At 36.7% G+C, this 57671-nt stretch carries 53 protein-coding genes and 1 pseudogene; 32 read left to right on the plus strand and 22 right to left on the minus strand.

The window, feature by feature from the left end; genetic code table 11:
- Nucleotides 1–230, plus strand: a pseudogene (locus LD272_RS14190) (hypothetical protein); the annotation flags it as partial.
- Nucleotides 231–559: 329 nt separating this feature from the next.
- Here LD272_RS14190 and LD272_RS14195 read toward each other — a convergent pair.
- From LD272_RS14195 to LD272_RS14225, 7 genes are all read right to left on the minus strand, one after another.
- Nucleotides 560–1540, minus strand: a complete 981-nt coding sequence (locus tag LD272_RS14195; RefSeq protein WP_226037277.1) for a glycoside hydrolase family 43 protein — start codon at nucleotides 1538–1540, stop codon at nucleotides 560–562.
- A 121-nt stretch (nucleotides 1541–1661) separates the two neighbouring features.
- Nucleotides 1662–2930, minus strand: a complete 1269-nt coding sequence (locus LD272_RS14200; RefSeq protein ID WP_226037278.1) for an MFS transporter — start codon at nucleotides 2928–2930, stop codon at nucleotides 1662–1664.
- Between the two features lie 473 nt (nucleotides 2931–3403).
- The gene (locus LD272_RS14205; protein WP_226037279.1) at nucleotides 3404–3559 is read right to left on the minus strand and encodes a hypothetical protein; all 156 of its coding nucleotides are present in this window, start codon (nucleotides 3557–3559) and stop codon (nucleotides 3404–3406) included.
- Nucleotides 3560–4399: 840 nt separating this feature from the next.
- Nucleotides 4400–5662 carry a glutamate-5-semialdehyde dehydrogenase gene (locus LD272_RS14210; RefSeq protein ID WP_226037280.1) on the minus strand — a complete coding sequence of 421 codons (1263 nt, stop codon included), beginning with the start codon at nucleotides 5660–5662 and terminating at the stop codon, nucleotides 4400–4402.
- Between the two features lie 21 nt (nucleotides 5663–5683).
- Nucleotides 5684–6811, minus strand: coding sequence for a glutamate 5-kinase (proB, locus tag LD272_RS14215; protein ID WP_226037281.1), 1128 nt, complete (start codon nucleotides 6809–6811; stop codon nucleotides 5684–5686).
- Between the two features lie 252 nt (nucleotides 6812–7063).
- Nucleotides 7064–7906, minus strand: coding sequence for a pyrroline-5-carboxylate reductase (gene proC, locus LD272_RS14220; protein ID WP_226037282.1), 843 nt, complete (start codon nucleotides 7904–7906; stop codon nucleotides 7064–7066).
- A gap of 391 nt (nucleotides 7907–8297) precedes the next feature.
- A complete protein-coding gene (locus LD272_RS14225) occupies nucleotides 8298–8963 on the minus strand; it encodes an SIMPL domain-containing protein (protein WP_226037283.1) in 666 nt (221 codons plus the stop codon).
- A gap of 358 nt (nucleotides 8964–9321) precedes the next feature.
- Between LD272_RS14225 and LD272_RS14230 the strand changes: the two genes are divergently transcribed.
- The 13 genes from LD272_RS14230 (at nucleotide 9322) to LD272_RS14290 (ending at nucleotide 24833) form a co-directional block, all read left to right on the plus strand.
- The gene (locus LD272_RS14230) at nucleotides 9322–10266 is read left to right on the plus strand and encodes a TRM11 family SAM-dependent methyltransferase (protein ID WP_226037284.1); all 945 of its coding nucleotides are present in this window, start codon (nucleotides 9322–9324) and stop codon (nucleotides 10264–10266) included.
- 25 nt (nucleotides 10267–10291) lie between these two features.
- Nucleotides 10292–11734 carry a DEAD/DEAH box helicase gene (locus tag LD272_RS14235; protein ID WP_226037285.1) on the plus strand — a complete coding sequence of 481 codons (1443 nt, stop codon included), beginning with the start codon at nucleotides 10292–10294 and terminating at the stop codon, nucleotides 11732–11734.
- Between the two features lie 224 nt (nucleotides 11735–11958).
- A complete protein-coding gene (locus LD272_RS14240) occupies nucleotides 11959–12315 on the plus strand; it encodes a nucleotide excision repair endonuclease (protein WP_226037286.1) in 357 nt (118 codons plus the stop codon).
- Nucleotides 12316–12499: 184 nt separating this feature from the next.
- The gene (locus tag LD272_RS14245) at nucleotides 12500–12694 is read left to right on the plus strand and encodes a hypothetical protein (RefSeq protein WP_226037287.1); all 195 of its coding nucleotides are present in this window, start codon (nucleotides 12500–12502) and stop codon (nucleotides 12692–12694) included.
- Nucleotides 12695–13564: 870 nt separating this feature from the next.
- A complete protein-coding gene (locus LD272_RS14250; protein ID WP_226037288.1) occupies nucleotides 13565–13825 on the plus strand; it encodes a hypothetical protein in 261 nt (86 codons plus the stop codon).
- A gap of 2 nt (nucleotides 13826–13827) precedes the next feature.
- Nucleotides 13828–15183 carry a tripartite tricarboxylate transporter permease gene (locus LD272_RS14255; protein ID WP_226037289.1) on the plus strand — a complete coding sequence of 452 codons (1356 nt, stop codon included), beginning with the start codon at nucleotides 13828–13830 and terminating at the stop codon, nucleotides 15181–15183.
- Nucleotides 15184–15235: 52 nt separating this feature from the next.
- A complete protein-coding gene (mvk, locus tag LD272_RS14260; RefSeq protein WP_226037290.1) occupies nucleotides 15236–16177 on the plus strand; it encodes a mevalonate kinase in 942 nt (313 codons plus the stop codon).
- Between the two features lie 26 nt (nucleotides 16178–16203).
- A complete protein-coding gene (gene mvaD / locus LD272_RS14265) occupies nucleotides 16204–17265 on the plus strand; it encodes a diphosphomevalonate decarboxylase (RefSeq protein ID WP_226037291.1) in 1062 nt (353 codons plus the stop codon).
- 43 nt (nucleotides 17266–17308) lie between these two features.
- Nucleotides 17309–18430, plus strand: coding sequence for a phosphomevalonate kinase (locus LD272_RS14270; RefSeq protein WP_226037292.1), 1122 nt, complete (start codon nucleotides 17309–17311; stop codon nucleotides 18428–18430).
- Between the two features lie 107 nt (nucleotides 18431–18537).
- Complete coding sequence (gene fni / locus LD272_RS14275; protein WP_226037293.1) at nucleotides 18538–19569, plus strand: type 2 isopentenyl-diphosphate Delta-isomerase; 1032 nt, start codon at nucleotides 18538–18540, stop codon at nucleotides 19567–19569.
- 31 nt (nucleotides 19570–19600) lie between these two features.
- Nucleotides 19601–20503, plus strand: coding sequence for a Gfo/Idh/MocA family protein (locus LD272_RS14280; protein ID WP_226037294.1), 903 nt, complete (start codon nucleotides 19601–19603; stop codon nucleotides 20501–20503).
- Between the two features lie 318 nt (nucleotides 20504–20821).
- Nucleotides 20822–24055, plus strand: coding sequence for a DEAD/DEAH box helicase (locus LD272_RS14285; protein ID WP_226037295.1), 3234 nt, complete (start codon nucleotides 20822–20824; stop codon nucleotides 24053–24055).
- 295 nt (nucleotides 24056–24350) lie between these two features.
- The gene (locus LD272_RS14290; protein WP_226037296.1) at nucleotides 24351–24833 is read left to right on the plus strand and encodes a DUF1189 family protein; all 483 of its coding nucleotides are present in this window, start codon (nucleotides 24351–24353) and stop codon (nucleotides 24831–24833) included.
- A 109-nt stretch (nucleotides 24834–24942) separates the two neighbouring features.
- Here LD272_RS14290 and LD272_RS14295 read toward each other — a convergent pair whose 3' ends face one another.
- Nucleotides 24943–25902 carry an L-threonine 3-dehydrogenase gene (locus tag LD272_RS14295; protein WP_226037297.1) on the minus strand — a complete coding sequence of 320 codons (960 nt, stop codon included), beginning with the start codon at nucleotides 25900–25902 and terminating at the stop codon, nucleotides 24943–24945.
- A 31-nt stretch (nucleotides 25903–25933) separates the two neighbouring features.
- A complete protein-coding gene (locus LD272_RS14300) occupies nucleotides 25934–27124 on the minus strand; it encodes a glycine C-acetyltransferase (protein ID WP_226037298.1) in 1191 nt (396 codons plus the stop codon).
- 348 nt (nucleotides 27125–27472) lie between these two features.
- Between LD272_RS14300 and gap the strand changes: the two genes are divergently transcribed.
- The 5 genes from gap to LD272_RS14325 all read left to right on the plus strand — a co-directional run bounded on the left by gap (nucleotide 27473) and on the right by LD272_RS14325 (nucleotide 31919).
- Nucleotides 27473–28498, plus strand: coding sequence for a type I glyceraldehyde-3-phosphate dehydrogenase (gene gap / locus LD272_RS14305; protein ID WP_226037299.1), 1026 nt, complete (start codon nucleotides 27473–27475; stop codon nucleotides 28496–28498).
- A complete protein-coding gene (locus tag LD272_RS14310) occupies nucleotides 28485–28658 on the plus strand; it encodes a GapA-binding peptide SR1P (RefSeq protein WP_226037300.1) in 174 nt (57 codons plus the stop codon). The genes gap and LD272_RS14310 overlap by 14 nt, the downstream gene beginning before the upstream one ends.
- A gap of 5 nt (nucleotides 28659–28663) precedes the next feature.
- Nucleotides 28664–30241, plus strand: a complete 1578-nt coding sequence (gene pckA, locus LD272_RS14315) for a phosphoenolpyruvate carboxykinase (ATP) (protein WP_255639768.1) — start codon at nucleotides 28664–28666, stop codon at nucleotides 30239–30241.
- Nucleotides 30242–30437: 196 nt separating this feature from the next.
- Complete coding sequence (gene ccpN, locus LD272_RS14320; protein WP_226037302.1) at nucleotides 30438–31082, plus strand: transcriptional regulator CcpN; 645 nt, start codon at nucleotides 30438–30440, stop codon at nucleotides 31080–31082.
- Between the two features lie 18 nt (nucleotides 31083–31100).
- The gene (locus LD272_RS14325; RefSeq protein ID WP_226037388.1) at nucleotides 31101–31919 is read left to right on the plus strand and encodes a pyruvate, water dikinase regulatory protein; all 819 of its coding nucleotides are present in this window, start codon (nucleotides 31101–31103) and stop codon (nucleotides 31917–31919) included.
- Between the two features lie 145 nt (nucleotides 31920–32064).
- Here LD272_RS14325 and LD272_RS14330 read toward each other — a convergent pair whose 3' ends face one another.
- A complete protein-coding gene (locus LD272_RS14330; protein ID WP_226037303.1) occupies nucleotides 32065–32922 on the minus strand; it encodes a MurR/RpiR family transcriptional regulator in 858 nt (285 codons plus the stop codon).
- 244 nt (nucleotides 32923–33166) lie between these two features.
- Between LD272_RS14330 and gnd the strand changes: the two genes are divergently transcribed.
- The 9 genes from gnd (at nucleotide 33167) to LD272_RS14375 (ending at nucleotide 46019) form a co-directional block, all read left to right on the plus strand.
- Nucleotides 33167–34063: a phosphogluconate dehydrogenase (NAD(+)-dependent, decarboxylating) gene (gnd, locus tag LD272_RS14335; protein ID WP_226037304.1), complete on the plus strand. Its 897-nt coding sequence runs from the start codon at nucleotides 33167–33169 to the stop codon at nucleotides 34061–34063.
- 21 nt (nucleotides 34064–34084) lie between these two features.
- The gene (locus LD272_RS14340) at nucleotides 34085–35428 is read left to right on the plus strand and encodes a GntP family permease (RefSeq protein WP_226037305.1); all 1344 of its coding nucleotides are present in this window, start codon (nucleotides 34085–34087) and stop codon (nucleotides 35426–35428) included.
- 97 nt (nucleotides 35429–35525) lie between these two features.
- The gene (gntK, locus tag LD272_RS14345) at nucleotides 35526–37064 is read left to right on the plus strand and encodes a gluconokinase (RefSeq protein ID WP_226037306.1); all 1539 of its coding nucleotides are present in this window, start codon (nucleotides 35526–35528) and stop codon (nucleotides 37062–37064) included.
- Nucleotides 37065–38112: 1048 nt separating this feature from the next.
- Nucleotides 38113–38739 (plus strand): ABC transporter ATP-binding protein, encoded by a 627-nt coding sequence (locus LD272_RS14350; protein WP_369413986.1) that lies wholly within the window; start codon nucleotides 38113–38115, stop codon nucleotides 38737–38739.
- A complete protein-coding gene (locus tag LD272_RS14355; RefSeq protein ID WP_226037390.1) occupies nucleotides 38717–39757 on the plus strand; it encodes an efflux RND transporter periplasmic adaptor subunit in 1041 nt (346 codons plus the stop codon). The genes LD272_RS14350 and LD272_RS14355 overlap by 23 nt, the downstream gene beginning before the upstream one ends.
- A 12-nt stretch (nucleotides 39758–39769) precedes the next feature.
- A complete protein-coding gene (locus LD272_RS14360; RefSeq protein WP_226037307.1) occupies nucleotides 39770–42640 on the plus strand; it encodes an ABC transporter permease in 2871 nt (956 codons plus the stop codon).
- 2 nt (nucleotides 42641–42642) lie between these two features.
- Nucleotides 42643–43527 carry an ABC transporter ATP-binding protein gene (locus LD272_RS14365; protein WP_226037308.1) on the plus strand — a complete coding sequence of 295 codons (885 nt, stop codon included), beginning with the start codon at nucleotides 42643–42645 and terminating at the stop codon, nucleotides 43525–43527.
- Between the two features lie 234 nt (nucleotides 43528–43761).
- Nucleotides 43762–44382: a 3'-5' exonuclease gene (locus LD272_RS14370; RefSeq protein WP_226037309.1), complete on the plus strand. Its 621-nt coding sequence runs from the start codon at nucleotides 43762–43764 to the stop codon at nucleotides 44380–44382.
- A 422-nt stretch (nucleotides 44383–44804) separates the two neighbouring features.
- Entirely contained in the window at nucleotides 44805–46019 is a 1215-nt protein-coding gene (locus tag LD272_RS14375; protein ID WP_226037310.1) for an NAD(P)/FAD-dependent oxidoreductase, read from the plus strand.
- Between the two features lie 362 nt (nucleotides 46020–46381).
- Here the strand turns inward: LD272_RS14375 and LD272_RS14380 are convergent, their stop codons facing one another.
- Nucleotides 46382–46528 (minus strand): BH0509 family protein, encoded by a 147-nt coding sequence (locus tag LD272_RS14380; protein WP_226037311.1) that lies wholly within the window; start codon nucleotides 46526–46528, stop codon nucleotides 46382–46384.
- A gap of 241 nt (nucleotides 46529–46769) precedes the next feature.
- Between LD272_RS14380 and LD272_RS14385 the strand changes: the two genes are divergently transcribed.
- On the plus strand, nucleotides 46770–47150 hold the full coding sequence (locus LD272_RS14385) for a MazG nucleotide pyrophosphohydrolase domain-containing protein (protein WP_226037312.1): 381 nt from the start codon (nucleotides 46770–46772) through the stop codon (nucleotides 47148–47150).
- A gap of 130 nt (nucleotides 47151–47280) precedes the next feature.
- On the opposite strand, the gene LD272_RS14390 is transcribed toward LD272_RS14385, so the two are convergent.
- Both LD272_RS14390 and LD272_RS14395 read right to left on the minus strand, forming a co-directional pair.
- Nucleotides 47281–47745, minus strand: a complete 465-nt coding sequence (locus LD272_RS14390) for a BsuPI-related putative proteinase inhibitor (protein WP_226037313.1) — start codon at nucleotides 47743–47745, stop codon at nucleotides 47281–47283.
- A 136-nt stretch (nucleotides 47746–47881) separates the two neighbouring features.
- Nucleotides 47882–48034, minus strand: a complete 153-nt coding sequence (locus LD272_RS14395; protein ID WP_226037314.1) for a hypothetical protein — start codon at nucleotides 48032–48034, stop codon at nucleotides 47882–47884.
- Between the two features lie 285 nt (nucleotides 48035–48319).
- On the opposite strand from LD272_RS14395, the gene LD272_RS14405 reads away from it, so the two are divergent.
- Entirely contained in the window at nucleotides 48320–48523 is a 204-nt protein-coding gene (locus LD272_RS14405; RefSeq protein ID WP_255639765.1) for a thioredoxin family protein, read from the plus strand.
- Nucleotides 48524–48585: 62 nt separating this feature from the next.
- On the opposite strand, the gene LD272_RS14410 is transcribed toward LD272_RS14405, so the two are convergent.
- From LD272_RS14410 to LD272_RS14450, 9 genes are all read right to left on the minus strand, one after another.
- On the minus strand, nucleotides 48586–49248 hold the full coding sequence (locus LD272_RS14410) for a haloacid dehalogenase type II (RefSeq protein WP_226037317.1): 663 nt from the start codon (nucleotides 49246–49248) through the stop codon (nucleotides 48586–48588).
- 14 nt (nucleotides 49249–49262) lie between these two features.
- Nucleotides 49263–49853, minus strand: coding sequence for a polysaccharide deacetylase family protein (locus LD272_RS14415; protein ID WP_226037318.1), 591 nt, complete (start codon nucleotides 49851–49853; stop codon nucleotides 49263–49265).
- 89 nt (nucleotides 49854–49942) lie between these two features.
- On the minus strand, nucleotides 49943–50707 hold the full coding sequence (gene phnC / locus LD272_RS14420; RefSeq protein WP_226037319.1) for a phosphonate ABC transporter ATP-binding protein: 765 nt from the start codon (nucleotides 50705–50707) through the stop codon (nucleotides 49943–49945).
- Nucleotides 50708–50724: 17 nt separating this feature from the next.
- Complete coding sequence (phnE, locus tag LD272_RS14425) at nucleotides 50725–51480, minus strand: phosphonate ABC transporter, permease protein PhnE (RefSeq protein ID WP_226037320.1); 756 nt, start codon at nucleotides 51478–51480, stop codon at nucleotides 50725–50727.
- 10 nt (nucleotides 51481–51490) lie between these two features.
- Nucleotides 51491–52393, minus strand: coding sequence for a phosphate/phosphite/phosphonate ABC transporter substrate-binding protein (gene phnD, locus LD272_RS14430; RefSeq protein WP_226037321.1), 903 nt, complete (start codon nucleotides 52391–52393; stop codon nucleotides 51491–51493).
- A gap of 51 nt (nucleotides 52394–52444) precedes the next feature.
- Nucleotides 52445–53359, minus strand: a complete 915-nt coding sequence (locus tag LD272_RS14435) for an NAD-dependent epimerase/dehydratase family protein (RefSeq protein WP_226037322.1) — start codon at nucleotides 53357–53359, stop codon at nucleotides 52445–52447.
- A 91-nt stretch (nucleotides 53360–53450) separates the two neighbouring features.
- The gene (gene selD, locus LD272_RS14440) at nucleotides 53451–54500 is read right to left on the minus strand and encodes a selenide, water dikinase SelD (protein WP_226037323.1); all 1050 of its coding nucleotides are present in this window, start codon (nucleotides 54498–54500) and stop codon (nucleotides 53451–53453) included.
- Nucleotides 54501–54560: 60 nt separating this feature from the next.
- Complete coding sequence (locus LD272_RS14445) at nucleotides 54561–55559, minus strand: glycosyltransferase family 4 protein (protein WP_226037324.1); 999 nt, start codon at nucleotides 55557–55559, stop codon at nucleotides 54561–54563.
- 452 nt (nucleotides 55560–56011) lie between these two features.
- Complete coding sequence (locus LD272_RS14450) at nucleotides 56012–56614, minus strand: TetR/AcrR family transcriptional regulator (protein WP_226037325.1); 603 nt, start codon at nucleotides 56612–56614, stop codon at nucleotides 56012–56014.
- Between the two features lie 84 nt (nucleotides 56615–56698).
- Between LD272_RS14450 and LD272_RS14455 the strand changes: the two genes are divergently transcribed.
- The gene (locus LD272_RS14455; protein ID WP_226037326.1) at nucleotides 56699–57175 is read left to right on the plus strand and encodes a small multi-drug export protein; all 477 of its coding nucleotides are present in this window, start codon (nucleotides 56699–56701) and stop codon (nucleotides 57173–57175) included.
- A 115-nt stretch (nucleotides 57176–57290) separates the two neighbouring features.
- Nucleotides 57291–57374 (plus strand): sporulation histidine kinase inhibitor Sda, encoded by an 84-nt coding sequence (gene sda / locus LD272_RS21650; protein ID WP_226037391.1) that lies wholly within the window; start codon nucleotides 57291–57293, stop codon nucleotides 57372–57374.
- Nucleotides 57375–57671 lie beyond the last annotated feature (297 nt).

Raw genomic sequence — 57671 nt, forward strand, 5'->3', positions numbered from 1 at the left:
TACAAAATAAAATCGATAGTAACCGATCATTACTAGACATACAAAAGTTTGTAAGGGCCTACTGGTCAAAGTGCTATTCCTTATTTATAAAGGAAATTTTTAAGTTACCAGATCGTTCGTCACCAGGAAGAAAAAAACAGAAAAACGAACAGGTTTTCTTAGAAACATTAAGGCAATATGAAGAAGGTGAAACACAACATTTAAATGACCTAACAAACGACTCGGTATAAATGTAAAAAAATGGATAATGGACTACCTTCTTAGACCCCATTGTTCTTTTTTCTATTTTTCTCTCAAAAGATAAAAACTGAATATTGAAATAATATTTAAATTGAATATAATAAACTCTTGACTTTAATAAATATTTTTAATGCAACACTAGTGGGAAATTATAAAATGGATTGCTCTGTGGATAATTGATTACTAAGTTAGCTACGTCCAGCTCCAGCGCCTACCTCCTTGAGGTCTTAAGCCAATCCTCTCTACCTGCAAAGAACTCAGGCGCCGAGGCTTGTCTTAAGCTTGTCGGAGGTGAGCAAGGCGCCCTGCGCTTTTGTTCTTATTTATATGGGTCGATTGTTTGAATCGTTCCGTCATCATTATATTTTAGTTCAGTGTATTTCACTGAGCGCTTGTGGTTAAGTCCGCCGGATAATGAGCTGTCATGATAAAATAAATACCATTTATTTTCAAATTGAACAATTGAGTGATGGGTAGTCCAACCTTCTACAGGGTTAAGTATTCTCCCTTTGTAAGTAAAAGGACCTTTTGGATTTTTGCTAGTAGCATATACAATATAATGGGTACTACCAGTCGAATAGGAAAGATAGTAATAGTCATTATATTTATGAACCCATGCACCTTCAAAAAAGCGTCTGTCCTCATCACCAGCAAGAATTGGATTGCCATCTTCATCAATAATTGATATTTCTTTAGGATCTTCTTTAAAAGTAAGCATGTCTTCACTTAATTCAGCTACAATTGGTCCAAGAGCAGGTTCTGTTGCAGCAGGACCTTCTGCATCTGGATTAAATTTCCCAGTCTGCCACTTTTCTAGTTGTCCGCCCCATAGTCCGCCTACATACATATATGACTTATTGTCATCGTCAACTAAAACAGCTGGATCAATACTAAAGCTACCTGGTATATAACTTTCTTGTGGTGTAAATGGACCAGCGGGGTTTGAGCTTGTAGCTACACCAATTCTAAAGATTTCATCTTTATCCTTTGCTGGAAAATACAAATAATATGTATTGTTTTTATAAGCAGCATCAGGTGCCCACATTTGCTGCTTCACCCATGGAACATCCTTCATGTGGAGCGCTTCACCGTGGTCTACACATGGAGAATTAAAATCATCCATTGATAGTACATGGTAGTCCTCCATTGCATATTGGTCACCATTATCATTTGAAATTTTTTCTAAATCAAGATCATGAGAAGGATAGATATAAATTTTGCCTTCAAATACATGGGCAGAGGGATCTGCCGTATAAATATGATCTACTATAGGTTTATTTGGCTTTGTGTTTTTTTTCATTCAGCTTGTCTCCTTATAATCTAAGATTGTTGTGATGAAAGCGTTGCAATTTTATTATATCAATATCGAGATAGTAATCAAAGGATAATATGTGAACATTGATTGAATTGGGGTTTGAATTTCATTCAACAGGTTCCACTGCAACCTCTTTTGGATTGGGTACAAAATATAGCACAATGATTCCAATAATGAATAATATAATCAAGCTAAATACACCCATACTAGACTTTCCGGTAGCCTGCGCTGTAATTCCAACTAATAAAGGTCCCATGATTGAAGCGAATTTCCCGAAAATGTTATAAAAGCCGAAGAACTCGTTGGCATTCTTTTTGGGTACTAGTTTTGCAAAATAAGAGCGGCTAAGTGCCTGAATCCCGCCTTGTGATGTAGCAACAAGCATTGCTAGAATCCAGAAATCAATCGTGGTTTCTAAGAAGTAAGCATAAATACAGACAATGATATAGACGGTAATTCCAACATATAACATTTTCTTTCCTGTAAACTTATCTGCTAATCTTCCGTAAAGGATAGCGAAGGGACCTGCAACTACTTGTGTTACAAACAAAATAATAAGCAAATCTGTTGCTCCAATTCCAAGGTCTCTACCATATGCGGTAGACATCGAAATAATTGTACCTACACCATCAATATAAAAGAAATATGCTAACAAGAATAAAAAAACGGCTCGGTATTTTTTAATTTCTTTTAATGTTTTACCAAGACGCTTAAAGCTATTAATGATCGGCTTCGGCTCACGTTCAATAGAGTGAATTTGATGAACGTGTTTGAACATTGGAATGGCAAATAGTCCCCACCATAAAGCAGTAATCAAAAAGGCAAGCTTGCTTGCGGTTATACTAGAAATTGGTATTATTCCATTTTGGGATAAGAGGATAATTGCGATACTAATTATAAATGGAATGGTGCTACCAATATATCCAAGTCCATACCCGCGAGAAGAGACCCGGTTCATGCGATCTTCTGTAGTTGCATCCACTAAAAAGGCATCATAAAATACATTGGCACCGGTTGATCCAAGAGCGGCAAACGTATAACAGATTAGCAAAAGTAGCCAGTTGTCACTTGGAACAAAAGCAAGTAATGCTGTTGCGGTTACTCCTAGAAAAAAGAAGAAGGAGAAGAATTTTTTCTTTAAACCTTGGTAGTCGGCTATTGTTCCTAAGATAGGTCCAATCATCGCCAATATAAACGTAAAGATGGCAATCGTGTAGCCTAAGTAAGCAGTAGAGTCTGAAGCACTAATTCCAGCTTCTGTAGCGGCTGCCTTATAGAAAATCGGAAAAACAGCTGTTGTTATAATTATTGAGTAGGCAGAGTTGGCCCAATCATAAAGCATCCAGCTATTTTCTGTTTTTGTAAAACGTTTCATCGAATCATTCCTCTCCTAATGAACTATAGTTTCATTTTACTAGAAAAGAAGATAAAAAGCTGACTATTTTAAATATTGACACTTTGTTAACGATTTTATTTCTCTGCCACTTAGTGGTCAATAATGTTGCTAGATAATATTAGGGGATGGAACACGGTAAATTCTCAGATGATCGTTTTGTGAGCAGCTATTTTTAGTAGTCGAATTCAACAAACCAATCGGAGCGACATGAGTATTTTAATGACAATATGTTGGACGAGGTTGGAAGACAAGAAAAAAAGGAATAGTTACATTGATTATTGCAGGTGGAATGGGGATAGCGCCCATGATCGGCTTGCTAAGTTAAATAGATGACTAGATAGAAAAAGACCTCTCTAAACAGTCATATAGCTGATTAGAGAGGTCTTTTCATGAGTTAACAAATTGATTTGCAATAGTAGTTAGTTAATTCTTAGTTAGCTTACGACGGTTCTTTAAAACATCGGTAAAATATAATTCACTATAAACCATAAAATGATAACTAGGATAATCACATAGGCAGCATACTTAATGAATGTTGATGCTACTTTACTAGAATCTGACTTTTTTTCTCTTTTTTCTATTTCAATATCTTCATTTCTCTCAGGCATAATAAGACCTCCAAATTATTTTTAAGTCTATAAAACTCGGCTTGTGAAGAACATTTCCCTGCTGCTTGGGCTATTAAACATTAATGATGGATTTGTTGAATCATTGCTGGGAATAGCGTGAGGGTATGGTTTTTAATCATTTCGATTTATCAATATGTTTAACAAGATGAAATATTTGGGTAAGGTAGTAAAGAGAACGGCCAAGTTGGAAGGAGTGGACTATTAATGATTCGTACAATATTAATGATTATAGGGGCAATTGTTGTTATTAGTTTTATTATGAGCCTCCTTTAGAATTATAATGAAGTGAAATCATCACAGTTGAAAGAAAATGCGACGTAACTTAAATGATGGTGAGTGCATAATTCCTATCTCGAAAATACACTCAAAAAGACCTTCGTAACGCTCATGAAGGTTCTTTTTCATCTCTCTCTATCCAAAAGGACCTTCATACTCTGATAAACAGCTTGCTTATGGATCACTTTGATTCATTATCCAAGCGTATTTCAGCCTCCTTGCAAACTACCTATCCGGTACCTGCCACATACTTTCCAGTATGACGAGGTAAGTTACGTTGGAGTCTATAGGTTTCTTGTCAAAAAACAGCCGAATTTATAAAAATAGTAGTGCAGACAATTTGTCTGCACTACTATTTTTTCTTGTTGTCTAGTAAATTATAAAATGGGACTGCTGTGGATAATTAATTTTTGAGTTAGCCACGTCCAGCTCCGGCGCCTACCACCTCGAGGTCTTAAGTCAAGCCTTTCTGTGGCAAAAAGCGCCACGCCGAGGCTTTTCTTAAGCTTGTTGGTGGTGAACAAGGCGCATGCGCTTTTGTTCTTATCTTATTTGGCCATTACCATGCATCATATACTTGATCGTGGTTAGGGCTGGTAATCCCATTGGCCCGCGCGCGTGTAACTTTTGTGTTGAGATTCCAATCTCTGCACCAAATCCTAACGCACTTCCATCGGTAAAACGAGTGGAAGCATTGTGGTATAAGGCAGCAGCATCAACAAGCGTCATAAATTTCTCTGCAGTTTTTATGTTCTCGGTGATGATTGCTTCTGAGTGTTTGGTACCATAGTCTTCGATGTGCTCAATTGCTTCTGTAAGATTATGAACTGTTTTAATGGCAAGATCCATACTCAAGTACTCATTGGCCCAGTCGTCTTCATTTGCAAGGACCGCATCTGGTATAAGTTTCAGTACAGTATCGTCACCATGAACTTTAATGTTATGTTGCTGTAGCGTTTTAATCAGTACATCTTTATTTTTCTCCAGCCAATCTTTGTGGATAATTGCAGTTTCTAAAGCGTTACATACAGCTGGACGATCTGTTTTTGCATTGACGAGAATAGCTAATGCTTTGTTAACATCTGCTTCGGAATCAATATATAGGTGACAATTACCAACACCTGTCTCTAATACTGGAACAGTTGCATTATTTACAACGGCCTTAATTAACGAGCCGCCACCACGTGGAATAAGCACATCAATATGTTGTTTCATCGTAAATAATTGTTGTGTTGCCGCACGATCGGTACTAGCAATAAATTGAACAGCTTCTTTAGGTATCTTCGTTTTTTCTAAACCACGGTGAATAACTTCGACAATTTTTTTGTTAGAAAAAATGGCAGAAGAGCCACCTTTTAGGACAATTGCATTCCCTGATTTAAGTGCAAGACCAGTAGCATCGACTGTTACATTGGGGCGTGCCTCGTAAATCATCCCAATAACACCAAGTGGTACTGTTACCTTTTTAACATTTAGGCCGTTTTCAAGTGTCCAATCAGAATTGGTAATGCCGGTTGGATCGTCTAATTTAGCTACTTCACGTAATCCTTGAGCGAAGTCAGCAACACGTTCTTTCGTAAGTGTTAACCGGTCGATTAAGGCCTCATCAAAGCCCTGTTCACGTCCATTAGTTAGGTCCTTTTGATTTGCTAATAGAATCTCTTCATATCCATTATCTAAACTATCTGCTAAGGTAAGAAGCGCTTGATTCTTTTCTTCAGTTGTTAATAAAGATAATGTTTTAGCAGCCTTTTTGGCAAGCTTTGCTTGTTCTTCGACATTGACATTTTCCGTCGTAACAGTCATCAAATCCCTCCACAATATTTTTTAAACAAGTACTTCAGTATCTAAATGACAAACAAGGTGTTCACTCTTAATTGCAGCTTTTTGATAATTTTTCATTTCTATTTCGGTATGATCAATTAATTGATTCAATGCTTCAGAGGAGTAGTTCATAACACCTACACCAATTGCTTCACCCGTGACATCAAGTATTTTAACAACGGCACCTTTATCAAAGCGTCCGCTAACACTGTGTACGTCTGTTGGTTCTAAATCGGTCCTATTTTCAATGATTGCTTGTTTGGCGATGTCATTTACCATAATTTTTCCTTCTGGACCGGAATTAAAGGCAAGCCATTGTTTCTTTGAATTTAAATTTTGATAGTTATCTTTGGGATCAAAATACGTTCCTTTTGCTTGATGATAGACAGCATCATAGATGATATTTTTGGTTGTTGCTTTTCCTAAAAAGGAAGATATACCAGATGCCATAGCGATCTTTACAGCATCTATTTTTGATTTCATTCCACCAGTCCCATTGGCGCTACCAGGATCCCCGGCTGCGGCTTCAATTGACGGAGTAATTTCATGAACTTCCCTAAGCAATTTAGCATTAAGATCTTTGCGAGGATCCGCATTAAACAAACCGTCAATATCAGAAATAATGATTAGTTGATCTGCATTAACAAGGCCAGCTACTTTAGCTGAAAGAGTATCGTTATCTCCAAATTTTAAAAAGTCCATTGAGATCGTGTCATTTTCGTTAACAATTGGCACAATCCCTCTTTCTAGTAAGATATTAATTGTGTTTCTAGCATTATTATAACGATGTTCATCGGAAAAGTCATTACGGGTAATTAATATTTGTGAAGCCACATAGCCGTGTGACATAAATAGGTCAGAATAGGTTTCAATCAGTAATCCCTGACCGATAGAAGCAGATGCTTGTTTTTCAGGTAGAGATTCTGGACGGGTTAGACAACCGAGTTTACGGTATCCCGCAGCAACTGCTCCAGAAGAAACCAGTAAAACTTCATGGCCATCTTCTTTGATTCGAGCAACTTCTTCTACAATTTTTTCAAGTTTTCTTCGGCTTACTTCTCCATTTATGCTTGTCAGGGAACTACTCCCAATTTTAATAACTATTCGTTTCGTACCAGGCTCAGCTGTCACGTTAACACTCCTTCTAGTTTTACTCGCGTTGTCCTATTTAGATGATTGATAGATGGTTTAATCAATTTCATACTACCTATTTGCCACCAACAATTTGATACAACATACAGTTGTATCAATTGTTGGGATATGGATTGATATTGTAATGATGAAATTGATTCGGTTCTAGTGTAATTTCTGTTACGGGATTAAGGGGAGAGGTAAATATTCCCCTGTAAAACCCGATATGTTAATACTTATCCTTAGTTGACTTTAAATTTGAGTGGCGAGACCATACTCAAGTTCTTTTCGTAATTCTTCGGAACGAGAGGCTGCATGTTTAATAGCTTCAATTATTGCATCTCCGCCGCCATGGTTATTTAGTGCATCAAGTCCAGCAGCGGTTGTCCCATTTGGTGATGTGACATTTTTTCGTAATTCAGTAGGTGTTTTATCTTGGTCAAGCATCATTTTTGCCGCGCCTAGAAGTGTCTGTGCTCCTATTTGTCGGGCTGTTTCTCGGTCAAGGCCTTCATTATGGCCGATTTCTTCAATATGTTCCATTAAATTATAGAAGTAAGCAGGACCACTACCAGCAATTCCTGTATAGATATCCATTTTATCTTCTTTGATGATATATGCTTGGCCAATACACTCCATCAGTTCTTTTGTCATTTGCACCTGGTCAAATGTTGGGTATATACCAGGGGAGACAGCTGTAGCCGATTCTCTGATCATGCTTGATGTATTTGGCATGACTCGAATTACTTGTTGGCCATTAGTTAGCTTTTCTTCCATATAAGGTGTAGATATGCCTGCCAAAATTGAGATAAGTAATTGATTAGTAGAAATCTTATTACTTAAATCATGTAATACACCATCAATATCTTTAGGTTTCATTGCTAATATAAATACATCTATTTTTTTATAATCAAGTTGATCCTTTGGTGTAACTTTGACACCATATTTGTCGTTTAATTCTAGTAATCTCTTTTCATTGTTGAGATTTGTCACCGTAATTTGATCAGCGGTTATATTTCCGGATTGTACAAAGCCCGAAATCATCGCTTCTGCCATATTTCCTGCTCCTAAAAAAGCAATACGTTGTTTTTTCAAGTTAGAAACTCTCCTTCAGTTTTGTTTTCCGTTATTTAGAATAACACGTCACGTTTTTACTTCAAGGGTTATGACGTAAGTCGGGTGGATATAAGCGATATAGTGATGGTAAGCGATGTCATTCGGAGATATATTCTTAATATCAGCCCACAAATGCTCTAATGGACTGTAATCAGACTAGATGGAACTTACAAAACCTGAAATATTGCGAATATAGAATAGATTCTGATTTCGGAGTTATCTCAAATGTTATTTATTTTATGGGATATCAAAAATCTGAGGAATCGGGAAATATTATACGAGGAAAGATGACTCCTAGTAACACAAGAAGAGCATGCGGAAATTGGTACCGCTTGCTCTTCTTGTTTCTTTTAATTTTAATGGAGTACCTTCATGAATAGTAATAAAACATTACTTTCACATTAGCTACCGTTTTTAATTTTCCAGGTTCAATAGGGGTAGAAAGGTTGCCAACCATTTCTGAACTGGATAGTGTTTGAATTGGAATAGGAGGCTGTTGTACTTGTTGTTCTAAAATTTTAACAGGAGCAGGATCAAGAGTAAGTCTCATTGCATTAGCGATTGTTTCTGCTTTAGTAAAAGCATCTTCTAAAGCCTTTGTTAATGCTTGCTGATAATAGCTACCTTTGTTTTTAACGGAGAAATTTATCGCTGAAATTCTGTTTGCTCCATTTGCTACAGCAGTATCAATGATCGTACCTGTTTGATCAAGGTTTTCGATTGTTACAGTAAGCATGTGTGTAACCTGATAACCTTGAAATTGCTGCACTCCTTCTAGATAATCGTACCGTGGGTGAATAGTATAATCATATGTTTGAATATTTTCTTTTGAGACCCCTAGGTTTATTAAGGATTGAATTACTTGCTGAATCAGTCGGGTATTTTTCTGTTGAGCAGTTTTAAGGTTTAGTTCTTCTGTAACAACACCCAACTCAACCTCTGATACATTTGGTTCAACAGAAAGCACGCCATTTCCATAGACAGTTACTATTCGATTGTTAACCAAATTTGTTTGGTTAACATGAGGATAGTACATATTTCATCCCCCTTTTTAAGATTAGATTCACTACTATTAAATTCATGCTTCCCTCAAGTGATTTATGTTTAATCTTCTAAAATTGGGTTATTTTAGAACTGAAATAATTATCTGAATATAGTGGAAGAGACTTTTAAAATCGTTAAACTGGGGTTTTTATCTAATATGATTGTTCATCAATGATTTTGGGTATTTTAAAAATAATACTAACTATCTAAAGATTTTATTTAATGAATGGAAAAAAGAGGGATTTTTTTAACATTCAACACTTATTCGCGTTATTTTGACTTTATAGTATAATGAGGTGTTAAACTTTATAAGTTAAAAGATCGTTGTTAGTGGAAGGAATTGATTTTTAGTGGATGAAAGGGTTGAACCAATTACCTATATTTATAATTACGCATGGACAGAAGACGAAAAATCCTTGCTAAATCTTGAAATGCGCTCTTTTTTTGGAGTGGATTCGAACACAAGTATTATCGAAAGTCCGGTTAGAATTGATCCAAGCAGAAGCCCGTTTATGAAGGAAAGAATAGATGTTATTTTTGAGGGGAAAAAGCTAGAAGATGTGATTCAACAAGTGGGAAATCTGCAATTAAATTCTAGTTTCAGGGTTGTTTTTGTTCAGAACCTTGACCATCAAAAAGTTGGATTTAACGAGCGACGCAAGATTGAACGGGATGTTGGTTTAGCTATGCCTGGTGAAGCAGATTTAGATAAACCAGTACTACTTTTTGGTGTCATGAATGTGAATGGACGATGGGTATTCGGTAACTATTACAAACATGAACCGGTTTGGTTACACCATCAAAAGAAACCACATAGTTACTCGATATCGCTTAGCACACGTGTAGCGAGGACAGTTGCAAATATTGCTGTTCCAAATCCGTCAGGCATTAAAGCGATTGATCCTTGTTGTGGAATTGGGACCGTACTCGTCGAAGCATTATCGATGGGGATTGATATTGTTGGAAGTGACATCAATCCTATAATCATTGACGCAATCAAAGAAAATATCGCACATTTTGGACTAGTAGGAGACGTGTCCTTGAAGGACATTAAAAGTATTAATGAAAACTATGATGTAGCAATTATTGATTTGCCGTATAATCTATATTCAGCAATTACCCCCGAACAGCAATTAGAGATTCTTCAAAGTGCGCGTAAATTTTCAAAGAGGGCAGTAATCGTAACAATTGAACCAATTGATTCGATTATCGAAAAAGCTGGATTTGAGATAGTGGACCGTGGCAGCGTGAAAAAAGGTTTGTCACTTGTCAGGCAGGTAATTGTTTGTCATTAAATAATTCTAAAAAAGAGGTTAGTAAATGAGTACAAGCTTTAAAGACTTTAAGTTAAGTGAAGAAATCATCCGGGCACTTGCTAGTTTGAACTACGAGAACCCGACAGAAGTTCAACGTCAAGTGATCCCACTTGCACTTGAGAACAAGGACCTAGTTGTAAAATCACAAACCGGGAGTGGAAAAACTGCCTCATTTGGTATTCCGCTTTGTGAAATGGTCGAGTGGGAAGAAAATAAGCCTCAAGCATTAATTCTTACACCAACTCGGGAGCTTGCTGCACAAGTGAAAGAGGATATCACCAATATAGGAAGATTTAAACGAATTAAGGCGGCTGCGGTATTCGGTAAGCAACCGTTTGTAAAGCAAAAAGTAGAATTGAAGCAAAAAACACATGTTGTTGTAGGTACTCCGGGCCGAGTGTTGGATCACATTGAAAAAGGGACACTTGCTCTAGAGAAGCTTAAGTACCTGATAATTGATGAAGCAGATGAGATGCTTAATATGGGATTTATCGAACAAGTAGAAGCGATTATCAAGGAGCTTCCAACTGACCGAGTTACATGTGTTTTCTCAGCTACATTACCAGAAGATATCGAGAATCTATGTCATAAATACATGAAAAAGCCATCTCAAATTGAGATAAAAGCTACTGGTATCACGACAGACAAAATTGACCATAACCTTGTGGAAGTGAGAGAACAAGATAAGTTTTCTCTTTTGAAAGACATAACCACGATAGAAAATCCAGATAGTTGTATAATATTTTGCCGAACACAAGAACATGTGGAACTCGTACATAATAAGTTGGATGATTCGAACTATCCATGCGATAAAATCCATGGTGGCTTGTACCAGGATGATAGGTTCGCAGTTATGAATGACTTTAAAAAAGGCGTATTCAGATATTTAGTTGCGACTGATGTTGCAGCAAGAGGAATTGACATTGAAAATGTCTCACTAGTAATTAATTATGACATTCCCTTAGAAAAAGAAAGCTATGTACATCGAACCGGAAGAACAGGCCGTGCTGGTAAATCTGGCAAGGCAATTACATTGATCACGCCACGTGAAGAAAGATTTCTAACTGAGATTGAGGAATATATCGGTTTTGAAATAAGAAAAATTGACGCTCCTTTAAAAGAAGCTGTTGAAACAGCGAAACCAGCTTTTCAAGAAAAAATAAATGCTGATCCGGTTATAAAAGAAGATAAGAATCTCGAGTTAAATAAAGGTATAATGAAGCTTTACTTTAATGGTGGGAAGAAAAAGAAGATAAGAGCAGTAGACTTTGTTGGTACCATCGCAAAAATTGAAGGTGTATCAGCAGACGATATCGGAATTATAACAATCCAGGAAAATGTCTCATTTGTTGAAATACTAAATGGCAAAGGACCATTCGTATTAAAAGTAATGAGAAACACAACAGTAAAAGGTAAGTTGCTTAAAGTGCATGAAGCGAATAAATAAGCAGACCTTAATTTTTCAAAAAACTGATTCACGCTGTCAAAGACAGTTTCGTATTTTACTGTTCACAGGAGTATATTTATTTGTTGCAATGGCAGTGGTAATGTCCAACGGTTAAAAGTAATAAGCCATCCGAATTTTGAAGAAATGGATAGAAAGTGAAAATGGAATTAGATGGAGAACTATGTTAGTATTTACACCAATAAAGATAGAGGAAGTGAGCTTAAGTGATAAACATAACCATTCCAACCACAGATATCAGCATTACCAAGCAGGATAATCCAGAACTAAGTAATATTTATGGGTTTACTGATTTACACCTAATTCCTAGAGATAAGGGTGGAATCTTCATGTTTTATAACGACGATCAAGAGCTATTATTCGTTGGTAAAGCAAGAAAGTTAAGACAAAGAGTTAAGAAACATTTTGAAGATAATGTATCTGTAATCAAGAAACATCGAGATGAAGTAACCAAAATTGATGTTTGTCTTATCGAGAGTCCTGTTGATAGAGAAATATATGAAACATATATTATCAATGAGCTAAAAGCGAAATACAATGTAGAAAAAGCGCTGTTTAGGTAAAAAGAAAATTTTAATCTATTAGTTAATGGTCAACAAAAACTAAAAAACAATCAAAAAAAGCAATAAGTGCAATCTTTAGTAACTAGCTTATTGCTTTTTTTTGCATTCGACTAGAGAATGCAGGAAAGTTTATTAACAATGCTATAACTCGGTTATATTATGATAGATAGGAGGCTATTATCTTATGAAATATTTTAGATCACAGATGAAGCAACTAGTTCAAGAAAATGCTGAATTGCAAAAGCGTTTAAAAGAAATTATGAAAGAGCATGAGCTTGAACAGAGCTTTGCGCTTAAGGCATTATACCATTCAGAAGTCGCATCAGGCGGAAAGTATCAGTCAGCATACCAAGCACTTGACTTGCCCGGTAGAGGGTAGGTCAATTTTTTTATTGTCAAGCAAATTATAAAATGGACTGCTGTGGATAATTAATTACTAAGTTAGCCACGTCCGGCTCCGGCGCCTACCCCGCCTGAGGTCTTAAGTCAATCCTCTATGTTGCAAAGAACGCAACGTCGGGGGTGAGCAAGGCGCCTTTGTCCGTTGACGTTTTCTCGATACCATTGTTCCCAATTTGTTCGATAAAGATAAGAGATTGGGTTGCATGATGAATTGAGAAGAAATATGTTTGACTGCTATCTATAGAATCCGTTTACTACCTAAATTTTCAAAATAGTGACAGATGGGTACCTACGGGTGCCCTTTAATTTGGATAAGAATTAATTAATGCTACCTACTGTGTCTATTAATTTAAAAAGCGGATAAGTAAATAATTAGATAGTGGGGGATCTCTCTTTAAAAATCAAATTCAAAATTTGCGGAACAGATTATATAAAGCATATCAGAAAAACTTAGAAGAGTTGTTAAAATAATTGGTTTAACAGACTTACCTTCAATCCGGTATTTCTTGGTGATACTTCATTTTTAAATTACCTAAAAAGGAATTAAATTTACAAATTTTAATCACTAGTTTCCCATTTTTGGTCAACTGTTTTTCGTCCCTTTACTAGTTCTAAGGTCGCGATGACAGTTTTTGGATTGAAGTTGATGGACAACTTAATTACTATTTATGTTAATATTAATTGTTGCAGCAAAAATCTTGCGGGAAGTATAGAAAATAATTAGTGATAATTATCACACGTGAAACAATTGCTATTTTAGAATGGTTATCATTATAATATTGTTTGATACATTTGACAGATTCAACTATCATAAATGAGGCACAACGAGTTAAAGGAGTTGTTTTTAGTGGAAAAATCAAGTAATTCAAAATTAGAAGAGAAAGAGCAGAATAATATCGAGGTATGGGAAGATCTCGTTAGTATAAAGGATTTAGTTTTAGCACTATTTATCTGTAGCTTTACAACTTTAGCTGGATATTTTATTGCGCCAAATGAACCGCCTAAGCCATTGTTTTTTGGACTGATAGGAGCTTTAATTGGCTTTGGAATTTGTAGTTATTTTATTAAACCGAAAAGAACTATTCAACACGATGAGAGAGAGGAATAGAAATGGATGCTGTATTAATTATTCAAATGATCATGGCGGCAGTGCTTGCTGCAGTAATCTATTCAATTATAGGAATTGCTCCAGGTACTGACGAAACGGCTGTATTAGCACCTGTTACCTTAGTACTAGTTTTAACAGGAATGGAACCAGTCGTAATTTTATCGTTCTTTATTTCAGGAATTGTTGCTAAAAAACTAGCTGATTCTGTCCCTGTGGCGGTAGCTGGTATTCCTGGTGGTGTCATGTCGACTCCGATGGTGGAGCATGCTTTAGTTCTTAAAAAGCATGGGTTACCAGATATAAGTATTCAAAAGATGGCATCTGGTTCAGTAATTGGTACACTAATAGCAGTTCCTGTTAGTTTAGTGTTAGCAAATGCGTTAATTCCTTTTTCAGATATGATTAAAGATTACGCTAATCCACTATTTTTCTTTGGTGCAGTTTTCTTAGCGTTGATGACTAAAAATAAAATTCTTGCCCTTGTATCAATTATTCCGTTTGCATTATTAATTCAAGGCTTAAGACATTTATACTGGGGGGTAGGTGTAGTACCTGAGGGGACAAATGTCTTCATTTCTTTTTTTCTTGGAATTACGATAGGACCAGTTATTTTAACTTTATTTGAACTGTTAAACAAAGAAAAAAGGACTGCTTTACAACGATATGGCAAAAAAAATATAACATTCAATAATAAGAAGCGTTTTAAGGGAATACCAAACCCCTTTAAAATCTTAACTAAAAAAGAAATTGGAACAACATCGTTAGCTTCATTAATTGGTTCATTTACTTTTATTATGAGTCCTGTAGGGATTACAATATTCTTAGGTGAATTATTTTCAAGTCGGATAAAAGATCCTGTAAAAAAAGCATCACGTGCTATTTCATCTATGGATGGATTAACAAATGCTGCTTATATATCAGGAACGTTAATTCCTTTAATTGCACTCGGCATTCCGTTATCACCAATGGCTATTGGTCCAGCAAATGCTTTATTTAACGCTCCACCGGTGTTTACTTTGGAACATAATATGCACCATATTCTTTCTAGTGCAGATTTTGTCGTTGCAACACTTATTGGTTCAATTGTTGCATTAGTTATCACTTACTTCATTATAGTTAAGTTTTCCGGACAGATTTGTGCGTTTATATTCACAAAAATTCCACATGAAGCAATGTTAGGTTTGTTCTTTGGTTTGGTTTTATTGCTTGCATTTATGGATGCTGGATGGATTAATATAGGTGGTGTACTTCTGATAGGTCTTGTGGCTGGTGTTTTACACCGCTGGGGAATCAATTATGGTGTTCAGTTTATGGTTCTTTATTCGGCACCTTGGATTATTGCTAAAATAGTAGGCTAACGCAGAGATTCGGTTTAGAACATGCAATATTGGCCAGAAGTGAGGTATCAAAATGATTAAACTTCCTAAAAAAACAGTAGTTAATAGCTCGCATGGTAAGCTAATTTTAGTTGGCGAACATTCTGTTGTTTATGGTAAGCCAGCGATTGCGTTACCTTTTCCATTAGTTAAGGTAAAAGCAAACGTGGAGTTAATCAATGACACAATTATTATTAAGTCTAGGTATTATGTAGGACCACTTAACAAGATACCTGAAAAGATGGAAGGCATTGCCGTTTGTATCAAAGAGACATTGAAACGGCTGGAAAAGCCAGTTACAGGACTATTGATCAACCTAGAGTCTACTATTCCATTAGGTCGAGGACTGGGTTCAAGCGCTGCAGTTGCCATCGCAGTAGTGAGGAGCTTGTTTGCATATTTCGACCGTGAACTGTCAAAAGAGGAATTAATGGAACTTGCCCATCTTGCTGAAACTTATGCACATGGTAACCCAAGTGGCATTGATACTGCTGCCGCATCTAATGATGGACCAATATGGTTTCAAAAAGATAATCAAATAGAATCGCTGCAAATAGGCGCATCATTTAATCTAATCGTAGCGGATACCGGACGAATAGGTAACACGCATGCAGCGGTAGCATCTATAAAAGATAAATTTAAATCAGATTCTAAAGCAACACAACAATTGATTAATCAACTTGGCGAAGTAAGTGAACAAACACGCGAGGCTCTATCTAACGGGTCTGTCAAATCATTAGGTAAGTTGCTAAATTCAGCCCATGATCAACTGACTAAATTAGGCGTTAGTGACGATGGTTTGAATAAGTTAGTGAGAACAGCCAGAAACGCTGGAGCACTTGGAGCAAAATTAACTGGTGGGGGCCGAGGTGGATGTATCATCGCTCTTGTCAGAAATTTGGAAGAAGCTCAATCGGTTGCCGACGCACTAATAAACGACGGTGCTCGTAAAACGTGGTATTTCACACTAGAATAAAGCTAGTTAACCTGGAGGGATTTTAATTGGAGGCAATTGCCAAAGCGCACACGAATATTGCACTTATTAAATATTGGGGCAAGCGAGATGAAGCACTATTTTTACCGATGAATAGTAGTCTATCGATTACTTTAGATAAATTTTATACGACAACAGCTGTTCAGTTTTGTTCGTGTTTAAAAGAAGATGTATTTTTACTTAACGGGCAGCTTGCAAGTGAGGATGAAACGTTAAAGATATCACACTTTCTTGATAAAATAAGAGATATTGCTGGTCAAAAATTATATGCAGTTGTAAACTCGGTAAATAAAGTTCCAACAGCAGCAGGTTTTGCATCGTCCGCTTCAGGTTATGCGGCCTTGGCCGCTGCAGCGACAAAGGCAATCGGGCTCGAAATAGACAACAAAACACTATCACAAATAGCTCGCCAAGGTTCGGGCTCTGCTTGTAGGTCGATTTTTGGTGGTTATGTGGAATGGCAAAAGGGAGAAAAAACGGATGGGACAGATTCCTTCGCCAAGCCGGTAGGTAATGAACAGGAATGGAACCTTAGTATCCTATCTGTTTTAGTCGCCTCCAAACAAAAGAAAGTCCTTAGCAGAGAAGGAATGAAGCGTACCGTCGAAACGTCACCATTCTACGCTGGTTGGCTCGAGACAGTTGAAAAGGACTTGAGTCTTGCAAGGAGCGCAATTAACGAACACGATTTTGAGAAGCTTGGGGATGTTGTTGAAGCAAATGCATTAAAGATGCATGCGACAACGCTTGGAGCTAACCCACCGTTTATGTATTGGCAAAGTGCCACAATTGATGTCATTGAACATGTTCAAGAACTACGGTCAAAAGGAATCAAGGCCTACTTTACGATAGATGCTGGACCAAATGTGAAAGTAATCTGTCAACAAAAAGATGAACAAGTCGTTCGTGATTTGCTCCTTAATGTTGACTCAGTAGAAGACGTCTATCTTTGTCACCCAGGTCCAGGTGTAACTTATCTACCAGCTTCTACTACAGAAAATGGAAGTAAACTTTTATTTAACAGATTTCATCAGGCTAACTGTGCAAGAACGATTAGTCGGAATTTATAAAGGAAAGACTAGATATGAAAAATATAAAAGGGGTGAAAGAGCGATGCCCAATTCCAATTACCAAATCAGCGTACCTGGAAAATTATTTATTGCGGGTGAGTATGCCGTACTTGAGCCGGGTCATCAGGCTGTCGTTATAGCCGTAGATCGGTATATTACTGCTACGATTAAAAATCGTAGTGAAGGGAATAAGCTCTCGCTTCCTCAATTAGGTCTCTTAGATGTTACTTGGAGCGGATATGGGGGTAAAGCTAACTATAGTGTTTCTGATCAACGTTTACGGTTTATTCAAAATACAATTAGCTTAGTTGATCAGTATTTACAGGAAAAATCAGTTGAACTTCGCCCTTTTGAATTGAATGTAACAAGCGAACTGGATGACAAGGATTCTGGCCGTAAGTATGGTTTAGGGTCTAGTGCCGCTGTTGTGGTAGGGGTTGTGACTGCGATGTTACATTATTATAGTGAGAAAAAAAGTCACATCTCAACTGAATTAATCTTTAAATTATCAGCAATTGCCCACTTGAGGACGCAAGGAAGCGGTTCTGGTGCAGATATTGCAGCATCTGTGTTTGGTGGATGGATTAAATATTCTTCCTTTCAACCGGACTGGATATTTAATCAGTTAAAACAAGGAGTTTCAATCGGTGAACTGATTGAGAAACCTTGGCCTAAATTACTGATTGATAAAATAACCCCTCCTAAACAACTGAATCTGTGTGTGGGTTGGACAAGAACTGCAGCGGCCACAGCACCAATGATTAACAAAATCAAAGGGTTGCGTGATCTAAGTCCAACACTATATTCGAAGTTTCTGCAAGAAAGTTCAACAGCAGTAGCTAACCTTGTAAGAGGGTTTGAAGAAGATGATTGCTTGGTTGCAATTGACAGTCTAAAAGAAAATAGAGATGCTCTTATTAAGTTAAGTGACGTTGCCGATGGTACAATTGAAACGCCGATGCTAACTAAACTAGTGTTAGTAGCAGAAAAGTATGGAAGTGGTAAATCTTCTGGTGCTGGTGGTGGTGATTGTGGAGTTGCCTTTGTAAAGGGAAATAGTCAAGTAGAGCAGTTACATAGTGCATGGAAACAAGCAACTATTTTACCACTTGATTTAACGGTTTCTCAATCAGGAGCTTCGGTTGTTGATACGAAAACAGTCTAAAAAAATAATAGTTGTCGTTGTCGATGATGAATAGTGATGAAATAATTTAAAAAAATACTACGGCCTTGTATGGTAAAGGTTGATAGTTCTTATTAAGGAGTTTTCTTATGGTTGATTCTATTGATAAACGCAAATCCCAGCATATTGATATTGTTTTAAACGAAACAGTTACAGGTAAAAACACTTCAACTGGATTTGAATCGTATAAATACATACATAATGCATTACCAGAAATAGATTTTGAAGAAATCGATTTAACGAGTGAATTTTTAGGAAATAGTTATAAAACTCCGTTTCTTGTCAGTTCGATGACAGGTGGCGCTGCCTTAGCTGAAACGATTAATCGAAATATAGCAGAAGCGGCAGAAGAAAAAGGATGGGCAATTGGGTTAGGTTCGACCCGAGCATTAATAGAAAATAAAAGTTATCGGTCGTCGTTTCAGGTCCGAAAGTATGCACCAAACGTGCCAATTATTGCTAATCTAGGTGCTGTCCAGCTTAATTATGGGTTTGGAATTGATAAATGCAAACAAATAATTGAGATTACGGAAGCTGATTCGTTAGTACTACATTTAAATAGTATTCAAGAAGTCATTCAAGAAGGTGGAGATACCAACTTCAAAGACTTATTGATCAAAATAGAAAAGCTTTGTAGTCAACTAGAGGTACCGATTGGAGTCAAAGAAGTTGGTTGGGGAATTGATGGCGCCGTTGCTAAACAGCTATGTGATGCTGGTGTTGCTTTTATTGATGTAGCAGGTGCTGGCGGAACTTCTTGGAGTCAGGTTGAAAAATTCCGTTCCAATGAACCGGTTAAGAAACAAGCTGCAGAAGCATTTAGCGAATGGGGTATTCCAACAGTTGATTGCATCACCTCTGTTCGCAAACAAATTGATAAGCAATCAGTAATTGCAAGTGGCGGAATAAAAACCGGTGTCGATGCAGCGAAAGCCATTACACTTGGTGCTGATATGGTAGGCTTTGGTCGGTCTGTTTTACAAGCTGCAACGGATTCGGTTGATACTATGCTTCAAGTAATGGCAACAAGGGAACTAGAATTGCAAATGGCGATGTTTGCTGTTGGTACAAAGTCATTAAAAGAACTAAGGGAAACAGATCGTTTAGTGAAGACGTTGTAGAAAGTTCAAGTATTTATGAGGAGTGAGCGAGTTGAAAATAGGAATGATAGGCATTGGAGATATTGCAAAAAAAGCATATCTACCAGTATTAACCCAAACGAAGGGTGTTGAGCTTCACGTCTGTTCTAGAAAGGCCGAAACATTGGAAGAAATTTCAGCTACCTATCAGATCAACCACACGTATCAACAAATCGATAAATGGCTAGCGAGTGGAATTACGGCTGCTTTTGTTCACTCCTCAACAGATTCTCATGAGGAGATTATTGACAAATTACTTGATGAAAATATTCATGTCTATGTTGATAAACCAATAACCTATCATGCCGAGTCTTCACGGCGTCTGATTGAAAAAGCTAAAAATAAAAATTTACTACTTATGGTCGGATTTAACCGGCGATATGCACCACCTTATCAAAAGTTAAAAGAACTCGTAGATCCAAACATGGTAGTTATGCAAAAAAATCGAGGTCATCAAGCGGATAATTTACGTACTTTTATTTTTGATGATTTCATTCATGTCATCGATACATTACTTTATTTGTTTCCTTATCCAGTTGAAAACGTTCACGTGCGCGGTAAAAAGCAGGATGGAAAGCTTCATCATGTTATCCTTCAGTTGGAGGCACAACAAGGTTCAGCGATTGGTATTATGAACCGAGAGGCCGGAACAACAGAGGAAAAGGTTGACGTGTTCAATTCAGACGAAACCAGGTCAGTTGTGAATGTGGATGAGGTTCATTCACATAAAGATAAAAATATCTTCACTTATGGTAAGAATGATTGGGAACCGGTGCTTAAAAAACGAGGTTTCCATGGTGTGATTGCAGCATTCCTTACGGCTGTCAGTAATAATAGAGTGCTAGAAAGTAATTATCAGCAAGATTTACAAGCGCATCTATTAGCTGAGAAGGTTATCGATTCATTAATGAACTAAAATTTACACCTGAATCAATTTCATAATTCCCTTATGCAGCATTTGTCATCCCCTGAGGATAACAAGTGCAAAAATCAGTATTATGAAATTGACTAACCTTAGAAAGTATTTTGTGAAAAGAAACTAGGCCACTTGCATCTAATGTGCCGAGTTTCTTTTTTTTGTTATAGAAATTATTTTTTAAGTTTCGAATGGAGTGGAATACTACTCATAGTAGAAATGTGAGAAACGTTTTTGTGTCAGGGTGGTGAAAGATACTACAACCTGTGTATAATAGAGGGATAAGCAAAAATTCCGTGAATAGAAAGTTGATGAAATATGAAAGGGTTACCTGTTTCCAAGGATGAAATAAAAGCATTATTTTCTGAACCATTTTACCGCCGAGGACTAACTTATTTTAATCATGGTCATATTCAGCATCTTTATTATGAAAAAAGTCAAAATAAATGGTATGGCAAAGTTTCAGGAAACGATTTATATGCAGTCATGATTGAAATAAAAAATCATGATATTAATTATGATTGTGAATGTTTAGCATTTTCTCAATATGGTGAATGCAAGCATGTAGTTGCTTGTCTTCTTGAGGTTGAAAGAAGACAGGATAACAGTAGTCCTGTACAAGTCCAAAACTTTAAAAAAGAGAGGCAACAAGAAGCAATTAACCAATTTATTAACGCATTTTCAAATTTTTATCAATCAGAAGGATATAATCAAGAACATATTAGTAAACAGACTCTCCAGACTGAATTTATCGTAAAAACAATGTATCCAGCCTCGAACTTATGGACGATTGAAATTAAAATAGGAATTAATCGAACGTATGTCGTTAAGAACTTGAAGCAGTTTCTGAATTCTGTTGAACAACAAAAGAATCTTTATTTTACCGATAACTATACCTACGATCCAATGGAACAAGTATTTAATCAAGAAGATTTTGAGTTGATTCAATTATTAATAGATGTAAGTAAAAACGAAGAAGCATATTCGAATCCATATTTTTCTTATCGAAAAGACCAGCGTGTTGCAACGATACCACCGATGGTTGTCGATATGCTTTTATCAAAATTACTACACACAAATTATACATTTGAGAGTTCAAATCAAACATATAAGCAACTGGAAATTGTTGAAAAAGAAGTTCCTTTTGGTTTTAAAATTGACAAAGGATTAGATGATGAATTTAATTTAGATATAACCGAATTAACAAATATGGAGTTTTTTGATCTCTATAATTACGTCTTAAAGGACAATACACTGTATAAATTAACTGCCGAACAACAAAGTGTTTTATTAGAGCTTTCTTCTGGTATTCTTACGGCAGGACCGACATTTCTTGATCAACAGTTTATACCAATTGCAGCTGACCAAATGGAATCATTTCTATCTGTTGTTATACCTGAAATGAAAAAGATTGGGGAAATTGAGATCTCAGAACAAGTATCCAATCAAATTAGGCAATATCCTCTACAAACTAAGCTGCTAATTGACAGAGAGGAAGATACGTTACTTGTCGATTTAGAATACCATTATGGCGATATAACGATTAACCCATTTCAAGCTAACTCATCGGATTCTGATGAAACGCGAGGCTTGATGATTCGAGATGCCAGAACAGAGCAGCAAATCATGTCTGTAATTGAAAATGCATCCTTAAAATATAACGGAAAGAATTTATATCTCGAAGGAGAAGAAGAAATATATTACTTCCTCTACCGTACCTTACCCTTTTTAGAGGATAAAGCGGAGATATTTTTAACGAATGAGGTTAAGGATCTTCTTTTGCCAGATAGTCAAGCGCCGGAGACAACATTTGATTTTAACAGTAATGGGAGTTTACTTGAAGTTAGCTTTGACATGAAAGATATTGGTCAGGAGCATATACAGAACATCTTGCAGTCAGTGATTGAAAAGAAAAATTACTACCGCTTACCAAATGGTGTGTTTGTGGCTATTGAAGGTAATCAGCAATTTCAGAATATAAGAAAGCTCTATTCAGATTTAAATGTCAGTAAATCAGAGCTTGAGGATGGTACCCTGCAGCTTCCTGTCTATAGAGCATTGCAGGTCGATGACATTATCAATGAAGGAAACAAGAATAAAGTTCGAATTGGAAAACAGTTCCGTCATTTAATTCAAAATTTAAAGAATCCTGATGAATTGGCATTTGATGTGCCATCGAACCTAGATGCTGATCTCCGAGATTACCAGGAGATTGGTTTTCAGTGGATGAAAACACTCGCACATTATTCACTTGGTGGTATTCTTGCAGATGATATGGGTCTGGGGAAAACGCTGCAGAGCATTGCCTATTTATTATCAGAAAAAAATGAGTCAAAACAAACGAAACCGGCATTAATAGTCGCGCCGGCATCACTTGTTTATAATTGGAAAATTGAATTTGAAAGATTTTCGCCTAGCCTCGAAGTAGAGGTTGTTATCGGAACTCCTAGTGAACGAGAAATGATTTTACAAAGACAGGTGTTACCGGATGTATTTATCACATCATATCCGACATTAAGGCAAGACATTGACTGGTATAAGGAACGCCAATTTAGTTCCTTTATCTTGGATGAGGCACAGGCTATAAAAAATTCAGCAACAAAAACGTCAAAAGCGATCCGTAGTATTAACGCGCATAAACGCTTTGCTCTTAGTGGTACACCGATTGAGAATTCCTTAGATGAACTTTGGGCGATATTCCAAGCAATTCTACCTGGCTTTTTTCCAACACAGTCAATGTTTCGGAAACTTTCCGAAGAAAAAATTTCTAAAATGTCACGTCCATTTATTTTAAGGCGATTGAAAAAAGATGTGTTAACAGAGTTGCCGGACAAAATTGAATCTACGCACGTCTCTGAGCTAACAAGGGAACAAAAAGAGCTGTATCTCGGTTACTTAGAAAGAATTCAAAGAGAAACGAAGGAATCTTTGAGCGGCGAAGGGCTGAATAAGAGTCGAATTAAAATACTGGCTGGATTAACTCGTCTTCGTCAGTTATGTTGTCATCCGTCCTTGTTTATTGAAAACTACGAAGGCACATCTGGAAAATTCGAGCAATTATTAGAGATTGTCAGTAATGCCAGAGAAAATAAAAAACGAATGCTAATTTTTTCGCAATTTACAAGTATGCTCCATATTATCCGTGAAGAACTTACAAGGCAGGGGATAAGCTTCTTTTATATTGATGGTCGAACTCCTTCTAAAGAGCGCGTCGAAATGGTTGAACGATTTAACCAAGGGGAGAATGACATCTTTCTTATTTCCCTTAAAGCAGGGGGAACTGGTCTGAATTTGACTGGAGCAGATACGGTAATACTGTATGACTTATGGTGGAATCCAGCTGTAGAAGACCAAGCTGCGGGAAGGGCTCATCGTATGGGACAAAAAAATGTTGTTCAAGTCATCCGGTTACTGACTAAAGGAACAATTGAGGAGAAAATTGATAAGCTCCAGCAACGTAAGAAAGAATTGATTGAAAAAGTAATTCAGCCTGGTGAAGCGATGTTGTCTAGTATCACAGAGGATGAAATTAGAGAATTATTGAGTATATAAAAGATTATTCGAAAATGGATTATAGTAACTGACTGTTGTCCTTTAGTCATGTTCGGTTCCTAATAATTCTAAATCTGTATAATTAGTTAGAATAGACCTCACCTAATCAGTTACTGATAGGTGAGGTCTATCGTAGCACGGTAGTAATTCCCTTAGAGAAATTACTATCCGATGACCACAGTTACCGGCTATGGTCAATTTAGTATTATTCATAACAATGATAATTTATACTACAAATCATAAAAAATAGTTCGACAACTACTAAAGGTGCTAAAATGTGAAGGGGAGTTAAGTTTTGGACTTAATTAAAATAGGTAAACAAAGCATCGCATTACCAAAAAAACAAGCTGTGTTTTATTTAAATCGAGTGAGCATGAGAGACACATTGGTGTATATATTTTTACTTATTTTCATTGTATTTCTTCCTGAAGGAATCAAAACATTATTTGCTGAGAACTCATTACAAAGTGAGCTTCAATCGATGTATTTCCTTCAAATGGTCCTTTTTTATCCCTTGTATATTATTTTTACAGGACTGATGGGGATTTCAATCTTAGCTTTTTTTGGACTACTACTATCAACACTATTGAAAAGAAAACTAGCTTATTCGCATCTTTGGAAAATGGTAGCCTTCGCATTGACGATACCATTAATTTTAACTATGTTAGTAAGTATTATCGGTGTTGGTTATTGGTTGTTTAGTGTACTGTTTTTGTTCTTATTTTACGTTATTTTATATAAAATGATAGTAGTTTATCCAAAGAGAAAGAACGCATAAGCAATTAATTAACGTGAAAAAAGCGACCATCCTAACACTAATAAGTGAATAGGGTGGTCGCTTTTTTAAAAAAGTAAGAATGTATAAAACTTCGCGCCCTGCGCTTTTGTTAACTTACTTTATGCACTTGGTTCTTACTCAATTTTTCTAACATATCTTTTGTCATACTCGCTAGATCGTATTTTGCTTTAAAACCCCATTCTTGTTGTGCGGCTGATGCATCGATTGCGTTTGGCCAACTATCTGCAATTGATTGTCGGTCGGGGTCCACTTTGTAATTCAACTTGAAATTGGGTATGTGTTTTTTAATTTCCTGAGCAATCTGTTCTGGCTCAATACTCATTGCAGTAATATTAAATGCATTCCGGTGAACGAGTTTACTAGCATCTGCTTCCATTAATTGAATGATAGCGTTAATCGCATCAGGCATATACATCATATCCATGTATGTGCCTTTTTTGATATATGATGTGTAGGCTTGTTTCTTGATTGCTTCGTAATATACTTCTACTGCGTAGTCTGTTGTCCCACCACCAGGAGGGGTAACGTAAGAGATTAATCCTGGGAACCGGACTCCACGTGTATCAAGTCCAAACTTCTTATAGTAGTAATCACATAGAAGTTCTCCAGATACTTTATTTACTCCGTACATTGTTGTTGGACGTTGCAACGTATCCTGTGGGGTAAAATCCTTTGGAGTATTCGGTCCAAAAGCCCCAATCGAGCTAGGTGTGAAAAATTGTGCATCTAGTTCTCTAGCAACCTCTAATGCATTTATTAATCCACCCATATTTATATTCCAAGCAAGAAGTGGATTGTTCTCTGCATTGGCGGATAAAAGGCTAGCTAGATGCATGACGGTATCCACGGTATATTTTTTCGCTATCTTACTAAATGTTTTCATATCGGTCACATCCAATAGTTCAAATGGACCAGAATTCACAACCTTACAGTCTGGTTTTCTGATGTCTGTTGCAACAACATTATCAGAGCCATATAGTTCTCTAAGTTTCATTACTAGCTCTGAACCAATTTGCCCAAGAGCACCGGTAACTAAGATTTTGTTCATTTTTATCCCACCCTCTCTGTCAGTTTAGGAGTTAAATAATTCCAAGTTCTTTACCAACTCTTTCATAAACGACAAGTGCTTGATCAAGCATTTCTTTCGTATGAGCTGCAGTTGGCATGTTTCTTACGCGACCTTTTCCTTTTGGAACGGTAGGAAACACGATAGATTTAGCATAAACACCCTCTTCATTTAAACGCTTGCTGAACTGTTGAGTTGCTTTTTCATCACCAAGAATACATGGAGTAATCGGGGTTTCACTTTTGCCGATATCAAAACCTAGTTGTTGAAGTCCTTTTTTTAAGTAATCACTGTTTTCCCAAAGTTTGTTTTGTAGTTCTGTGCTGGTCATTAATATATCAATTGCTTCTGTACTTGCAGCAACATCAGCTGGAGTAAGTGCAGTCGAAAATAAAAATGGACGGGATTGAACTTTAAGCCAATCGATTAAATCACGTTTACCAGCAACATACCCACCAACTACACCAATTGCTTTTGAGAGGGTACCCATTTGAAAGTCTACTCGGTCTTGTAGTCCGAAATGTTTTACGGTTCCTGCACCATTGCCTAGTACGCCAGATCCATGAGCATCATCAACATAAGTCATGAGATCGAATTCCTCAGCGATATCGACAATCTCTGGAAGTTTTGCTACATCTCCGTCCATTGAGAAAACGCCATCGGTAATAATCATAATTTTATTATATTGTCCAGACTCTACTGCTGCTTTTGCTTTTTGGCGTAAATCTTCCATATCAGAATGGTTGACACGAATAATCTTTGCCTTCGAAAGCCGGCAACCATCAATGATTGATGCATGGTTTAATTCATCAGAAAGTATTGCATCGTTTTTATCCATCACTGCAGAAATAGCTGCCATATTACAGTTAAATCCCGATTGGTAAGAGATAGCTGCCTCTGTACCTTTGAATTCAGCGAGTTTTTCTTCTAGTTTAAGATGGAGATCTAATGTACCGTTTATTGTTCTGACAGCACCAGCTCCCACCCCGTGGGTTGAAATTGCTTTAGTAGCAACTTGCTTTAGACGATCATCTGTTGCGAGTCCTAAGTAATTGTTGGATGAAAGATTAATAAGTTCTCTTCCATTTACTTTTATAATTGGGCCGTTTGCACCCTCTACTGGATCAATCTCATTGTATAGTCCTTGTGATTTCAGCGCATCTAGTCGTTCAGACAGAAAGCCTGTTAGTTTTTTACTAGTCAACGAAATCCCTCCTAAACCTATTTTTGTAATTGGATCACATACAATTGTCTTTTTGATGTGTACAATTTATATTGTTTAATCCTTTACTTACTAAATAGTATAACAAACTTTTATAAAGTGTTCACGTGAAAAAGACGTTATCTTTAAAATTTGTTATCTTTTAAAGCCTAATTAGTCTTGAATAGATAAGTTATCTAAAAACTTTAAATTTAAATGTACATTATATAACGATTAAATACATATAAATGCATAAAATGTAACTTAAATAATTATTTTCTTTATTTAATGCACATTATTTAATTAAATATGATATATTATATAATATAATAATAAAAAAGGGGGGATTGGATGGAAAGAGGGATTGGAATAAGCGGGACAGGGAGAATTGGTCGTCTGTTAATCAGAAAGCTTATGTCAAAGGAAGAAAATCAAACATCATTAAAGGCAATAAATAGTATTTATCCTGCTGACACAATTGCTCATTTGTTGAAGTATGATTCTGTCCACGGTAAATGGGATGCCGATATTTCCGCTTATCGAGATGGACTACGTATTAATGGAAATGATATTAAGATGACGTTTGAACGAGAACCATCAGAAATACCCTGGCGCAAGTTTGGGATTGATTTAGTAGTGGACGCAACTGGTAAATTTAATGACCGACATGGTGCAAGTGGGCATATTGAGGCTGGTGCTAAAAAAGTAATTATCACAGCACCAGGAAAGCAAATGGATTTAACTATCGTGATGGGTGTAAACGAACAACTTTACGATCCAGAAGAACAAACGTATCTTTCAGCAGCATCTTGTACGACCAACTGTGTCGCGCCAATTCTCAAGGTATTAGATGATTCATTTCAAGTAAAACAAGGATGGCTAACAACGATTCATTCGTTCACATCCGATCAAAAACCTTTAGATAATCCACATAATGACCTGCGCAGGGCAAGAGCGTGTACGCAGTCAATTGTACCGACAACAACTGGAATCGGAGCGGCATTAAAGGATGTGCTACCACACCTGTCACCTGTTATTAGAGGTACCTCGGTGCGTGTGCCTACCCAAGACGTGTCCTTGGCAGATTTAACGATTCAGGTAGATAAGCATTGTGAAGTTGATGAAGTAATCACTAGTTTCAGAAACGCAGCAAGAGGTGAATTGGCAGAGTTTATTGATATTACAGACGAACCATTAGTATCAATCGATTATGTTGGTTGTACGAAATCAGCGGTAGTCGACGGACCTTCCATTATGACTTTTGGGGATCAAATTAAGTTACTAGCTTGGTATGACAATGAGTGGGCCTATGTTTGTAGAGTAGCTGAGCTTTCTAATTATGTGAAAGAGAGGATGGTAGATTATGTCAAAGTTTGAAAGTCTTCCTAATATGGGGGTAATCTTGTGTGCCAAATGTGAAAGTGAAATCGATACAATTGCATCTGCTAAAGTTATGACTTATTACGCTAACTGTGACCAGTGCGACTGTGGTTCGAATCAACAAGATGTGCCAGGCGAAGTGGAGAAGTGGAATTGATGGAGATGGTTAAGGAGATTGATTCGGTTTTAAACAGTAATGAAAATAAAAATACTGTTTATCATAATCTATCTGTTTCAGAACTTATAGAAGTTGCTGTGATGCGTAAGGAAGGAATGCTTACTAATAATGGGGCGTTTCAAGCATACACTGGTGAATTCACCGGACGATCTCCCAAAGATAAATATATTGTAGAAGAGCCATCGGTTATCAAAGATGTCGAATGGGGACGTGTCAATCAACCGATTTCAGAGCTCCAGTTTGATAGACTATATAATAAAGCTTTAGCTTACATGACTGAGAGAGATCTATTTATTTATGATGGAAGTGCTGGGGCTGATATTAGTCATCAGCTTTCTGTTCGAATTGTCACTGAGTATGCTTGGCATAATTTATTTGCCCGTCAACTTTTTATTGATAAGTTAGAAAATCAAACAGATAATCATCACCCTGATTTCACAGTGATTAGCTTACCTGGTTTAAAGGCAGATCCAGTTATGGACGGAACGAACTCGGAAACGTTTATTATTATTTCATTTGAAAAGAAAACCGTTCTTATTGGGGGTACAGCATATGCTGGTGAAATAAAAAAATCCATTTTCAGTGTGCTTAATTATTTACTTCCATCTAAAGGTGTTCTCCCTATGCATTGTTCAGCCAATATTAGCAAGACTGGTGATGATGTCGCTCTTTTCTTTGGTTTATCCGGAACAGGGAAAACAACCTTATCGAGCGATCCTAATCGACAACTGATTGGTGATGATGAACACGGTTGGTCCGATAGTGGCGTGTTTAATTTTGAAGGCGGTTGCTACGCCAAATGTATTGGACTTTCTAAGGAAAAGGAACCACAAATATGGAATGCAATTAAGTACGGTTCGGTACTAGAAAATGTATCGATTGATCCGATAACACGCGAACTAAATTATACGGATACTACGATCACCGAAAATACGCGAGCAGCCTATACGATTAATAATATTCCAGGATCTGTCATTCCAGGTGTTGCGGGTCATCCGGAAGTGATTATTTTTTTAACTGCTGATGCATTTGGTGTATTTCCACCGATATCAAAATTGACAAAAGAACAAGCGATTTATCACTTTTTGTCTGGTTATACATCTAAATTAGCAGGGACTGAACGTGGAATCACAAAACCTGAAGCTACATTTTCAACTTGTTTTGGTGAACCATTTTTACCACAACGACCCGAAGTCTATGCAAAGATGTTAGGAAGAAAGATTGATGAGCATAATGTACCAGTATATCTTGTTAACACTGGTTGGACAGGAGGTTCTTATGGAACCGGAGAGCGCATTAAACTAGCCTATACGAGATCAATGATAACTGCGGCTATCAGTGGTGAATTGGAGCAATCTAATTTTAAACAACATCCTATTCTTGGTTTATTTATGCCTGATTTTGTAACCGGTGTTCCAGAAGGAGTGCTAGACCCGCGAAAAAGTTGGTCTAACCCGGACCTATATGATCAAGCAGCAGCTGAGCTAGCTAACCGGTTTATTGATAATTTTAGTAAGTTCTCTGAGGTGTCTGGTGCAGTTACAGCGGCTGGCCCTAAGTGATAAGATGGACTAAAATTATCTTTTTGAAATCATGTAAATTATAGCTGGAAATCAGGGTATTCACTGTAAGGGGGGAGTGAATATCCTGATTTTTATTAATTAGCAAAAAATATAATAGTGATAGTTCTTGCCATGATATTATAAAAAATATATGATTATTTATAGAATATGGTTGGAATGAGACAGGAGGATTGCCATGATCGAATTTACCAACCGACAACTAGATATTGTAGAAATCCTTAAAAAACATGAGCCAATTACAGCGGAACAAATTGCAGATATGTTAGGAGTCAGCAAGGCAACACTCCGTTCCGACTTAGCTGTATTGGTGATGACGGGTTATCTTGATGCGAAGCCAAAGGTGGGTTATTTTCTAGGCAAAACAATTAAAGATAATGGTAGCATTTCGAATCGGATAAAAGAAATAAAAGTAAAAGACGTCCAGGGCGTACCTGTAGTAGTACAAGGAACTTCAACCGTTCACGATGCAGTCATTACCCTGTTCTTAGAAAATGTCGGATCAATGACTGTTGTTGATGAAGCAGGTTATTTAGAGGGAATTGTTTCTAGGAAAGACTTGCTGAAAGTAACTCTAGGGAATGCAACTGCTGCAACGATACCTGTAAATTTAGTGATGACGAGACAGCCAAATATTGTTACTATTTCTCAGGAGGAATCAGTGATTGAAGCGGCCCGGAAAATGATTCATTCCCAGGTTGATAGTTTGCCTGTAGTGATTACAAAAACTGATGAGAATCAAGAGACGAAACAGTTAGTTGTTGGCAGGATTACAAAAACAAATATGACAAGACTCTTATTGGAGAGTGTGACAGAATCGTAGGAAGCAAGGAGTGACGAAATATTGGACCAAAAAAAGCGTATAATCTATGTGTGTTCAGATGCTGTCGGAGAAACCGCAGAGGCTGTTGCACGAGCAACAACACGACAATTTTCAGGTGAACAAATACAGTTAAAACGATACAGTCATATTCAGAGCGATGAGGAGATCGATACACTTTTATCCGAAGTTGAGAAAACAGGCGGTGTCATTGCTTACACGCTGGTTCAACCAGAACTTAGAGCGACAATGAAAGAGCAATCGATTCGTCGAGATATTAGGGCTGTCGATGTGATGGGACCAATGATGCAAGCTTACATAGATACCTATAATGATTCACCTAAACGCGAGCCTGGTCTCAGGCAAGAACTAGATGAAGAATATTTCCGTAGAATTGAAGCAATTGAGTTTGCTGTTAAGTATGACGATGGTAAAGATGTTCGTGGCTTGGTTAAGGCTCAAGTTGTGCTTATTGGTGTTTCCCGAACATCAAAAACGCCACTTAGTATTTTTCTTGCGCATAAAGGAATTAAAGTGGCAAACTTACCAATTTTGCCTGATACAAAACCGCCAAAAGAATTGTATCAGACTGGTAATCGAACAATTATTGGTTTAACAATGGAGCCGGAAAGTCTATTGAAAATTAGAAAAGAGCGCCTGAAAACACTTGGACTACCAGATAAAGCAAAATACGCATCGTTCGAGCAAATAAAAAGTGAGCTTAAAACAGCTGACGATATCATGAAACAATTAGACTGCCAAATAGTTGATGTATCGGATAAATCAATTGAAGAGACGGCAGGTATTATCATGGAATCTATATCTGGAGATTTTAGATAATAGCATGGTTATTTGAAAAATAAGTTAGTAATAATGACATAACAAAGATCGCTAGCACGATAAACAACAAAGGAGAAGCCACTGGGCTTCTCCTTTGTTGTTATGGTTAGTTAATTTGCCGAGACTTGAATTGGCCACAACAAAATTAAATTCTTTCAGAAGAAATAGCACTTCTTACTTTTCTAAGTGATACCTTACCAGAATCTTTTCGAGCCATTAAAACGTTTACATAGATGGCATCAATCACACTCAACTGAGCAATGCGTGAAGCAAGTGCTTCTGAGCGAAAATCAGTTTCCTCCGATAAGGTGTATAAAGGAATATCAACGCTTTCATTAAGTGGCGATTTAGCAAAACTAGTAATTCCAACTGTTTTTACACCGTTTTCTTTTGTGATTTCTAAAGTTTTAAGAATATCTTTTGTTGTCCCAGTATGAGAGATGAGTACAGCTACATCTTCTTTAGTCATTTGTGAAGCAGACATAAGTTGCATATGTGTGTCGGTTTGAGCAAAAACGGGTATGCCTGTTCGAATTAATTTGTGATATGCATCCAGTGCGATAATATTAGAACCTCCAACACCAAAAAACTCCACTCTTCTAGCCCCAAGAATCGCAGTAATTGCTGCTTTGAAGTTGTTTTCATCAATTACCTTAAGGGTATCTTCTAGTGTTTTAATATTGGAATGAAACACTTTTTCTATTACTGTTTTTTCATTATCATTCAATAGAACTTTTTCGTGAATGTCATGAATTGGTTCAACTATTTCTGAAGCTAATACTACTTTCATATTTTGGAAACCTTTAAAGCCGATTCGTTTACAAAAACGAAAGACTGTGGAGTCAGCAATACCAATATCAGCTGCGACCTGATTAATTGTTCCATGGACAACGTTCTGTGGTTTTTCTAATATATAATCAGCAATCTTTTTTTCTTTAGCGCTGAAGGTTGGGTAATTGGATCTAATTCTCATTAAGCAGTGTTGCATATGTGAAGTGGCCATTAATCTAAACCTCCATTAAAATTTTCATCTACTATTATAATAAGACAAAATGCGAAAAAAAGAAATATTTTCGAAGCGATTTCATAAAAAGAAATATTTTTTGAGAAAACGGTTGCAATAGAACATTATTTTTTTTATAATGATTTTGCGAAACAATATTCTTTCGTGAATTTTTAAAAATAGGAAACAGAAGGAAAATCAAAAATGATTCGAAGTATTATCGACAACTAAGGGAGGCCAAACGATGAAACTAGCAATGATAGGTTTAGGAAAAATGGGATTAAATCTCACAATTAATTTAATTAATAATGGTCATGAAGTGGTCGCTTATGATGTTTCTACAGAGTCGATACATAACGCAGAAACACAAGGCGCAGTGCCTGCTGACTCATTAGAAGATATCGTAGCAAAATTAGATTCACCAAGAGTTATTTGGATGATGGTACCAGCTGGAGAAGTTACCAATCAATTGGTTAATGATATTAGTAGTTTGCTAGAAAAGGGAGATATATTAATAGACGGTGGCAATTCAAATTACAAAGACACAGTTCGCCGTGCCAAGGAACTAGATGAACAAGGAATTTACTACTTAGATTGTGGCACAAGTGGTGGGATGGAAGGTGCAAGAGATGGTGCATGTACCATGATAGGCGGTAAACAAGAGGCATTTAGTCAAGTAGAATCATTGTTTTCATCTACTTGCGTTGAAAACGGTTACCTCTATACAGGTAAATCAGGGAGTGGCCATTTCTTGAAAATGGTACACAATGGCGTCGAATATGGAATGATGCAAGCAATCGGTGAAGGTTTCGATATTTTGGAAAAAAGTGAATTTGACTATGATTTTGAAAAGGTAGCTCGTGTATGGAATAACGGCTCAGTGGTAAGGTCTTGGTTAATGGAACTAATGGAAGACGCATTCAAAGAAGATGCCAACCTCGATGAAATTAAAGGTGTTGTTCACTCATCTGGGGAAGGGAAATGGACAGTTGAAACAGCTCTAGATTTGCAAGTAGCTGCACCCGTTATTGCTATGTCTTTAATGATGAGAAATCGGTCATTAGAAACAGATACATTTAGCGGTAAAGTTGTCGCAGCACTTAGAAATCAATTTGGCGGTCATGCCGTCGAAAAGAACTAGCATAGAATGGAGGAATGAATTATGTCAGCAACAATGTTAATATTAGTCGCAGTAGCAGGTATTTTTGGTTTATTATATTTAGTAATTCGTACAAAGCTTCACGCATTTGTATCCTTAATGATTGTTAGTTTACTAGTCGGTATTGCAGCAGGAATGCCACTAGATGGGGTTATTGAATCGGTAGAGAATGGTATGGGCGGTACATTAGGTTTTGTTGCGATTGTTGTAGGTTTAGGTGCAATGTTTGGTAAGATGTTAGAAGTCTCCGGTGGGGTTGAGCGTCTTGCACAAACATTACTGAAAAAATTTGGTGAAGATCGCTCACAATGGGCACTAGGTATTACCGGATTTTTAGTGGCAATTCCAGTATTTTTTGACGTTGGTTTTATCATTTTAGTTCCGATAGTGTACGGTTTGGCAAAGAAAACGGGAAGATCTCTCTTATACTATGGAATTCCATTGTTAGCTGGTCTAGCTGTCACACACAGTTATATTCCACCAACTCCCGGACCAATTGCTGTAGCTGATTTAATTGGCGCGGATCTTGGATGGGTGATACTATTTGGTATTATTGCAGGTATTCCATCAATGATAATTGCGGGTCCATTGTTCGGTAAATACATGGCAAAACGAATTCATGTAACGGTTCCAGATTATATGGATTTTGAAGAAAAAGAATATGATAAAGAACTACCAAGTTTTGCTATGATTACTTCAATTATTTTAGTTCCATTGGTATTAATTTTAATAAATACACTTTCAGCAGTCATGCTTCCTGAAGGCAATACTTTCCGGGCAATTACGACATTTGTAGGTAATCCAATTGTAGCTTTAACAATAGCAACGTTATTAACGTTTACATTCTTAGGAACAAAGAGAGGTTACTCAAGACAGGATGTACAGGACATTGCAACGAAGGCATTAGAGCCGGCAGGTATCATTATTTTAGTTACTGGTGCTGGTGGTGTGTTTAAGACAGTATTAATTGATTCAGGTGTTGGCGATGTGTTAGGTGAACTGATGGCTGGTTCTCCACTACCTCCGATTTTATTAGCATTTCTAATTGCAGCTGTTGTTCGTGTTGCACAAGGTTCTGCAACAGTGTCTATGGTAACTGCTGCTGGTTTAATTTCACCAGTGATATCGATTATGGGACTTGAAGGTCCAGTTTTAGGACTAATAGTTATTTCGATTGCAGCGGGTGCAACGGTTCTTTCACACGTGAATGACTCTGGTTTCTGGTTAGTAAATAGATACTTCGGTATTGATGTGAAGGATACACTAAAAACATGGACTGTTATGGAAACATTAATTGGTCTAGTTGGTTTAACTACCGCACTTATACTCGGATTGTTTATTTCGTAAAGTAACTTAGAAAGCGCTTATAAATAAGCGCTTTCTGATTTTAAAATGATAACTAGAACAAAGACAGTTAACTTTATAAGAGAGTAAGGGGTTCTATATGAAAAAATATCTATTGGGTGTTGATATCGGCACTACTAGTACAAAAGCAGTTTTATTTAGTCGAGATGGTAAGGTGAAAAAACAATATGCTGTAGAGTATCCTTTACATACACCAGTTCCAGGAGCTGCAGAACAGGATACAGCGGAAATTTTACAAGCTGTTAAAACAGCGATACGAGAAGCTGTCGAACAAAGTGGAATTAGTTCAGAAGAATTATTGTTAATTTCATTTAGCTCTGCAATGCACAGTCTAATTGCAGTCGATCAAGATGGTAAACCGTTGACTAGGAGCATTACATGGGCAGATCAACGCAGTGAGCCATGGGCAAAAAAGTTGAAGCAAGAAGGTGATGGACACCAAATTTATTTGCGAACTGGAACACCAATACACCCGATGTCGCCACTTGCAAAAATTATTTGGTTGAGAAATGATCATCCTGAAATATTTAATGAAACATACAAATTTATTTCGATTAAAGAATACGTCTTTAAGGAGTTGTTTGGTGAGTATATCGTTGACCATTCGATTGCTTCTGCAACAGGTCTGTTTAACCTAGAAAATTTAAATTGGGATAGTGGTGCACTAGAAGTTGCTGGAATATCAGAGCACCAATTGTCTACGCTTGTTCCAACAACACATAAGTTACAAGGATTGTCTAAGGAAGTAGCGGAAGAACTAGGGATAGCTGCCGATGTCCCGTTTATCATTGGAGCAAATGACGGTGTTTTGTCAAACCTTGGAGTTAATGCAATCGAACCAGGGGTTGTCGCGTTAACAATAGGGACAAGTGGGGCAATTCGCACCGTGACTGATCGACCAGTTACCGATCCTAAAGGAAGAATATTTTGCTATGCTTTAACTGAAAATCATTGGGTAATTGGTGGACCGGTTAACAACGGCGGCATGGTGATGCGCTGGCTCCGAGATGAAATTTGTCACGAGGAAGTGGAGGAAGCGAAGCAGTCAGCTATCGATCCGTACGATCTAATAACTGACAAAATCAGTAAGATTCAGCCAGGAGCAGAAGGGTTGATTTTTCATCCTTACTTAGCAGGTGAACGTGCTCCACTTTGGAATGCTAATGCGAGAGGCTCCTTTTTTGGTTTAGGAATGCACCATAAGAAAGAACACATGATGCGTGCTGTACTAGAAGGTATAAATTTAAATATTTATACTGTGTTGCTTGCATTGGAAGAAATTATTGGAATTCCAGAAAAAATTCACGCTACTGGAGGGTTTGCTAAATCTGCTGTTTGGCGTCAAATGCTCTCTGATGTATTTAATCAGGAAGTGCAAATTCCAGAGAGTGTAGAAAGCTCCTGTTTGGGTGCTGTTGTACTTGGACTCTATGCTCTTGGTGAGGTCGATGATTTGACTGTGGTGTCGGAAATGGTTGGAACAACAAAAAGTCATACCCCTAATAAGGAAGCAGTTAATGTTTACACAGAATTAATTCCAATCTATCTTCGGCTAAGTCGTCTTTTTGAAGAGGACTATGATGCAATTGTTCAATTTCAACAAAAACACATACAATAATATCAAGTAGTAAAAAAATTAATACCCTACTAATAGACGTTAGTAAGGTGTTAATTTAATATGTTATTTTTATTGCTAATAGGAAGTCTAATAACTACCTGGGTATCTATGAGGAACGAATTCCCAAAATGACTTTTATAAAACAGATGAAAGTCAAAATGAGTGAGCAAACAAGGGAAAAAGACCTTCATAAAACAGATGAAAGTCAAGATGAGCGATCAAACAAGGGAAATGAACTTCATGAAGCAGATGAAAGTCAAAATGAGTGAGCAAATGAATGAAAAAGACCTTCATAAAGCTGATGAAAGTCAAGATGAGTGAGCAAACGAATGAAAAAGACCTTCATAAAGCTGATGAAAGTCAAAATGAGTGAGCAAACAAGGGAAAAAGACCTTCATAAAGCTGATGAAAGTCAAAATGAGTGAGCAAACAAGGGAAAAAGACCTTCATAAAGCTGATGAAAGTCAAAATGAGTGAGCAAACGAATGAAAATGACTTTCATAAAACAGATGAAAGTCAAGATGAGCGAGCAAACAAGGGAAAAAGACCTTCATGAAGGTCTTTAATCTTGTTCGTATAAGCTACCTTTAGTTACACAATCCAAATTTATATACTGAAAAAACACTTGGATAAAATCTCATTTTTATCCAAGTGTTTTTGTATGCAAAACTTATTGATAAAATAATGAGAAAAGCCTATGTGCTTTGTTGTTTTCTCCACGATGAATGAATTACTTACAAATGGTCTGTCCTTTTAATATAGCTGAATTGCTTGATTTTACCAGTTAGCATTGACTGCACTATGTGAAAGCGGTATCTTTAAAATAATGTTAACAAGTTTATTGCTGTTTAGAATTGATTTGGAATTAAATTTAAATCTGATACAAAATTAATGAATAATAATAGTTTTATGGACATTTTTTTAGAAACAAGATTTAAGATGATAGTTGTAACTTAGAATTAGTTAGGAGTGATTTCCGCTGAGTATTATGGTGAAAGCAAAGAATGTAGAACGGGTTTATGGACATGGGAGTAAAGAGGTTAGGGCTTTGAAGAATATAAATTTAACCGTTCCAAAAAATCAGTTAGTTGCATTAAAAGGAAGATCGGGGTCTGGTAAGACGACTTTATTAAACATAATTGGAGCACTCGACCATCCGACTAATGGAAGCGTTTACTTTGGCGATCAAAACATTGAGGGATTATCAGAAAATCAACGAGTTCAGTTGCGAAGAGAAAAGTTAGGTTTTGTGTTTCAATCATTCGGGCTAGTCCCGCTAATGACTGTAGAGGAAAACGTTGAATTTGGGCTTCGTATTGCTGGTGTTCCAAGGGGGGAATGGTCTGATCGAATAAAAGATTCGATCGATATGGTTAAGATGACGAAACGAGCGAAACATCGTCCGTATGAGTTATCAGGTGGTGAACAACAACGCTGTGCGATAGCAAGAGCAATAGCTACTAAACCTGCACTTATACTAGCTGACGAACCAACTGGAGAATTAGATACGAAAACTGCTTTTCATATTATGAAGGTATTTCGTGAGCTAGTTGAATCGAATGAAACGACAATTATAATAGCAACTCATGATCCTGCGATGATGGAGTTAACTGATCATGTCTATGCTTTGGAGGATGGTGAAATTGTCAAAGATGAAGAAAAAACACTTAGTTAATGAGATAAAAAGTAAAAGAAATATAGTGGTATTTTTACTTATTATTTTGATACTTCCTGCATGTTCCTTGTTACCAAAGGAAGAAGAAGCCCTTGCACCTCCCCTCGTTGAACCAGCGCAAATTGACTATGAAACAAATGAGGCGACAATCAAGGAAATTGTTAAACGTGTTAATGGTGTAGGGAATATGATTCCGTCCGAACAGCAAAATCTATTTTATGCTGAGTCAGGCGGACGAATTGACGAGGTCCATGTGAAGGTTGGAGACCAGGTAGAAGAGGGACAAGTACTTGTTGAAATGGAGACAGGTAACTTGGGTTTTGACATCCAACAAGCACAAATTGATCTTAAAAAAGCAAATCTTCATTTGGAACAATTACAAGAACAAGGTGCCGACACGTTTCAGGTAGCAATTGCTAAGCTAGATATTCAGTCAGTTGAGATTCGTTTAGTTCAAATGAGGCAGCAAGTCGCCGCTGCAAAACTTGTGTCTCCAATAAATGGTTTTATTACGTTTGTAGGTGAGAAAGTCCGTGGCGATTATGTCGATGCCTTCGAAGATTTAATACAAGTAGCAGATCCGGCCAAGTTGCAGCTTCTTTACACGGCGACAAGTCCTAGGGATTTGAATGAGGTAAATGTTGGTATGCCTGTTGACGTTACGATTTTGGGCACTGAAGTAAAAGGGGAAGTTGTTCAAACTCCTAGTGACGTACCAGTTGATTTAATCGAATTAAACCCAGATTTGTATCAGCGCAGTTTAACAATTAATGTAGAAGAACTTCCAGAAGGTGTTGAGGTTGGTGATGTTGCAGATTTTGAAATAATATTGCAGAAAAAAGACGAAGCACTCACGATTCCTAGAAGTGCCTTGCGTTCGGCTTTTGGTAGAGAATATGTCCATGTACTGGATGGAGAAACAAAACGAGAAGTAGATATAGAAAAGGGAATTGTTTCGGCCACTGAAGTTGAAGTACTGAAAGGGTTAGAAGAAGGGGATAGAGTTATTTTAAAATAGGGGGGATAAGCTATGGCGATGTTGTTACTGATCCTAAGAAAGATGCTTAATAATCGTTGGCTAGTAGGTAGCTTGTTCCTAGGCCTGATTATAACAGTCTCCCTTGTTTCTAGTATCCCAACCTATACGTCTAGCATTCTGCAAAAGTTGTTAGTAAAAGAACTGGAGCAACACCAGATTGATAATAAACAATATCCTGGTGAATTTTCTCATTCTTTATCATTTTCAAATACGGAGAGTCAAGATTTAATCATCGATGCCTTTGATAAAATAGAAGCATATGATCAAACATTGACTCATGATACTGGGATCCCTATCTTGGAAGATGTGACTATTTTAAGAACAGATCCAGTCAGAATTGCTTATGAAGATGAAGAAATGTATGATTTACCGTCTTCGGATGACTACGGACGAATCACTTCGTTAACAAATTTAGAAGAACATATAACTATTCTAGATGGTAAATTCCCAAGTAATGAACCAACAGACGGCGTGTATGAAGTACTCGTCACACAGGCAGCTCTTGTTGACCGTGAGATGGTGCTTGGTTCTGTTCTTAATGCAAGTCGAGATGATAAACAATTTTTAATCAAACCTGTTGGTACATTTGATGCGAAAAATGTACGTGACCCTTATTGGATGGGATCACTCGGAAGATATAATGATGATTTTATCATTCCAGAATCTTTATTTAAAAAAGACTTTCTCTATGGTGAAGACCGTTGGCTGGCAAATGCTAGATTTTATACCGCATATGACTACCATCAAATCACAGTTGCAAATAGTCGGAGTATTATGGGGCTTGAAGATAAGGTACGGGCATTTACCAACGAATTTACTGGTGACGCTGTTCTTTTCATTAATTTTCCGATTGAAAAAATCCTATCAAGTTATGCTAGTAAAAGCACGCAACTGACAACAATGCTTTGGTCGCTCAATGTGCCAATTATCATTATGCTAGCAATCTACTTGTTTATGGTTTCACGTTTAATTGTCGATCGTCAACTGAATGAAATTGCTGTACTAAGAAGTCGGGGAGCAAAGCGAGGCCAAATTTTAGTTATTTATTTAGTAGAAACAGTTCTGCTAGGGGGAATAGCGCTACTAATTGGTCCTTACCTAGGACTTTTACTAGTCAAATTCTTAGGTGCTGCTAATGGCTTTTTAGACTTTGTTCAGCGCTCTTCTTTGAAAGTGACTATTTTAAGTGATTCCTATTTGTATGCATTATGGGCAGTTTTAGCTTGTATTGTGATGGTTATGATTCCAGTTATTCAGGCTACAAGTCAAAGTATCGTCAACCGAAAACAGCAGTCTGCGCGCGTTCAAGGGCAAGCAGTGTGGCACAAATTTTTCCTCGATATATTGTTGTTAGGAATTTCTTGGTATGGTTGGTGGCAATATCAAACGAGACAAGAAGAACTTCTTACTGTTTCTGGGGGAATGCTGTCAGTTGATCCATTTTTATTCTTTGTACCAGCGTTATTTATTATTGGATTAGGCTTGTTCTGTTTGCGCATATATCCATGGCTAATAAAGATAATTTACTTGCTGGGGAAAAACTATTGGTCTTTGTCCTTGTATAGTACGTTGTTGCAAGTAAGCCGTTCGTTTAGACAATATCAATTTTTAATGTTGTTTTTAGTAATGACAATTGCTGTTGGCGTATTTAGTGCCAGTGCAGCACGAACAATTAACAATAATTTGGAGGAACAATTATTCTATGAAAATGGATCAGATGTTGCATTAAAAATGAAATGGGAGAGTCAAGAATCAAGCTATGCATCAGTAGCGCCTAACCAAGAGGAACAAGAAGGACAAGAAGAAACGGATGCCATAAGTAGTGAAACCGAGACGGCAATTTCTTATTCAGAACCACCGTTCGAACCTATCACAAACCTATCAGGAGTGGAGCGAGCGACGAGAGTGTTCCGAAAAGATAATGTTACAGCTGAAGCGAAGGGACAAAGTGTTTATTCTGCAAATTTGATGGGCATAGAACCAAAAGAATTTGGAGAGACGGCTTGGTTTAAACCACAACTATTGCCCCATCACTGGTATGAATATTTAAATTTGTTAGCAAGCGAACCTAGTTCTGTATTAGTATCTGAATCGATTGCAGCGAGATTAGGAGTAAGTGAAGGCGATTATTTAACATTGAACTGGGATCAATCAGAGCAAGCAGAGTTTGTTGTTTATGGTGTTGTTGACTATTGGCCAGCGTTTAATCCTAATAAACAGGATGATGATGAAGAGGAACCAACTCTTATTGTTGCTAATTTACCGTACGTTCAAAATATGATGGGACTTGAGCCTTATGACGTCTGGTTGAAAATGGAACCGAATGTATCAAGGGAAGTGTTGTATCAAGACATAAGAGACAGGAATATCGCTGTCACCGAGATGAATGACATTAGACCAAAGTTAGCTGAACTAAAAAATAGTGCTTTTTTACTTGGGCTAAATGGTACGTTAACACTAGGTTTTCTTATTTCAATTGTAATAACGTTTATCGGATTCTTGTTATACTGGATACTTACATTAAAATCTAGGATATTACAATATGGTATTTATCGTGCCATAGGTATTAAATTAAGTGAGTTAATCGGTATCCTAACTTGGGAGCAGTTACTTACGTCTGGGCTAGCTTGTCTAATGGGTGTTGCAATTGGTGGTCTAACTAGTCAACTATTCGTTCCTTTGTTTCAATTATCGTTTGATCCAAAAGAACAAGTTCCACCGTTTCATGTTATTTTTGACGCAGGTGACGAAATGAAAATCTATCTATTTATTTTATTTATGCTAACGATAGGATTAGGAGTCCTCATGTATCTGCTTAAACGAATTCGTGTTCATCAGGCTATTAAGTTAGGAGATGATTAGTTGTGATTGAATGCAATAACTTAGTAAAGATATATAAAGTGGATGATGAGCTTGAAGTAATGGCTTTACAGGGTCTTGATTTAACAGTTGAACAGGGCGAATTGATGGGTATTATCGGAAGTAGTGGTAGTGGTAAATCGACCCTACTTAATATGCTTGGTGGACTAGATCGGCCTTCTGCTGGAAAGCTGGTAGTGAACGGGCAAAATTTATTGCATTTATCTGATAAAGAACTAGTAAAGTATAAACGTGATACAGTTGGGTTTGTCTGGCAAAATAATGCCAGGAACTTAATTCCATATTTAACAGCAAGACAGAACGTAGAATTACCAATGCTTCTAAAGGGAAAACGCAAAAGGGAGCGAGCAACTGAATTATTGGAGCTTGTTGGGTTAGGGCAACGGTTAAATAATCGACTTAGTGAGCTGTCCGGAGGAGAGCAACAGCGGGTTGCTATTGCGATTTCACTTGCAAATAATCCAAAATTACTACTTGCTGACGAACCGACAGGAAATGTCGATACAAAAACAGCAGATATCATTCTTGATTTGTTCCGAAGCTTGAATAGAGAACTCGGAGTTACTATAGTCATTGTTACTCATGATACGAAATTGACAAAAAAAATGGACCGGGTTGTGGCGATTCGTGATGGTAAAACATCAAGTGAAATCTTAAGACGTAGATTAACTGCTGATGATTTTGTGTCAGATGATGAAGAAAAGGAAGAGGAAGATTCCCATGTCGAACTAGCCGTCCTCGACCGGGCAGGAAGACTGCAAATTCCAAGGGATTACTTGGATGCAGCTGGTTTTAAACCGGATAGTAACAAAGTGCAAATTGAACTACAAGAGGATGGAAAAATTTTGTTGCTTAAACCAGATGAGTGAAAGGTTAAAAGGGAAAGACAATATTTTTGCCCCTTTTTGATAGTTGAAAAAAGGGGCAAAAATATTTTAGTTCAAATTCCATATTTCAGACATAACTAGACCAAGGTGGAAAAATTAATTACTTATTTTAATCCTAATGAAAGATTAATAGAGTTCGTGTTAGAATAAGTTAATAGAAATTGATTTGGTATAGCTACATCAGGAGCAGGAGTAGCAAAATTTGGAGGGTACAAAATGAATTTAGTATCTATTGACTTTGAAACAGCTAATCGATATCGAACTAGTGCTTGTGCGATTGGTATAGTCGTCGCGAATCAAGATGGTATTATCGACGAATATTATAGCTTGATTAATCCACTTATGGAATTCGAATCACAGAATATATATGTTCATGGAATTACAGAAAATGATGTCGCGGATGCGCCTACTTTTGCTGAAATATGGCCCGTGATTAACGAGTATCTATCAGATGAGATAGTAGTAGCCCATAATGCAAGTTTTGACATGAGTGTACTTCGAGCGGTACTTGACAGGTACGACTTACAGTATCCAGAGTTTGAATACCTGTGTTCGGTGATGATTTCTAAAAAGGTTTGGCCAGGTATGCCCAACTACAAGTTGAATACACTAGCTGATATGATAGGAAGTAATTTTTCTCATCACCACGCTCTGGATGACTCGAGAGTTGTGATTCATTTATTACTTCAAGCCATTCGGGAGAAACAAGTAGACAATTTAAAAGATCTCGTTGATTCATTTCAGATTTCTTGTGGTAAAATCTTTGAAAAAGGATACATAACTCCAAAAGCAAAACGAGCAAACAGAAGAAACGTCACTAGTAGAACTAACGTATAAATAACTGAGGTTTTCCTCGGTTATTTATTTTTTTTAAAGAAAGAATAAGAGCGAGGCGTGTTTAAGGGAGGATATGTGTTCATACATTGTGAGGATGAGAGGATTTCACAAGACGATCTTCAAGTCCAAACACAAAGATATCTTAATTACGAAACAAGAAAAACATACCCTCATTATAATCTTGATCAAGCTCCATCAGTTTTTTAAAATTAGGATGGTCAGTCAAAACACTAATTGTTAGACGGAAATACCTCTATTTGTTAATATAAAAGAAATGAGTGAAAATATGTCAATTCAACTTAATATATGGCTTTTCTTGTGAAAAGTTATACATATGGAATTGATTACCGTTTATTGTTTAAGAACCAAACTGCTTAGTTTGTGTACTTTTATATACTTAAATTTTGAAAGGTGGAAGTAAATTGAACGATAATAAACCAAAAATTGTCGTCCTCGGTGCAGGATATGCTGGGATGATGACGACCAAAAGGCTTACGCAGAAACTTAGACCAGAAGAAGCAGACATCGTTTTGATAAATAAGCATAATTACCATTACCAAACAACGTGGCTTCATGAAGTCGCAGCAGGAACTATTGACGATAATCGTTCTAGGATTATGATTAGTGATGTCATTAACACGAATCGTGTCCAATTACTGCAAGATACTGTTGTAGAAATCAACCGTGATGAAAAACGAGTGATGCTAGAAAACGGAGAAGTGGATTATGACTATCTAGTTATAGGGCTAGGTTTTGAAAAAGCAACTTTCGGAATTCCTGGAATGGAAGAAAATGCATTTACTATCCAAAGTGTTGACAAGAGCCGGATGATACGTGAGCACATCGAATATCAATTTGCACGATATAAAAATGAAGACGGTGACAAAGACGAGTTACTAACAATTATTGTTGGTGGAGGCGGATTCACAGGCATAGAATTTGTTGGTGAACTTGCTGAAAAAGTACCTGAGCTTTGTAGCAAATACGATATACCAAGACAAAAGGTTAGAGTGGTTAACATTGAAGCGGCCCCAACTATCTTACCTGGATTTGACCAAGAGTTAATCGATTATGCACGTAACTCTCTTGAATCACGTGGGATTGAGTTTAAAACTGGCATGATGATAAAAGAATGTAAGGAAGATAGTGTCGTTGTAGGTGAAGATGAAGAAGAAATTAAAGCTGGAACCATTGTATGGACTGGTGGAGTTCAAGCAAATGCAATAATTGGAAAATCCGGTTTTGAATTAACAAAAGGTAAAGTGAATGTAAACGAAGATTTACGCGCACCTGGCTATGATGATATTTTTGTTCTTGGAGACTGTTCTTGGGTAATGGATAAAGAAAGTGGTCGCCCGTATCCTCCAACTGCACAGTTAGCTATGCAAGAGGCTGATATATGCGCAAATAATCTCCGTGCACTAATCCATGGAGAGTCACTTGAAAGCTTTGTATTCGATAATAAAGGCACAGTTGCTTCCCTAGGTGGAAAACATGCAATGGGAACCGTATTTGAGGGTAAAAAGCTTTTTGGTGTAACAGCCAAAGCGATGAAGAACGTTATTGATGATCGCTATTTATTCTTGCTCGGTGGACCCCTATTAGTACTTAAAAAAGGAAAGTTTCGCCCATTTTAAGCGTAGATTATATAAAATGTGAATTTAGAATTCCGTTATAGGAGGGTAAAAGTTAATGAAAAATACACTTCTTTTTACATTAATTACGTTGGCATCAACAGTCGCATATGTAGTATTTTCTCGTAACATGGAGAACACAAGAGATTTCCATTAAAATAGAATGAAACAAAACAGCTAGTAATCCTCGAGGGTTACTAGCTGTTTTTGCTTAGGAAAGTATAAAATTGGTTCGTGTGGTGATTTTTTGACATGGTTAGGCAGCGCCCGTCTCCGGCGTCTTCCCTTTTGTTCTTGGAAAACTATAATAAAAAAAGCCCTTATGTCAAAGCACAAGAATTTCTGTATGGTTAAATTTTAACTCACTACATTAAATCATAAACTGATTCTTCAAAATAGAGCCAATGGAAATATTCGATTTGTTCATCAGACATATGAATAACTTCAGCTTTGTTGTATTTCGTCTTTTCCCACAAATGTTCCATCTTAAAACTTCGCTCTGTTTGGCTCATAGTAAATCCTCCTCATAAACCTTCTGTAAAGAAGTGTCTATTTCTTTTTTGTAATCGCTTTCTAAATCTAATTTTATTATACATCTCAAAACGAGATTAAACAAATGCCTTTTTGAGAATGATTCATCTATTAGTGATATAGATATGTTATCTATTAAGACAACTCCCTAACTTGTCAGTGGAAAGATTGATGATTTTCCCGTATTATTAAATGCAATAATATAAAAAGGCTGGGATTTTTATGAAAGAACTGCAGAAATATTCAAGTAATTTTCAAGAACAAATGGGATGGCAAATTAAAGCAGACAATTACGAACAGATTAAATCATCATTAATGAATAATTACATGTTATTAACGACAGAAGTGGCTGAAATTGCGGAAGAACTACGACGATCTTTCAACATAGCAAATACGAAAATAAATGAGGGAATGGACGAGGAAGAAGCATTTCTGTTAGCTAAGGAAAGTATAAAAGAGGATATAGGTAAAGAGTTTGCTGATTGTTTAGCCTATATTACCAAATTCGCGAATTACTTTGACATCGATTTGGAAGATGGTTTTTACCGAAAAATGGATGAAGTGAAGGGACGGAAGAATAAGGATGTTCCTATTAAGAGATGAATCTGATCGAGTTTTACCTAAGGTTTAAAAGACTCCAAAACCAAGTCTAATTTTCACTTGGTTTTGGAGTTTATTCATATTTAGCTGATTATTGGTTAAATTACGACCAACCATAAACATGATAGTAGTGTTATTCATTGACCGAAAATTCTTGAGATACTTGATATTTTTTCCCTTCAGTAGGTGTCATCCATACATTAAGGACATATTCCCCTTGTGAAAGGTCAAGTTCAGTTAAATCAATCGAGTATTCCAATGATTCTCCTGGTTTAATTTTTTCTTCTCCTAAAACTTGCATAAAAGAGGCTACGCTTGAAAATAGGAAAAGTTGCTCCCCATCTTTCGTTTCTACAGAGTAATCAAAGCGTTGTGAACTAGTGAATTCAAGGGTTATTTTATCCTCTGTTTGATTTGTTACTTGATATTGGTAACTAAAGGCTTGTTGCTCGGTAAGGCTAGGTTCCATTTCGCCTGCTACGATGTCATTTTTGTTCGAATTATTTTCGTCTTCATTTTTTTGGTCTGGCTCTTGATTACCTGTACCACAACCTACCAATAGAACACCTAATAGAAATAGCCAAATTAAATTTCTCATTATTTATCCTCCGCCTTCTTACTTACTATTTTCTCTCATTTATATAGTTGTCGTTTGTTCGCTAGCATAGGTTACATTTTATTTCAAAAAAGGGGGCAACAGAGTTTGCTCTAAATAGTTTTATATCTCTGTTAATCTAATCCAATTCTACTTCAAATGCTTCTGGGATGTGAAGAGCCTCGAAATCGTGCAGGCCAAATTCTTCAATAAATTCTACCATTTCGTCAATTGAATAGAACCATTCAAACTGGTTGACGTTAAAGGTTAATAAATATTCTGGCTCAATCATTTTTCCACTCCTATTAATTCTATTGGATACTGGTAACTTAGTCTATTAGATTAGCTAGAGTTTTAGAACTTATCACCCTAGAATCAACTGTAAGGATCAGGATTTCTGTTTAAAAAACTATTTTTCGTGGAAAATAATATAGTAAGGAACCTAATGGTTCAATGAACAAGGAGGCTAATTGTGGTTAAGGCAATTACGAAAGAAGAATTCCATCAGTTCTCTCAAAACATGAGTAAACCAATGGTCCTAGAATTTGGAGCAGATTGGTGACCAGGATGTAAAATGTTGGGGCCGGTGGTCTCAGAAGTATCGGAACAAGTAGAGGATGTAGATTTCTTTAAAGTTGATGTAGACCAATCCTCGGATTTGGCAGGGAAATTTGGCGTACAGAGTATTCCAACCTTAATTTTGATTAAAAATAAGGAAGAGGTCGATCGTCACGTTGGCTTTATTCCAGAAGAACAGGTAAAGGCATTCGCAGAAGCTTGATTATAGAAATAAATGTAAAAACAAAGTCACATGTATCGTGTACATGTGACTTTGTTTTTGGTTTAAATCCATTCTAGTATTCCTCTCAGATCAGGGTAGGTTGTGTCAGGAACAAGCTCTAGTTCTTCGGTTGGAAGTCCTTTTCGATTAATCCAAGCTGTATGAAACCCATAATTCTCTGCACCGGAAATATCCCAACCATTTGCGGAAACGAACAATACATTTTTTGCCTTGGTGTTGAGTACTTTAGTTGCATAGTTATAACTTGCAGGAGCAGGCTTGAATTGTTCGATGTCATCTACACTAATAATGTGGTTAAATATGCCAGAAAGACCTGCATTTTTAACTACAGGGTTAAGCATGTCTAAAGAGCCGTTTGAAAATATAACTAACTGTTTATCCTTCAGTTGGCTTAATACAGCTTTGACTTCAGGAAAAACGTCTAGTTGTAAATAAGCCTCTACAAGTTGCTTTGTTTGTTCTGTAGTTACTGGCCCGCCATGTTTCTTAATTGCATATATTAAGGCGTCTTTAGTAATCTCATAGAAGGTAGTATAGTTCCCCATTATTTGACGTAAGAGGGCATACTCGATTTGCTTTTCCCGCCATGTTTGACTGATTTCTTGCCCTTTACCAGGAAAAAATTCTTCTAGTCGGTGACTTAAAGAATGAACATTAAAAAGAGTCCCATAGGAATCAAAAACAATGGTGGTAATAGGAGTCATTTCTTAATCCCTCCCTATAATAGACGAAATGTATATCCTTTTTCCTTAATAGCATTTATTAACTCAGGCAGTATAGTCAATGTTTGTCTTAATTCATGTAGTAGAATAATCGAACCATCCTCTAAATTGTTGACAACATTTTCGATGATTTGTTCTGGATTTTTTTCAAGTTCCCAATCAATCCCGGCTATTTTCCACATTACTATAGATAAGTCTAGCTCTTTTGCAGCTTTAATAGTATTAGAATTATAACGGCCGAACGGAGGTCTGAAGTAGGTTACTTTCTCTTTAGTAACGGACTCTATATGCCGAACACTATTTTGTAATTGACGATATTGCTGATCGAACGTTAGTTGTTCCATATCGGGATGATTAATGGTATGGGTTCCAATCAAGTGACCTTCATTTAAAACACGTTTCCATGGTCGTTTCGGATAAAGGAGACGTGATTGCCAAAAGAATACAGCAGGGACATTTTCATCCTGTAACACATCTAGGATTTCTGATAATACTTTACTCGGTCCATCATCGAAAGTTAACACTACCGATTTTTGATCTGTTGTGTTTACAGTAGTAAGTACATGTTGATCTGTAGAGTCGTACACGACCCTTGTTTGATCGACTACTCATGGAGTTTTTATCACAGCAGACAACCCCTTTCATCACCCTGCACGAAGGAGTGCAGGGTATTATTTTAGGTATAACTATGTTCTTTCTTTTTTATTGAATGATAGGTCATATTAAATTCATTTTGTTTAAATGCTTCAGGCTTACCATCAAAAATAATTTTTCCTTCTTCTAATGCAATAATACGAGTAGCGTAGCGTCTTGCTAAGTCCACATCGTGGACATTAATGACTGTTAATAGTTCAAGACGTTCATGCATTTGTTGTAAAAGTGTAAAGATGTGATTAGACGTGCCAGGGTCTAAGCTTGATACTGGTTCATCGCCTAGTAACACTTGAGGCTGTTGTAGCAATGCTCGAGCGATACCTACGCGTTGTTTTTGTCCACCACTTAAATGCTCAATTCGTCGGTTTATTTGTTCTGTTAGTCCAACATCGGCAATAACTTGTTTAGAGCGATCCATTTCCTCAGAACTAAACCAGCCTACTAAATTCTTGTATGTGCTTCTGTAACCAAACATTCCAGTTGAGACGTTTTGTAAAACATTGAGGCGTGGAATTAGATTAAAATGTTGAAAAATCATTCCCATTTCCCGGCGGATTTTACGCAATTGTTTTTCTTTCATTTTGGTAACAGACTCACCGTTCCAAAATACTTCACCTTGAGAGGGCTTTTGCAGGCCGTTGAAACAACGAATGAAAGTGGATTTTCCAGCTCCGCTTTTTCCTAATATACAAACAAATTCGCCTTTCTTAAACGTAAGATTTATTTCTGACAACGCATCTTCTGTGCTGCCAGGATATCGTACAGAAACGTTTTTTACTTCAAGCATAAGTACCTTAGCCCCCCTTAGATGATCTTATTACGTACGTGGCTACCGTACAAGTCAACAGCAATAACAATTACCATAATAATTAATACGTCTAGTGACACGGATGAATACTGAAAAGTCTTAAAATCATTAAATAGACGTTGGCCAATTCCGCCACCACCAATAAAACCTAAGATTAAAGAAGTTCTTATTGCAACTTCAAAACGGTAAAAGTAATGCGATAATACGTTTGGCCAAATTTGCGGAATAATGCTAAATAGATAAGCAAACCAGTTTTTTGCACCGACAGCTTTCATTGCTTCTTGTGGCCCAGGGTCTGCAGATTCTATCAACTCTGATATTAACTTGCCTAATACTCCAATGTTGTGAAACATAATTGCTAACACAGCAGGGAAGGGACCAAGTCCAAGGGCAGTTAATAAAATCAATCCAAAAACAATTTCTGGAATGGAACGAACAAAACTCAAAGCAAATCTTGAAAAATGAAACAAATATTTAGAAGGAGATGTATTCCAAGCTGCAATAAAACTGATTGGAAGTGCTATAAGTAAACCAAAAAAACTTCCTAAAAAAGCCATTGATAGTGTTTCTAAACTATCATAAACCATATTTGGGAATTTAGAGAAATCCATTGGAAACCATTGAGATAAGAAATCAATCATGTTACGGAAATCCTTAAACTTCGTTAAATCGAATTCAGTTAGTCTCATACTAATGCCAATAAATAATAATAATACGATTACTGTTATGATGTTACGTCGTTTGAACCACATAGTATCAGCTCTATTCTTCAATAATTCCTTGTTTCAGTGCTGCTTGCCTTATACTCTCGTAGTCTTCATTGGTCGCAGTTGTAAATGCACTTGCTCCAAAAGCGTTAAGGATTTTTTCATCTTCGATTGCAGCGAATGCTTGTTGTAACTGTTCAATTGTTTCTTCATCTGTATCCTGGTGAACAGCCCAAGGATATTGAAACAACTCATCGGACTGCCAAATCGTTTTTAGCTGTTCATCATCAATTTTTCCTGCTTCAACTAGTTGGTTATAAATGGCACTGTCTATTGCACCAGCATCCACTTGTTGGTTTTGAACGGCTAAAGCAGTAGCGTCGTGCGATCCAGTGAAACGAACTGAATTAAATTGGTGATCATCTTCATCCTGATACACACCAAGATCCTGTAGTTCGATACTAGGTATAAGTGATCCAGAAGTTGAGTTTTGATCTCCAAAAGCAAAATCAATTTCTGCAGGATTAGCTAATAGTTCTTCAATTGAAGTCCAAGGATTATCAGTATGTGTGATGATATAGGAGTGATAGAACGGTTCACCATCGATTAGTTGAGTTATAATTGCTTTTGCTCCACTTTTTTCATGAGCAACTACGTAAGTTAATGGCCCAAAATAAGCCATATCAATTTTGTCATAGTTCATTGCTTCAACGACACCGTTGTAATCTGGGTAAACTTCAATGGTTACTTCCTTGTCTAGTTCCTCTGATAGAATCGACTGCAAGTTATCCATTGCGCTTTCCATTTCTCCTTCACTTTGAGCTGGTATAACACCAATTGTGAAGGGTCCACTTTCTTCTCCTTCTTTGCTTTCTTCGCTTTCTTCACTTTCTTCACCACATGCTGTAAGTAGAACGATAAAGCCCAACGAAATTATCATAATTAACCATTTTTTCATTATTTTCACCTCATTATAAATTTTAATCTTCACCCGTACTATTACTTATTGTTAGTTTAGATTCTTGTTTTGCACTATGTAAGTCAAGCCTTGTTCTAACGAGTAAATTGGTTTGAATTTTAATTGCTCAGTAGCTTTTTCGTTCATCAAATAGCTGTGTTTAACATCGGCATTTCTATTTTCTAAATAGACTGGTTTGATTACTTTAGCTAACAATTTGTTTAGCAATGTGACAAGCTCATTTAGGCTTGTTTGGGTGTTCGTACTAATATTAAAGATTTGATTATTTCCATGTTCAATTGCGGCAAGATTAGCAGCTGCAATATCCTTAACATAAATAAAGTCTCTGGTTTGATCCCCATTACCGAAAATAGTTGGGGATTCACCATCTAACATTTGTTGTAGGAAAATTGATATGACATTTCCTTCGCCATTATTTTCGATTGGTGCTGGACCGTAGACATTTGAATATCTTAATATTGTATAGTTAATTTTATTAATCCCACAATAAGTTGCTATATAGTTTTCAGCTGTACGTTTGGAAATTCCATAAAAGGAAAGTGGATCCTGTGGGTGATTTTCATCTATAGGTAAATAAACTGGTTCTCCATAAATGGCAGCTGAGGATGAAAATATCAGTTTTTTCACGTCATACTTTTTGCAGCTTTCTAGTATGTTTATCGTTCCTAAGATATTTGATCTAGCATCCTGTCCTGGATCTGCAATCGATTGATTGACATCAACTTGGGCGGCAAGGTGAATGACATAATCTGGTCGTTCTATCTCGAAAATTCTGTCTACATAATCATTAATGTCGACAGAGTAACAAGCAACATTAACATAATGGTTGTAGTGTTCGTCGTTACAACGGTTGTCGATAATTGCAACATCATAGTTATTCTTAATAAGTTCAGTTACAACATGCGTACCGATAAAACCTATGCCGCCAGTTACAAGAACTTTCATCCTAATGTATCCTTTCTATGCTAGCTCAATTAAATGTCCCGCTGCTACTTTAAAAAGGACTCAGGAGAGAAGAAGAGTCCTTTTATCATAGCTAAATGACCTTAATACATCCGGGTTTTTCACTAGTAACCTCACCAATAATGGCAGATGGTACGTGTTTATTCTGAAGTTCCTGTTGCAATGATTGTACCTCAGATTCTGGTACAGAAATAAGAAGTCCTCCAGAAGTAACAGCATCGCAAAGAATCATTTGATCAACTTCACTAATATTTTCGCTATAGTCAATACAATCAGCTAGCCATTTGTGGTTTTTCTTCGATCCACCAGGTATCACATCTTGTTCAGCAAGTTCTTTTGCCTTGGACAATACTGGTACCTTATTGTTATAAATGGTAATACCAACAGAACTACCTTCAGCAATTTCTCTTGTATGACCTAATAATCCAAAACCAGTTACATCAGTACAAGCGTTAACAGTGTATTCTTCCATAGTTTCCGCAGCGACCTTGTTAAGTGTAGCCATTACATTTGAAACCTCGTCAATATCTTTTTGTTCCAGCAAACCGTTTTTAATTGCTGTCGTTAAAATTCCAACACCAATTGGCTTCGTTAGAATTATGCGGTCTCCAGGTTTTGCACCAGCATTAGCTCTAATTCGGTCTGGGTGAATGGTTCCAGTTACTGACAAACCAAATTTAGGTTCTTGGTCATCTATCGAGTGCCCGCCAACTAATGCGGCTCCAGATTCTTTCACTTTATCTGATGCTCCAGCCAAGATATCGGCTAGGATACTTTTATCTAGTGTATTTATCGGGAAGGCAACGATGTTCATTACTGTAATTGGTTTCCCGCCCATTGCATACACATCACTTAATGCATTTGCAGCACCGATTTGACCGAACATGTATGGGTCATCGACAATTGGTGTGAAGAAATCCAATGTTTGAACAAGTGCTGTTTCATTGTTAATTTTATAAACCCCAGCATCATCTGAGGTATCTAATCCAACAAGTAAATTTGGATCTGATACTGATTTAGGTAAGTGACGCAGAACCTGCGTCAGGTCATCGGGACCAATTTTGCATCCTCAGCCACCTTTAGTCGATAGAGAGGTTAATTTAATCATTTCTTTTTTTGACATAAAGTTCACTCCTTTTATAAATCATGTAGTTAAGTGATAGAGAATAAGGTGTAAATTAATCTATCTGTTTTTTAGTATTTCTTGGTATAACTTCAACAAATATTCTACCTCATGTGCACTCGAATGGTGTTCTGCAATATACTGTTTTGCGCTTATACTGATAGACTGCCTTAAATTGATATTATTCATGATTTTCTTCGCATAATCAAGAAATTGGTTTTGATTGTGATAAATGAAACCTGTCTCTTGGTCGGACACGATACTCTTATTCCCTTCATTTCCTGCAACTAAAACAGGTATACCATAGCCCATGGCTTCTAAAATTGCTGAAGATTGGCCTTCAGAGTGTGAAGTGTTCAAAATACAATCAGCTTGATAATAGATTCCACTCATTTCTTCATGAGCTAACTGACCCAAATAGCTAACCCATTTTTTATTGGCATTTACCAGTTCTTTAACTAGTTGACCTTCTTCTTCTTCAAGAATAGGACCTACAATCCAAAGCCTAATATTCGGGTACTGGTCATGAAGTTTTTTTACTGTTTCTAATGCGAAGGGGACATTTTTCACTTTTCTTATCCCTGCTGGAAGTACAAACAAGAAAGTATTTTCTTCTTTTTTATAACTGCTGCTTGAATCTTTAAAATTACTAGCCCCTTGAGGTATCATAACTGTTTTGTGTTTTACTTCAGGCACTTCTTTCATTAATATTTCCTTCGCTTCGTCGTTAAATACGTGAATGGTCCTTGCGTCTTTAATACAAGTGATCACATCTGAACGAGTATCTTTGTCAACTAAATAGTGGTTTAAGTCTGTGCCAGTTAATGTAATCATAAAGGATTTCGGTTTTTCCTTTAAGGTCTGGATAAAGCTATAAAAATGATAGGCATGAAAACCGTGTATGATATCTGCTTCGGGTAACTTAGAAATTGAAGTGTCTGTTATTGAAATGATTTCTGTAGTATGACCTAAACATTTAAGACCGTCTGAAATTCGTTGGACGGTGATTGTGTTTCCTCTTGGCTGGTGGAAATTCGGTGTTGCTAAGACAACTTTCATTATGTTTTCATCCTTTAGCTATTGAACTATTATATAAATTTAAAATAAGGGCGTAAGATAGGTTTCCATATTAGGTTCATCCTAATCAATCATATGGATACTTACAATGGAAATGGTACTGTGAGTTTCTTCATTCATTATTAATAATGTAAGGGGACTTTGTCACTTATTTTGCTTATAAAATTCACTTAATTACTGCTGCAGAAGGTATAAATAGGTTAGTTAAGAATTAGTTGCAGATTTAACACCAATTCTCACTCATTTAACATGAGTGGACAAATTTATGTGCCATTGCTAAATGGAGCGCTAAACCATTGTTGTTTGGATTAGATTTATCTAGTATAACTGCATATAAATTGTGAATTATAAAAGGGCGCAACCTTGAATCAAAAGGTTTACGCCCTTTTAGGGGCAATTCTTTAATTTGAAAGGTGACCAATGTACTTACTTAATTAATTGTAGTTACAGATCCTTCGTAAATATTCTCTGATTTCTTTTTCAATAACGACATCGTTGTATAAACCGGGGTAAATGACAGATTCAAATACTAAGCCGTGGATGAATATAGTTAGCGAATTTGCGCTGTCTTCAATATTTATGGAATTTTTAATATACCCTTTTGTATGAAGCATCCTTAATACATCCTTTGCAAAATTAAGGTTTACTTCTCGAGATTTATCCTTCGTCTCGTGGTATTCCGGGTTCATCGTTGCCATTATTGAAAATTTCATCCAAATATCATTTTCCATTCTTTCTTCTTCTGTATTAGCTTGAACAATTTGTTTTATCATACGAATTGCGTTTTCAAATTCACCCTGAGTCTCCTGTACGACCTTTTGCATTCTCTCCTCAAATCTTTGATAGATAACATCCATGGCGACCATATATACGTCTTTTTGTTTTGGGAAAAAGTATTGAACAGAACCTAAAGATAAGCCTGCTTCTTTGGCAATTTCGCGTGAAGTCGCTTTTTCAAAACCCGAATGGTGAATAATGCGAAACATCGCTTCTACAATTTGATTTTTTCTTTCATCATGATTTATTTTTTTAGGCATAGGATAACTCCTTTGATTTTTTAAGTCAGTTGTATTACAATGTAATTAAGTCGATTGACTTAATAAAAGGGAGGAGGTATTTATATGGAAAATCTTTTTCTTCAGTGTCTATTTGTATTTTTTGTAAGTATGGTTCCTTTCCTTGAAGTGTTTTTAACTGTTCCAACGGCAATCATCGCCTTTAACTTTCCGCCTCTTGTGGCATTAAGCTTAGCTATTCTCGGGAATGCAGTTAGTGTTTTTTTATTTATGTTTTTTGGAGCTGAAATTAACAAACTCTTTAATACAATATATAATAAATTTCGAAAGAGGGACAATACGCCCAAGAAAATTAATCCTCGAATAAAAAGGACCTTCGACCGTTTTGGAGCAATTGGAGTCTGTTTTTTATCATCTATTTTGTTTAGTAGCCAAATAGGTGCTGGTGCAATAACAACTCTTGGGGCCTCAAGAAGTCAAGTGTTTATTTGGACAAATCTAGGAGCTAGTGCAGTAGCGGTAGTGATGGCAACATTATCTGTAGTGGCAGAAGGATTAGTTTCATCATTAGTGAATTTATAGTGAATTATAAAAGATAAATTTGGTTGAAACAACCCTAAGCCTACATTTATTATTTTCATATCAACACTTAAAAGGATATAATTTTAATCTTGGCGCGCTCCAATTTAGGTTAACAATGTATTCTTTATCAGACGAGCAATTGTTTGATAGTTTTAATAAGGCATTGGAGTTACATTTGGATAATTGGAAAAAGAAATAAACAAAAGAAACTCATACAAAATTAGTTAGCTCAAAAGTTCTTAATATGTACGATTTACACTGTAAATCATTTTCTTCATTAATATATGAAGCAATTCACTTAAATTAGCATTAACTTTTATGTTAAAACGCTCAAGAATTACATTCTGAGCGTTTTTTTTGCTATTTGTATTATAATTTCCTGTTTAAAACGCATGCAGATAGTGTGTTATTTAATATAATATTAGCATTTTCTCTCCCATAACTGAATCCGATACTTTTTGAGCAAGATTCTTCTTTTAAGTGTTGATTTTTAGAT

The sequence above is a fragment of the Aquibacillus saliphilus genome, from assembly GCF_020404745.1.
Lineage (GTDB): Bacteria > Bacillota > Bacilli > Bacillales > Amphibacillaceae > Aquibacillus > Aquibacillus saliphilus.

Coding starts and splice junctions, on each gene's coding strand:
- LD272_RS14195 (WP_226037277.1), bottom strand. CDS start 1,540: ATGAAAAAAAACACAAAGCCAAATAAACCTATAGTAGATCATATTTAT.
- LD272_RS14200 (WP_226037278.1), bottom strand. CDS start 2,930: ATGAAACGTTTTACAAAAACAGAAAATAGCTGGATGCTTTATGATTGG.
- LD272_RS14205 (WP_226037279.1), bottom strand. CDS start 3,559: ATGCCTGAGAGAAATGAAGATATTGAAATAGAAAAAAGAGAAAAAAAG.
- LD272_RS14210 (WP_226037280.1), bottom strand. CDS start 5,662: ATGACTGTTACGACGGAAAATGTCAATGTCGAAGAACAAGCAAAGCTT.
- LD272_RS14225 (WP_226037283.1), bottom strand. CDS start 8,963: ATGTACTATCCTCATGTTAACCAAACAAATTTGGTTAACAATCGAATA.
- LD272_RS14235 (WP_226037285.1), top strand. CDS start 10,292: ATGAGTACAAGCTTTAAAGACTTTAAGTTAAGTGAAGAAATCATCCGG.
- LD272_RS14245 (WP_226037287.1), top strand. CDS start 12,500: ATGAAATATTTTAGATCACAGATGAAGCAACTAGTTCAAGAAAATGCT.
- LD272_RS14255 (WP_226037289.1), top strand. CDS start 13,828: ATGGATGCTGTATTAATTATTCAAATGATCATGGCGGCAGTGCTTGCT.
- mvk (WP_226037290.1), top strand. CDS start 15,236: ATGATTAAACTTCCTAAAAAAACAGTAGTTAATAGCTCGCATGGTAAG.
- LD272_RS14270 (WP_226037292.1), top strand. CDS start 17,309: ATGCCCAATTCCAATTACCAAATCAGCGTACCTGGAAAATTATTTATT.
- fni (WP_226037293.1), top strand. CDS start 18,538: ATGGTTGATTCTATTGATAAACGCAAATCCCAGCATATTGATATTGTT.
- LD272_RS14285 (WP_226037295.1), top strand. CDS start 20,822: ATGAAAGGGTTACCTGTTTCCAAGGATGAAATAAAAGCATTATTTTCT.
- LD272_RS14295 (WP_226037297.1), bottom strand. CDS start 25,902: ATGAACAAAATCTTAGTTACCGGTGCTCTTGGGCAAATTGGTTCAGAG.
- gap (WP_226037299.1), top strand. CDS start 27,473: ATGGAAAGAGGGATTGGAATAAGCGGGACAGGGAGAATTGGTCGTCTG.
- LD272_RS14310 (WP_226037300.1), top strand. CDS start 28,485: ATGTCAAAGTTTGAAAGTCTTCCTAATATGGGGGTAATCTTGTGTGCC.
- pckA (WP_255639768.1), top strand. CDS start 28,664: ATGGTTAAGGAGATTGATTCGGTTTTAAACAGTAATGAAAATAAAAAT.
- ccpN (WP_226037302.1), top strand. CDS start 30,438: ATGATCGAATTTACCAACCGACAACTAGATATTGTAGAAATCCTTAAA.
- LD272_RS14330 (WP_226037303.1), bottom strand. CDS start 32,922: ATGGCCACTTCACATATGCAACACTGCTTAATGAGAATTAGATCCAAT.
- gnd (WP_226037304.1), top strand. CDS start 33,167: ATGAAACTAGCAATGATAGGTTTAGGAAAAATGGGATTAAATCTCACA.
- LD272_RS14340 (WP_226037305.1), top strand. CDS start 34,085: ATGTCAGCAACAATGTTAATATTAGTCGCAGTAGCAGGTATTTTTGGT.
- gntK (WP_226037306.1), top strand. CDS start 35,526: ATGAAAAAATATCTATTGGGTGTTGATATCGGCACTACTAGTACAAAA.
- LD272_RS14355 (WP_226037390.1), top strand. CDS start 38,717: ATGAAGAAAAAACACTTAGTTAATGAGATAAAAAGTAAAAGAAATATA.
- LD272_RS14360 (WP_226037307.1), top strand. CDS start 39,770: ATGGCGATGTTGTTACTGATCCTAAGAAAGATGCTTAATAATCGTTGG.
- LD272_RS14370 (WP_226037309.1), top strand. CDS start 43,762: ATGAATTTAGTATCTATTGACTTTGAAACAGCTAATCGATATCGAACT.
- LD272_RS14380 (WP_226037311.1), bottom strand. CDS start 46,528: ATGAGCCAAACAGAGCGAAGTTTTAAGATGGAACATTTGTGGGAAAAG.
- LD272_RS14385 (WP_226037312.1), top strand. CDS start 46,770: ATGAAAGAACTGCAGAAATATTCAAGTAATTTTCAAGAACAAATGGGA.
- LD272_RS14390 (WP_226037313.1), bottom strand. CDS start 47,745: ATGAGAAATTTAATTTGGCTATTTCTATTAGGTGTTCTATTGGTAGGT.
- LD272_RS14395 (WP_226037314.1), bottom strand. CDS start 48,034: ATGATTGAGCCAGAATATTTATTAACCTTTAACGTCAACCAGTTTGAA.
- LD272_RS14410 (WP_226037317.1), bottom strand. CDS start 49,248: ATGACTCCTATTACCACCATTGTTTTTGATTCCTATGGGACTCTTTTT.
- phnC (WP_226037319.1), bottom strand. CDS start 50,707: ATGCTTGAAGTAAAAAACGTTTCTGTACGATATCCTGGCAGCACAGAA.
- phnE (WP_226037320.1), bottom strand. CDS start 51,480: ATGTGGTTCAAACGACGTAACATCATAACAGTAATCGTATTATTATTA.
- phnD (WP_226037321.1), bottom strand. CDS start 52,393: ATGAAAAAATGGTTAATTATGATAATTTCGTTGGGCTTTATCGTTCTA.
- LD272_RS14435 (WP_226037322.1), bottom strand. CDS start 53,359: ATGAAAGTTCTTGTAACTGGCGGCATAGGTTTTATCGGTACGCATGTT.
- LD272_RS14445 (WP_226037324.1), bottom strand. CDS start 55,559: ATGAAAGTTGTCTTAGCAACACCGAATTTCCACCAGCCAAGAGGAAAC.
- LD272_RS14450 (WP_226037325.1), bottom strand. CDS start 56,614: ATGCCTAAAAAAATAAATCATGATGAAAGAAAAAATCAAATTGTAGAA.
- LD272_RS14455 (WP_226037326.1), top strand. CDS start 56,699: ATGGAAAATCTTTTTCTTCAGTGTCTATTTGTATTTTTTGTAAGTATG.
- sda (WP_226037391.1), top strand. CDS start 57,291: ATGTATTCTTTATCAGACGAGCAATTGTTTGATAGTTTTAATAAGGCA.